General features: G+C 33.0%; 52 protein-coding genes and 2 riboswitches (2 of these 54 only partly in view). Of the genes, 46 read left to right on the top strand and 6 right to left on the bottom strand.

The window, feature by feature from the left end; translation table 11 throughout:
- A protein-coding gene (gene rpoE, locus B5D14_RS02010) for a DNA-directed RNA polymerase subunit delta (protein WP_200804731.1) crosses the window boundary here: on the top strand, positions 1-189 show its 3' portion. 147 nt of this gene lie to the left of the window's left edge; the window shows 189 of its 336 coding nt (coding positions 148-336); the start codon falls outside the window, past its left edge; its stop codon occupies positions 187-189.
- Positions 190-230: 41 nt separating this feature from the next.
- Positions 231-872: an HAD family hydrolase gene (locus B5D14_RS02005; RefSeq protein ID WP_078710909.1), complete on the top strand. Its 642-nt coding sequence runs from the start codon at positions 231-233 to the stop codon at positions 870-872.
- A gap of 18 nt (positions 873-890) precedes the next feature.
- On the opposite strand, the gene B5D14_RS02000 is transcribed toward B5D14_RS02005, so the two are convergent.
- The gene (locus B5D14_RS02000; protein WP_078710908.1) at positions 891-2378 is read right to left on the bottom strand and encodes a DUF1846 domain-containing protein; all 1488 of its coding nucleotides are present in this window, start codon (positions 2376-2378) and stop codon (positions 891-893) included.
- A 127-nt stretch (positions 2379-2505) separates the two neighbouring features.
- Here B5D14_RS02000 and fba point away from each other — a divergent pair, with 127 nt between their 5' ends.
- The 12 genes from fba to prmC all read left to right on the top strand — a co-directional run bounded on the left by fba (position 2506) and on the right by prmC (position 13030).
- On the top strand, positions 2506-3372 hold the full coding sequence (fba, locus tag B5D14_RS01995) for a class II fructose-1,6-bisphosphate aldolase (protein WP_078710907.1): 867 nt from the start codon (positions 2506-2508) through the stop codon (positions 3370-3372).
- A 561-nt stretch (positions 3373-3933) separates the two neighbouring features.
- Positions 3934-5124 carry an MFS transporter gene (locus tag B5D14_RS01990; RefSeq protein ID WP_200804730.1) on the top strand — a complete coding sequence of 397 codons (1191 nt, stop codon included), beginning with the start codon at positions 3934-3936 and terminating at the stop codon, positions 5122-5124.
- A gap of 44 nt (positions 5125-5168) precedes the next feature.
- The gene (locus tag B5D14_RS01985) at positions 5169-5813 is read left to right on the top strand and encodes an HAD family hydrolase (RefSeq protein WP_159443690.1); all 645 of its coding nucleotides are present in this window, start codon (positions 5169-5171) and stop codon (positions 5811-5813) included.
- Positions 5814-5848: 35 nt separating this feature from the next.
- Positions 5849-7111 carry a UDP-N-acetylglucosamine 1-carboxyvinyltransferase gene (locus B5D14_RS01980; RefSeq protein WP_078710905.1) on the top strand — a complete coding sequence of 421 codons (1263 nt, stop codon included), beginning with the start codon at positions 5849-5851 and terminating at the stop codon, positions 7109-7111.
- Positions 7112-7211: 100 nt separating this feature from the next.
- The gene (locus B5D14_RS01975) at positions 7212-8015 is read left to right on the top strand and encodes a hypothetical protein (RefSeq protein ID WP_078710904.1); all 804 of its coding nucleotides are present in this window, start codon (positions 7212-7214) and stop codon (positions 8013-8015) included.
- Between the two features lie 78 nt (positions 8016-8093).
- Positions 8094-8450 carry a YbbR-like domain-containing protein gene (locus B5D14_RS01970; RefSeq protein WP_078710903.1) on the top strand — a complete coding sequence of 119 codons (357 nt, stop codon included), beginning with the start codon at positions 8094-8096 and terminating at the stop codon, positions 8448-8450.
- 111 nt (positions 8451-8561) lie between these two features.
- On the top strand, positions 8562-8774 hold the full coding sequence (gene rpmE / locus B5D14_RS01965; RefSeq protein WP_078710902.1) for a 50S ribosomal protein L31: 213 nt from the start codon (positions 8562-8564) through the stop codon (positions 8772-8774).
- Between the two features lie 71 nt (positions 8775-8845).
- The gene (locus B5D14_RS01960) at positions 8846-9577 is read left to right on the top strand and encodes a MerR family transcriptional regulator (protein WP_078710901.1); all 732 of its coding nucleotides are present in this window, start codon (positions 8846-8848) and stop codon (positions 9575-9577) included.
- Positions 9578-9683: 106 nt separating this feature from the next.
- Entirely contained in the window at positions 9684-10310 is a 627-nt protein-coding gene (locus tag B5D14_RS01955; RefSeq protein ID WP_078710900.1) for a hypothetical protein, read from the top strand.
- A gap of 121 nt (positions 10311-10431) precedes the next feature.
- Complete coding sequence (locus tag B5D14_RS01950) at positions 10432-11028, top strand: thymidine kinase (RefSeq protein ID WP_078711126.1); 597 nt, start codon at positions 10432-10434, stop codon at positions 11026-11028.
- 80 nt (positions 11029-11108) lie between these two features.
- Positions 11109-12182 (top strand): peptide chain release factor 1, encoded by a 1074-nt coding sequence (prfA, locus tag B5D14_RS01945; protein WP_078710899.1) that lies wholly within the window; start codon positions 11109-11111, stop codon positions 12180-12182.
- Positions 12182-13030, top strand: a complete 849-nt coding sequence (gene prmC, locus B5D14_RS01940; RefSeq protein ID WP_078710898.1) for a peptide chain release factor N(5)-glutamine methyltransferase — start codon at positions 12182-12184, stop codon at positions 13028-13030. The genes prfA and prmC overlap by 1 nt, the downstream gene beginning before the upstream one ends.
- A gap of 27 nt (positions 13031-13057) precedes the next feature.
- Here prmC and carB read toward each other — a convergent pair whose 3' ends face one another.
- On the bottom strand, positions 13058-16231 hold the full coding sequence (carB, locus tag B5D14_RS01935) for a carbamoyl-phosphate synthase large subunit (protein WP_078710897.1): 3174 nt from the start codon (positions 16229-16231) through the stop codon (positions 13058-13060).
- A gap of 299 nt (positions 16232-16530) precedes the next feature.
- Here carB and B5D14_RS01930 point away from each other — a divergent pair, with 299 nt between their 5' ends.
- The 20 genes from B5D14_RS01930 to B5D14_RS01835 all read left to right on the top strand — a co-directional run bounded on the left by B5D14_RS01930 (position 16531) and on the right by B5D14_RS01835 (position 33523).
- Entirely contained in the window at positions 16531-17139 is a 609-nt protein-coding gene (locus tag B5D14_RS01930; protein ID WP_078710896.1) for an L-threonylcarbamoyladenylate synthase, read from the top strand.
- Positions 17140-17143: 4 nt separating this feature from the next.
- Positions 17144-18358, top strand: coding sequence for a serine hydroxymethyltransferase (gene glyA / locus B5D14_RS01925; protein WP_078710895.1), 1215 nt, complete (start codon positions 17144-17146; stop codon positions 18356-18358).
- 56 nt (positions 18359-18414) lie between these two features.
- Complete coding sequence (locus tag B5D14_RS01920) at positions 18415-19998, top strand: sensor domain-containing diguanylate cyclase (protein WP_078710894.1); 1584 nt, start codon at positions 18415-18417, stop codon at positions 19996-19998.
- A gap of 141 nt (positions 19999-20139) precedes the next feature.
- Entirely contained in the window at positions 20140-20742 is a 603-nt protein-coding gene (locus B5D14_RS01915; RefSeq protein ID WP_159443689.1) for a TetR/AcrR family transcriptional regulator, read from the top strand.
- A gap of 4 nt (positions 20743-20746) precedes the next feature.
- Positions 20747-21982: a cation:proton antiporter gene (locus B5D14_RS01910; RefSeq protein ID WP_078710892.1), complete on the top strand. Its 1236-nt coding sequence runs from the start codon at positions 20747-20749 to the stop codon at positions 21980-21982.
- A gap of 119 nt (positions 21983-22101) precedes the next feature.
- Positions 22102-22722 (top strand): uracil phosphoribosyltransferase, encoded by a 621-nt coding sequence (upp, locus tag B5D14_RS01905; protein ID WP_078710891.1) that lies wholly within the window; start codon positions 22102-22104, stop codon positions 22720-22722.
- Entirely contained in the window at positions 22722-22907 is a 186-nt protein-coding gene (locus B5D14_RS01900; RefSeq protein WP_078710890.1) for an AtpZ/AtpI family protein, read from the top strand. Before upp ends, B5D14_RS01900 begins: the two co-directional genes overlap by 1 nt.
- Positions 22904-23251, top strand: a complete 348-nt coding sequence (locus B5D14_RS01895; RefSeq protein ID WP_078710889.1) for an ATP synthase subunit I — start codon at positions 22904-22906, stop codon at positions 23249-23251. Before B5D14_RS01900 ends, B5D14_RS01895 begins: the two co-directional genes overlap by 4 nt.
- Before the next feature lie 4 nt (positions 23252-23255).
- Positions 23256-23972: a F0F1 ATP synthase subunit A gene (locus B5D14_RS01890; protein WP_078710888.1), complete on the top strand. Its 717-nt coding sequence runs from the start codon at positions 23256-23258 to the stop codon at positions 23970-23972.
- A gap of 30 nt (positions 23973-24002) precedes the next feature.
- Positions 24003-24236 (top strand): ATP synthase F0 subunit C, encoded by a 234-nt coding sequence (gene atpE / locus B5D14_RS01885; protein ID WP_078710887.1) that lies wholly within the window; start codon positions 24003-24005, stop codon positions 24234-24236.
- Positions 24237-24272: 36 nt separating this feature from the next.
- Complete coding sequence (gene atpF / locus B5D14_RS01880) at positions 24273-24800, top strand: F0F1 ATP synthase subunit B (RefSeq protein WP_078710886.1); 528 nt, start codon at positions 24273-24275, stop codon at positions 24798-24800.
- A complete protein-coding gene (gene atpH / locus B5D14_RS01875) occupies positions 24784-25317 on the top strand; it encodes an ATP synthase F1 subunit delta (protein WP_078710885.1) in 534 nt (177 codons plus the stop codon). The genes atpF and atpH overlap by 17 nt, the downstream gene beginning before the upstream one ends.
- 5 nt (positions 25318-25322) lie before the next feature.
- The gene (gene atpA / locus B5D14_RS01870) at positions 25323-26843 is read left to right on the top strand and encodes a F0F1 ATP synthase subunit alpha (protein ID WP_078710884.1); all 1521 of its coding nucleotides are present in this window, start codon (positions 25323-25325) and stop codon (positions 26841-26843) included.
- A gap of 3 nt (positions 26844-26846) precedes the next feature.
- Entirely contained in the window at positions 26847-27695 is an 849-nt protein-coding gene (gene atpG, locus B5D14_RS01865; protein WP_078710883.1) for an ATP synthase F1 subunit gamma, read from the top strand.
- A gap of 13 nt (positions 27696-27708) precedes the next feature.
- Positions 27709-29109 (top strand): F0F1 ATP synthase subunit beta, encoded by a 1401-nt coding sequence (atpD, locus tag B5D14_RS01860; RefSeq protein WP_078710882.1) that lies wholly within the window; start codon positions 27709-27711, stop codon positions 29107-29109.
- Positions 29110-29113: 4 nt separating this feature from the next.
- Positions 29114-29506, top strand: coding sequence for an ATP synthase F1 subunit epsilon (atpC, locus tag B5D14_RS01855; protein WP_078710881.1), 393 nt, complete (start codon positions 29114-29116; stop codon positions 29504-29506).
- Entirely contained in the window at positions 29499-29720 is a 222-nt protein-coding gene (locus B5D14_RS01850; protein ID WP_078710880.1) for a DUF1146 domain-containing protein, read from the top strand. The genes atpC and B5D14_RS01850 overlap by 8 nt, the downstream gene beginning before the upstream one ends.
- Before the next feature lie 117 nt (positions 29721-29837).
- The gene (locus B5D14_RS01845; protein ID WP_078710879.1) at positions 29838-32042 is read left to right on the top strand and encodes a M56 family metallopeptidase; all 2205 of its coding nucleotides are present in this window, start codon (positions 29838-29840) and stop codon (positions 32040-32042) included.
- A 12-nt stretch (positions 32043-32054) separates the two neighbouring features.
- A complete protein-coding gene (locus B5D14_RS01840) occupies positions 32055-32414 on the top strand; it encodes a BlaI/MecI/CopY family transcriptional regulator (protein WP_078710878.1) in 360 nt (119 codons plus the stop codon).
- Between the two features lie 140 nt (positions 32415-32554).
- Entirely contained in the window at positions 32555-33523 is a 969-nt protein-coding gene (locus B5D14_RS01835) for a serine hydrolase domain-containing protein (RefSeq protein WP_078710877.1), read from the top strand.
- Between the two features lie 133 nt (positions 33524-33656).
- On the opposite strand, the gene B5D14_RS01830 is transcribed toward B5D14_RS01835, so the two are convergent.
- On the bottom strand, positions 33657-35540 hold the full coding sequence (locus B5D14_RS01830; protein ID WP_078710876.1) for an ABC transporter ATP-binding protein: 1884 nt from the start codon (positions 35538-35540) through the stop codon (positions 33657-33659).
- Complete coding sequence (locus tag B5D14_RS01825) at positions 35527-37722, bottom strand: ABC transporter ATP-binding protein (protein WP_078710875.1); 2196 nt, start codon at positions 37720-37722, stop codon at positions 35527-35529. The genes B5D14_RS01830 and B5D14_RS01825 overlap by 14 nt, the downstream gene beginning before the upstream one ends.
- Positions 37723-37845: 123 nt before the next feature.
- Between B5D14_RS01825 and B5D14_RS01820 the strand changes: the two genes are divergently transcribed.
- The 6 genes from B5D14_RS01820 (at position 37846) to abc-f (ending at position 42359) form a co-directional block, all read left to right on the top strand.
- Positions 37846-38445 carry a TetR/AcrR family transcriptional regulator gene (locus B5D14_RS01820; RefSeq protein WP_078710874.1) on the top strand — a complete coding sequence of 200 codons (600 nt, stop codon included), beginning with the start codon at positions 37846-37848 and terminating at the stop codon, positions 38443-38445.
- Between the two features lie 92 nt (positions 38446-38537).
- Positions 38538-38864, top strand: a complete 327-nt coding sequence (locus tag B5D14_RS01815; RefSeq protein WP_078710873.1) for an inorganic pyrophosphatase — start codon at positions 38538-38540, stop codon at positions 38862-38864.
- A gap of 94 nt (positions 38865-38958) precedes the next feature.
- A complete protein-coding gene (locus B5D14_RS01810; RefSeq protein ID WP_078710872.1) occupies positions 38959-39399 on the top strand; it encodes a LytTR family DNA-binding domain-containing protein in 441 nt (146 codons plus the stop codon).
- 1 nt (position 39400) lies between these two features.
- A complete protein-coding gene (locus B5D14_RS01805) occupies positions 39401-39853 on the top strand; it encodes a DUF3021 domain-containing protein (protein ID WP_078710871.1) in 453 nt (150 codons plus the stop codon).
- 85 nt (positions 39854-39938) lie between these two features.
- A complete protein-coding gene (locus B5D14_RS01800) occupies positions 39939-40538 on the top strand; it encodes a DUF975 family protein (RefSeq protein WP_078710870.1) in 600 nt (199 codons plus the stop codon).
- 282 nt (positions 40539-40820) lie between these two features.
- Complete coding sequence (gene abc-f, locus B5D14_RS01795) at positions 40821-42359, top strand: ribosomal protection-like ABC-F family protein (protein ID WP_159443688.1); 1539 nt, start codon at positions 40821-40823, stop codon at positions 42357-42359.
- A 2-nt stretch (positions 42360-42361) separates the two neighbouring features.
- Here abc-f and B5D14_RS01790 read toward each other — a convergent pair whose 3' ends face one another.
- Entirely contained in the window at positions 42362-43132 is a 771-nt protein-coding gene (locus B5D14_RS01790) for a nitroreductase family protein (RefSeq protein ID WP_078710868.1), read from the bottom strand.
- A gap of 5 nt (positions 43133-43137) precedes the next feature.
- Entirely contained in the window at positions 43138-43908 is a 771-nt protein-coding gene (locus tag B5D14_RS01785; RefSeq protein WP_078710867.1) for an EFR1 family ferrodoxin, read from the bottom strand.
- Positions 43909-44014: 106 nt separating this feature from the next.
- Between B5D14_RS01785 and B5D14_RS01780 the strand changes: the two genes are divergently transcribed.
- The 6 genes from B5D14_RS01780 to B5D14_RS01760 form a co-directional block, all read left to right on the top strand.
- A complete protein-coding gene (locus B5D14_RS01780; protein ID WP_078710866.1) occupies positions 44015-44542 on the top strand; it encodes a TetR/AcrR family transcriptional regulator in 528 nt (175 codons plus the stop codon).
- 96 nt (positions 44543-44638) lie between these two features.
- Positions 44639-44866: a FeoA family protein gene (locus B5D14_RS12030; protein WP_143254365.1), complete on the top strand. Its 228-nt coding sequence runs from the start codon at positions 44639-44641 to the stop codon at positions 44864-44866.
- Positions 44863-46860, top strand: coding sequence for a ferrous iron transport protein B (feoB, locus tag B5D14_RS01775; protein ID WP_143254364.1), 1998 nt, complete (start codon positions 44863-44865; stop codon positions 46858-46860). The genes B5D14_RS12030 and feoB overlap by 4 nt, the downstream gene beginning before the upstream one ends.
- Positions 46861-47024: 164 nt before the next feature.
- Positions 47025-47100: riboswitch (cyclic di-GMP riboswitch) on the top strand.
- A 1087-nt stretch (positions 47101-48187) separates the two neighbouring features.
- Positions 48188-51814: a M26 family metallopeptidase gene (locus tag B5D14_RS01770; protein ID WP_078710865.1), complete on the top strand. Its 3627-nt coding sequence runs from the start codon at positions 48188-48190 to the stop codon at positions 51812-51814.
- Between the two features lie 173 nt (positions 51815-51987).
- A riboswitch (cyclic di-GMP riboswitch) is annotated at positions 51988-52063 on the top strand.
- Positions 52064-52123: 60 nt separating this feature from the next.
- Positions 52124-56227 carry an Ig-like domain-containing protein gene (locus tag B5D14_RS01765; protein ID WP_078710864.1) on the top strand — a complete coding sequence of 1368 codons (4104 nt, stop codon included), beginning with the start codon at positions 52124-52126 and terminating at the stop codon, positions 56225-56227.
- A gap of 121 nt (positions 56228-56348) precedes the next feature.
- Positions 56349-57671: the start of a GLUG motif-containing protein gene (locus B5D14_RS01760; RefSeq protein WP_078710863.1), read on the top strand. It continues 2784 nt past the right edge of the window; 1323 of the gene's 4107 nt are visible here — the first part of the coding sequence; it begins with the start codon at positions 56349-56351; the stop codon falls past the right edge of the window.

The following is a 57671-nucleotide window of genomic DNA, read 5'->3' as shown; positions in this document are numbered from 1 at the left end:
ACAGAGCTTATGCTTGATACAAGATTTGCTTCATTAGCTGATAATAAGTGGGATTTAAGATCTCGTCACTTATATAACGAAATTCATGTAGAAGTTGAAGAAATCGATGATGAGGACTTCGATGATGAATTTGCAGACGGAGAAGATGAAGAAGATACAAAACGTGATTTTTCAGATGATGATTACTAGGCAGATAAACTGCCTTTTAATTTACAACAAGAGGTAGAAAAATGAAGATGATGATTTGGGATTGGAATGGAACATTGCTTAATGATGCTGAATGTTGTTTCCATGTATTAAATGATTTATGTAAAAAAAGAAATCTAAAACAATTAAAAAGTGTTGATGAATATCGAAGTATATTTTGTTTTCCTGTAATCCGTGTTTATCAACAATTAGGATTTGATTTTGAAAAGGAGTCATTTGAAGATTTATCAATTGAATATACGCAAGGTTATCAAGCGACATATTTAAAATATCCTTTGCATTTACAAGCAATTGATTGCTTACAAAACAATATAGAAAATGGAATTATGAATGTTTTACTCTCTGCATCACAAATTGATATTCTAAAGAAACAAGCAACTGAGTATAAGTGTGATCAATACTTTCAAGAAATACTAGGACTTGATAATATTTATGCTCATTCAAAAGTTGAACTTGCGAAAGACTTTATTAGTAAATCAAATATACAGGCAAGTGATGTTGTTTGGATCGGTGATAGTGTTCATGATTTTGAATGTGCTAAAGAGTGTGGTACACATTGTATTTTAGTAGCGCAAGGACATCAACCTAGACATATTTTAGAGCAAACAGGAGTGCTAGTTGTAGATAATTTAGTAGAGGCAATAGAAAAGAGCCGAGAACTTTAATTTAGTTCTCGACTCTTTTTATTTATGATACAAACGCTTTGTATTGTATTTAGGTTCTTGAGTTAAATTGAAACCTAATTTTCTAAATGTCAGTACATCAATTTCTGCAAGAATTACAGAAGAGTGTACTTCGCAACATTGTAATTTTTTTAAATGTTCTAATGCTTTACGAGTTACAGGATTATTAATCGCTGTAATAGACAGAGCGATGAGTATTTCATCGACATGCAATCGTGGATTGCGATTTCCTAAGATATCAGTTTTTAATTTTTGAACTGGTTCAATAACCTCTCTTGCAATCAAATGAACATTATCATCAATACCAGCAGATATTTTTAGCGCGTTTAGTAAACATGCACTTGATGCTCCAAGTAGTGGTGAAGTTTTTCCGGTTACAATTGTTCCATCTTCAAGTTCAATTGCAACCGCAGGACCGCCAGTTTCTTCTGCTTTATCTAATGCAGCCTTTACTACAGGTCTAACATCTGTAGCAGTGATGCCTGCTTTGTTCATAATTAGTTCAATTTTTGAAACGGCTTCTTCTGTACCACGATCTTTTCTTAAATCAACAAGAGCGTTGTAATATCTACGTACAATTTCTTCGTAACTTGCTTTATATGCTGCGTCATTGTCAATAATACAATTACCTACCATATTTACGCCCATATCTGTTGGTGATTTATAGGGTGAATTGCCTTGTATTTTTTCGAATAACGTATTGAGCACAGGGAATACTTCAACATCACGGTTGTAGTTAATTGCTTGAATACCATACGCTTCTAAATGAAATGGATCAATCATATTGATGTCATTTAAATCAGCGGTAGCAGCTTCATAGGCTAAGTTAACAGGATGTTTTAATGGAATATTCCAGATTGGGAATGTTTCAAATTTAGCATATCCTGACTTAATCCCTCTTTTTGAATCATGATATAGTTGGGATAAACAAACTGCCATCTTACCTGATCCAGGCCCTGGTGCTGTTACAACAACTAACTCTCTTTCTGTTTCGATATAATCATTTAAACCATAACCTTCATCAGAAACGATATGGCTTACATTAGCGGGGTATCCTTGAATTGGATAGTGTAGGGCTACTTTAATGCCTAACCCTTCTAATTTCTTTTTGAATTGATCAGCAGTAGGTTGTTTAGCGTAATGTGTTATTACTACACTACCTACATAAAAATCAATACTTCTAAATGCGTCAATTAAACGAAGACAATCAAGATCGTAAGTAATACCTAAATCACTACGCACCTTGTTTTTCTCAATGTCATTCGCGCTTATTACGATAATTAGCTCTACTTTCTCTTTCATTTGTTCGAGCATCTTAACCTTACTATCTGGCATAAAACCTGGTAATACGCGAGCTGCATGGAAATCATCGAATAGTTTGCCGCCGAATTCTAGATAAAGCTTGCCACCAAATTGGGCAATTCTTTCCTCGATGTGTTTTGATTGCATCGAGATATACTTGTCATTATCAAATGCAATTTTTTTCATAGTTGATCTCCTCACAAACCTTTTTAATTATAGCAAATCATAGAGCATTATTCTATACAATTTACTTTTCATTTGGTACTTTATGGTATAGAATGAAAGTGTTAAAAAATTAGGAGGAAAATTTAATATGGTATTAGTATCAGCAACAGAAATGATTAAAAAGGCACATGAAGGCCACTATGCAGTTGGTGCATTTAACATCAATAACCTAGAATGGACTAAAGCAGTTCTTGCAGCAGCTGAAGAAGCTAAATCTCCAGTTATGCTTGGTGTATCTGAAGGTGCAGGAAAATACATGGCTGGTTACAAAACAGTTGTAGCTATGGTTAAAGAAGTACATGATTTCATGGGAATTACAGTTCCAGTTGCAATTCACTTAGACCATGGTTCATATGAAGGTGCAAAAGAAGCTATCGCTGCTGGATTTACTTCAGTTATGTTTGATGGTTCACACTATGGGTTTGAAGAAAACTTAGAAAAATCAAAAGAAATCATTGAACTTGCTCATTCAAAAGGTATCTCAGTTGAATGTGAAGTTGGTTCAATCGGTGGAGAAGAAGATGGTGTTGTAGGTATGGGTGAATTCGCAGATCCTCAAGAATGTGCTACTATCGCTAACTTAGGTGTAGACTTCTTAGCAGCAGGTATCGGAAATATTCATGGTAAATACCCTGCAAACTGGGCTGGTTTAAACTTTGATGTTCTTGGAAAAATTCAAGATGCTACAAATGGTAAACCACTTGTATTACATGGTGGTTCAGGAATTCCAGCTGATCAAGTAGCTAAAGCTATTTCATTAGGAGTTTCTAAAATCAACGTTAATACAGAACTTCAATTAGTATTTGCTGATGCAACTCGTGAATATATCGTTGCAGGTAAAGACCAAGAAGGTAAAGGATACGATCCTCGTAAACTATTAGCTCCAGGTGCTAAAGCAATCCAATCTAAAGTGGTTGCAATGATGAATCAATTTGGTTCAGCAAACAAAGCTTAATCAATAAATAAATAAACTTGAGGTGAAAACTTCAAGTTTTTATTTTGCTTAGACGACTAGAGAGAAGAAATGCAATAAGTTTTCCAATGTAGAAGTATTGTGATGAATAAAATATTAATTGGAATACTAGTTTTTCTAATGTTTGTTGGGGAGTTCGAAGAATACAGATGAAAAACAAATAAGTAAACTGACGCCTACATCTGAAAGTGAAGCAAGCATTAAACCTACCCAAGAATCTAAAAAAGAATCTGAATTTAAAGAAGTGATAATTAATAATTTTTTCATAATTATTATATATTTTGGAATCATTGTGTTAAACTATTGTATAGAAAGGGTGAAGCATAATGAAATTAGTTATTAGATTCTGTTCGATTAGAAGACGAATTAGCTCTGTACAAACAGGTATGATGAAACATTGTGCAGAGCTCAAATAAGATTCATCAAGTAATAGGTTGAGAACGTAATTTTTACGTATTTTCATATTACTTGAGAACTTCATTTTAAGTGCAAGCGATGGGCAATGTTGTTCGTCGTTTTATTTTGAAGAAATGGAGAGAAATTATGGAAAACAATTGGAAAAACAATACAGTGCGCTTTCTTAGTGCACAAACAATATCATTATTTGGATCATCACTAGTGCAATATGCCATCGTTTGGTATGTTACATTATCAACATCATCAGGACTGATGCTTACAATATCAACAATTTGTGGGTTTTTACCACAAATCTGTGTTTCCTTATTTGCAGGCTCATGGATTGATAAGTATGATCGTAAAAAATTAATTATGTTATCAGATAGTATGATAGCATGTGCAACATTATTTTTAGCGTTACTCTTTTTATCAGGAAACAAAAACATTTGGGTATTATTTATTGTACTTATGATTCGATCTGCTGGAACGGGGTTACAAACACCGGCAGTCAATGCGATATTACCTCAAATTGTACCTCAAGAGAATTTGATGAAAGTCAATGGCATATTGAGTACATGCAATTCAATTATGATGTTTTTATCACCTGCAATTAGTGGTGCTATTTTATCGGTATTTTCATTAGAAGTAACCTTATTTATTGATGTGATTACTGCAATTATAGGAGTTAGTATTACATCAACTGTTAAAGTTAAGAAATTAATTGATCAATTAAGTAATGAGAAAACAATGATTCAAAATATGAAAGAAGGATTTAGTTATGTTAAAAATAATAAGTTCATCTTAAACTTATTAATCTTTCAAATGGTATCGATGTTTATGATTAGTCCTTCAGCATTTTTAACACCTTTAATGATCGCAAGACGATTTGGTGATGAAGTGTGGCGCTTAACCGCAAGTGAAATGACATATAGTTTAGGGATGGTTCTAGGTGGAATATTAATCACGACATGGGGTGGATTTAAGAATCGATTGAATACTACGTTACTTGCAGGGACACTCTATGGTGTGTTTATGATTAGCCTAGGTGCATCACCATGGTTTTTATTGTATTTAATATTTAATACTTGTATTGGTTTAGTTAGCCCATGCTACAACACACCAATTACTGTATCAATTCAAGAAAGAGTTGAACAAAACATGCAAGGAAGAGTATTTAGTTTTATGCAAATAACAACGTCTTGTATGTTACCACTTGGGATGATGTTTTATGGACCCCTTGCAGATATCATTCCTGTTGAGGTGATACTTGTGGTTGCAGGGATTTTGGTGATTTGTTCAGCAGGAATATTTCATTTTAGTAAAGCGTTAAAAAATTAGGTTTTCTTATGTTATACTGTACCCATGAGTTTGGGAGGACAGGTATGAAAGCAGTTTTATTTGATATGGATGGCGTCTTAATTAATTCTGAGATTTTCTATATGGAAGGTACATTAGAATGGATGCGAGAATTAGGTTTTACAGGAACATTTGAAGAAGTGTGCGAAATAATTGGTACAACAATGCAAGTAACTTATGAAATGATTGTGGATATGTTAGACAATCAGTATTCTATAGAATTTGTTCAAGAGAAAAACGAAACTTATTTTAAGAATCACCCTTTACAATATGAAACAATTGCAAAGCCAGGAGCAATTAACTTACTTAAACGTTGTAAAGAACTTGGTTTAAAATTAGCACTATGTTCATCATCAAGTTCAAAAAGTATTGATGCAGCGGTGAAAGGTTGTGGTTTTGAACCTTATCTTGATTTCATTGTAAGTGGAGAACAATTTAAACAAAGTAAACCAAATCCTGAAATTTATCTTCATGCAGCAGAGGTTTTGGGATTAAACCCTACAGATTGTGTTGTTGTTGAAGACTCACAATATGGAATAGAAGCTGGGAAATCAGCAGGGATGAAAGTTATTGCACTTTGTGATCACCGTTTACACAATAAACAAGATGAAGCCGATATCATTGTTGACCACTTAGATGAAGTCAAGGAACTCATTGAGAAGTGGGTTTAGAAATGATACAATAACTTCGTGAAATGAGGAATACTATGGAACAAGTAATAAAAATTGAAGGTGGACATTTATTAAATGGTGAAGTAAGAATAAGTGGTTCTAAAAACGCAACAGTTGCACTAATACCTGCAGCTATACTTGCAAAGGGACCAGTAACAATAGTAGGTGTTCCAAATATATCAGATGTTGAGTCATTATCGACACTTTTAAATGAGTTAAATGTATCGGTAATTCATAAATCAAAAGATCATATTATTATTGATCCTACAAATATGGAAAATAAGCCATTGGATCATAGAGCAGTTACAAAACTTAGAGCTTCTTATTATTTCATGGGAGCATTGCTTGGGAAATATGGTGAAGTAAAGATGAAAATGCCTGGAGGATGTTATTTAGGCCCTCGTCCAATTGATTTACATCTTAAAGGATTTGAAGCTTTAGGAGCTCAAATTGAATATGTTGAAGGTAGTTACCTCATTAAAGCTGATAAATTGGTTGGTGCAAAAATATTTTTAGATGTTTCTTCAGTTGGAGCTACAATTAATATTATGATGGCTGCGGTTTATGCTGAAGGTAGAACAACAATTGAAAATGCTGCAAAAGAACCAGAGATTATTGATGTAGCAACTTTATTAAATAAAATGGGTGCTCAAGTTCGTGGAGCTGGAACCAATGTAATTACTATTGATGGTGTTGAAGACTTAGGTGGATGTTTCCATGAAATTATTCCAGATCGCATTGAAGCGGGAACATTTATTGTAATGGCTGCAGCTGCTGCAGAGAAAATGAAAATATCTAATATTATCCCTCAGCATTTAGAGAGTTTATTATCAAAACTTCAAGAAATGGGAGTTAAGATGGATGTGGATGTCGATTGTGTTACTGTTGAAAAATCAGATAAGTTAAAAGCAGTCGATATTAAAACACTTCCTTATCCAGGATTTGCAACAGATCTTCAACAACCACTAACTGCCCTACTAACACAAACAACAGGTGATTCTACAGTAAAAGAAACAATTTATCCAGAACGATTTAAGCATTGTACTGAATTACAACGGATGGGTGCAGATATTGAAGTTGGACAAGGCTTAAGTGTGATTCATGGACCTACAAAATTATATGGTGATAGTGTAACTGCAACGGATTTAAGATGCGGAGCAAGTTTAGTTATTGCAGGGTTAATCGCGGATGGCGTAACTGAAATTCATGATGTAAATCATATTGATCGTGGATATGATGATTTAGATGGCAAATTAAAGCAACTCGGTGCTGTGATTTGGCGTGAAGAAATAGAATAAATAATAAATGAGAAAACTTCTTACAATATGTAAGGAGTTTTTTGTATGACGATAATGTTTATTGAAACGTGTTATAATGAAAAAAACAAGGGAGAAGCAAATGAAAAAACTAATTTCGATGAGTGTTGTGTTTTTATTAGTTTTAACAGGATGTAATGCTGTGCGATTAAAAGAAGTCATTGATAAAAATATCCCTAAAGAAACCTCTAAATTAATTGATACAATTATTATTGAAGATCGAGAAACAGAAGTTTATGAATATATGTTTGGGGAAGGGACAGTCTATATTCAATTGAAACAAGGCATTATTTCTTATGGACCTGGAGAACAATTGGGAAGTATTCAATCAAAAGATGGAATCCATTATTACTATTTGGATCAATTCTCTTCGTATAATATTTATGAAGATGGAAAACTGATTGTACCTGAACAAACCATCTCCTGTATGAAGGGTAAAGGAGAAGCAAGTATTTATAAATTAAATGCTGAGAAAGATTTAATGGCTTATGATAAGTCTCTTGAAAGTAAAGATGCAATGATTCAAGTGAGTATTGCTGATATCGAAGGAAAAAGTAAATGGCTAGATGATGCAACTTATGATCCTTATAAAGTATTAGAGCTTATTCAAAGTTATGAAGAAATTTTTCCTGAGGAAGAATCGATTCGAGTTAATAATGAAAGACAGTTTATATATTTCGCTAGAGCGGAGAGTCATTTTAATAAAAAATACGGGTGTTTTGAAGAAGATGCATATAGTATTAATTTATTGTTAGATAAAAATAATTATGGAATATTAGAAGTACAAAACGGCATCTATGACTTAAACATAAAGTATTATCAATTAAACGAAAAACAAATAGAAGAATTTATTAGAATTATAAATAGTTCTGAAATCATAAATTAAAATGTGAGAATTATTTTAAAATAATTACACAATTAATACACAATCGATAGGTATAATGAGGAAATAAGGAGAAATGATATGAAAAAGATATTCTTAATTCTAATTTCATTATTTTTGATTTTAGGTTGTTCTAGCCCTAGAAAAGAGAAAACAGAAGCTGTATTTGAAGAAATACCAATACAATATATCAATAATCATGATAAATTGAACTTTGATATAGGTGATGTATCACCACTTGTAAAGGTGAAGATAACATCAACAAATTCGATTGAACTCACAAAAGAAGATATTGAGGTAATTATGGATATGGCAAATTGTAAAGCTGGAAATACGGAATGCGAAATCATTTTAGGGTATCAATATCTCAATGATGTAATTTGCAGTGATTGTCTTGTGGAGATTGAACCAAAAAGTCTTAAATTAGCAATTAAATAGGCGTTTTTTTAAAGAAAGATTAAGTGTTGATTTCTTTGAAATGTCATGATATTATGTATAAGCACTTACTTTAAACTGATAAGAAGTTTAAGGCGGAAGGAGATAAAAACTATGAAACAAGGAATTCATCCAGAATACAACAAATGTAAAGTTGTATGTACAAGTTGCGGAAATGAATTTGAAACAGGTTCAACTAAGAAAGAAATCAAAGTGGATACTTGCTCAAACTGCCATCCTTTCTATACAGGAAGACAACGTTTCGCTGCTGCTCAAGGACGTATTGAAAAGTTCAATAAGAAATTTGGCATGAAGAAAGAAGATTAATTCTTCTTTTTTTTATTATTTGACACTCACGTAACGTTATAGTTTATGATAGTAATAGAAGGAGGAATACAATGAATGCAAAAGAAATTGCTAACTTAACAGGGATAAGTGTCCGGACACTACACCATTATGATCAGATTGGATTGTTATGTCCTTCTCGTAACCCGGGAAATGGATATCGAGAGTACAGCGAAGAAGATGTCGACATTCTTCAACAAATCTTATTCTTTAGACAATGTGGATTCTCTCTTTCAAAGATACAAAGTTTGATCAGTAGTTCTGAATTTAATCGAGTAAAAGCATTTGAGATACAACGCAAGGCATTAGAATTCGAAAAGAAACGTATCGAGAAGATGATTGCACTACTTGATAAAACAGTAAAACATGGAGGAGTAATGACGATGAAAGAAAAATTAGAAGATTTTGACTTTTCAAATAACCCTTATGAAGAGGAAGCGATTCGTTTGTGGGGTAAAGAAAAAGTTGAGCAAAGCAAAAACTATATTATGAATTTATCAAAACAAGACCAAGATGAGATTACAAACAAAATGGATCAATTATTTAAAGATTTAGCCAAAATAAAAAATGAAGATCCAGAATCAGAAATAGCACAAAGAGAAATAGATAAAATGTATGAGCAGATGAATGCGAATTTTGGATACCATTATTCAATAGAGGCTTTTAAAAACCTTGGTCAAATGTATGTATCTGATCAGCGATTCACAAAGAATATAGACAAATATGGAGAAGGTTTAGCACTATTCTTATCCAAGGCTATGCTTGTTTACGCAAACAATAAATAGACCAATGCTCGAAGAAACTGAATTATTCAGTTTCTTTTATTTTGAGATAATAGTTGACTATGTCAACTATTGGCGTATAATGATTTTTGTTAAAAGGAGAAATGATATGATTAAGAAACTAAGTTTAATGTTTTTGAGTTTATGTCTTTTATGCATAAGTGGATGTGCAACAAAACAGTTTGAAAGAGGAACCTTCACGGAAGGTGTTTATAAAAATACATTCTTTGAATTAGAACTAAATTATCCAACAAATTGGGTGGAAACAGGTAAAGATTCAGTAGCTTTCCTGTATGGGTGTCAGCTTGTTGAGGGTGAGGAATGGATGGAAACCTTTGAAGAATGCAAGAGTGCCCAAAATACAAATTATTTTTGGGATTTAGCATTAGAATCCAATGAAGGGAAGAATTTTAGTGGCATTTTAATTGAAGATACATCAACTCGTTCAAGCAAACCAACAATTGAGGATGTTCTTGCAGAGCAAGTAGAAGCTGCGAAAAAATGGGCTGGTGATGATGTTGTAGTATCGGATATGAAGGATTTAACGATAGATGGTAAAATCTTTAAAATGTTTACTTATGAGGCAAAAACAGCTTCGAACTCAGAGGATTCTTATTTTGGGATGAATGCAGTTCGAATTGAAAAAGATTATGTAATTATTTTGACATTAACGGTGAATTCGGATAATCCTGCAGAATTTGAGGAAGCTATGAAAATTTTCAGTAATATTGAATAAATGTAAGAATCCATGAAAATGGATTTTTATTTGTTTAAGCGCTTTAAATCATTCTCAATAAGCACTGACTGTGATAGAATAGTAAAGGAATTTTATAGAAGGGGTATCAAGTATGAGTATGATGTATAATCAATATCGCCCAGGATGGGTAGAAGTAATTGCAGGCTGTATGTTTGCGGGAAAAACAGAAGAATTAATTCGTAGAATTAAGGTGCTTGAATTTGCGAAAAAGAATATATTGGTAATTAAACCAGCAATCGATAATCGTTATAGTGATAATCAAGTTGTATCACATGCAGGTAGTAAGGTAGATAGTATTGTCGTTAATTCATCACAAGAAATCTTAGATCATGTAACAGAAGAAACAGATGTTATTGCGATTGATGAAGTACAATTCTTTGATGAAGGAATTGCGGAAGTTTGCGATTACTTAGCTAAAAAAGGAAAACGTGTAATGTGTGCAGGACTTGATACAGATTTTAAAGGTGAACCTTTTGGTATGATGTCGATTCTTATTACTGAAGCAGAATTTGTTACAAAGTTAACAGCTGTGTGTAATAAGTGTGGTTCACCGGCAACAAGAACACAACGTTTAGTTGACGGTTTACCAGCAAGCTATCATGATCCATTAATTTTAGTGGGTGCATCTGAAAGTTATGAAGCACGTTGCAGGCACTGTCATGAAGTAAAAGATAAACCATCTAAATTAGGATTGTAGCGGGGATGAGTATGAGGGGAAAATGTTGTTGAGTTTTATTTAAATAAGATTGAGTAGTAAAAACAAAAGGAGGATTTACAATGAGTGCAATTATAGAGCGTCTTCAAAAGATTGAAGATCGTTATAATGAAATAAATGATTTACTGATAAGTGATGAGATTATTTCTCAGCCTAAATTAATGGGTAAACTTGCAAAGGAACAAGCAGGTTTGAAACAAGCAGTAGATGCATATGAAGAATTAAAATCACTGAATTCAAGAATTGATGAAGCACATCAGTTACTAAAGGAAGATGATCATGAAATTAAGGAAATGGCGCATTTGGAAATTGAAGAATGTGAACCACTAAGAGAAGAATTATTAGAAAAAATTGAAGTGTTATTGATACCTAAAGATCCAGTTGATGACAACAATGCAATTGTTGAAATTCGTGGAGCAGCAGGTGGCGATGAAGGCAATATTTTTGCGGGTGATTTATATCGTATGTATGCTCGTTATGCAGAAACACAAGGATGGAAGACTGACATCATTGAAATGATGGAAGCTGAAGCTGGAGGATTTACCTTGGTATCATTTATCGTAAAAGGTGATGGTGCTTATGGTCAACTTAAATTTGAAAGTGGATCACACCGTGTACAACGTGTTCCAAAGACAGAAACACAAGGGCGTATTCATACTTCAACGGCAACAGTTTTAGTAAGCCCTGAAATTGCAGAAGACGAATATGAATTGAATATGAATGACATAGAAATTGAAACAATGCGTGCAAGTGGTGCGGGTGGACAACACGTTAATAAAACTGACTCAGCAGTTCGTATTACTCATATTCCTACAGGGATATTTGTTAAGTGTCAAGATGGACGTAGTCAAATCGAAAACCGTGCTACAGCATTAAATACAATACGTGCTAAAGTTTATGCAGAAATGAAACGTATTGAAGATGAAGCAAAAGGTAAAGAGCGTAAAAGCAAACTTGGTACTGGAGATCGTTCAGAAAAAATTCGTACATACAACTATCCACAAAATCGTGTAACGGATCATCGTATTGGATTAACAATTACCCAACTTGATCGCATCATGGAAGGTAAAATGGATGATGTTATTGCAGGGTTATTACAAGAAGAACAAAGACAAAAGTTGGCAGGAGAAAATTAATGCCAACTTTTAAACAATTATTGCATGAGTATTCACTTCAATGTGATCAACTCGATTTACCTGAACAAACTGCATTAACCTATCTTGTGGAATTGACTCAACAAAAGCGTATTGATTTGTATATGAAATTTGATCAAGAAGTTCCAAGTGATGTTTTAGAAAGTTTTGAGATAGGAATGAAACGAATTTTAAATCATGAACCAATGCAACATGTTTTGGGTTACTCTTGGTTTTATGGTTACAAGTTTAAAGTCAATTCAAATGTATTAATTCCAAGACCTGAAACAGAGGAATTAGTATCGTACATTTTATCGCGAGTTGATGAAATGTTTCCGCAACAAAATATTAGTGCAGTGGATATTGGAACGGGTAGTGGAGCAATCGCGATTAGTGTTTCGAATGAAGAGGAGCATATAAAAATGTATGCAACTGATATAAGTGAAGAAGCAATTGAAGTTGCAAAACAAAATGCTATGGATAATGAAGCGAATGTAGAATTCTTTGTAGGAGATATGCTAGCACCAATAATTGATCTTGGAATAAAAGTGGATGTACTTATAAGTAATCCTCCCTATATTCCATCACATGAAGCATTAGAAACATCTGTCATTGATTATGAACCGCACGTTGCATTATTCGGTGGTGAAGATGGGCTCAAGTTCTATCGTACTATTTTTGAAAATTGTCAAAAAATTCTTAATGAAAAAGCATTTATGGCTTTTGAAATGGGATGGGATCAAAAGACAGTCATGTTAAATCTTGTCAAAGAGTATTTACCTAATGCAGAAGCAGAAGTACTACAAGATATAAATGGTAAAGACAGAATGTTGTTTGTTTACTTTAGATAAATGAAAAAAAGACCGTGAGGTCTTTTTCTATTTAATTGGATGAACACCAACTGTAATTTCTTCTAATACATTTAGTAATACATTAACAGTAGATAAAGAAGTAAACATGGTAATTCCGTTTTCTACTGCAGTACGACGTATAATCGCTCCATCGCATTGCGAGTGATTACTTTCTGATGAAACAGTATTTACAACATATGTAATATGTCCACCTCGCAATGAATCAATTATTTCATTTGATCCATCACTAATTTTTTGTCTGATTCGAGTTTTAATTCCATTTCGTTTTAAGAACTCTGCAGTACCATAAGTTGCTTCTATGTTAAATCCTAATTTATAGAAACGTTTAATCAAAGGTAATGCTGCATACTTTGTAGAATCTGAAATAGTTACAAATACAGTTCCATAATTGCATACTGTTGAACCACTAGCTTGAAGTGCTTTGTATAAGGCTCTATTCATGTTGTCATCATATCCAATAACTTCTCCAGTGGATTTCATCTCAGGAGATAAGACAGCATCTAAACCAACAATTTTTGCAAATGAGAATGTAGGAACTTTAACATACCAACGATGACCAATAGGTTGAGTAAATGTTCCATATCCTTGACTCTTCAGTGATTGTCCAAGCATTACTTTTGTTGCGATATTGGATACTGGTATAGCAGTAACTTTTGAAAGGAATGGAACAGTTCTTGATGATCGAGGATTGACTTCAATTACATAAACATTTTCGTTTTCATCAACAATAAATTGTATGTTGAATAAACCTTTAATTCCAAGTCCTAAACCAAGCTTATTTGTGTAGTAGGTAATAAGTTCTTTTGTTTTATTGGATATGGACATTGTTGGATATACGCTAATGGAATCACCAGAATGAACTCCAGTTTCTTCAACATGCTCCATAATACCAGGGATAAAGACATCGACACCATCGCAAATAGCATCTACTTCTAATTCTTTTCCTACGATATATTTATCAACAAGAACAGGTTGTTTTTCATCAACTTGAACAGCAGTTAGCAAATATGTTTTTAACTGGTTATCATCGTTTACAATTTGCATTGCACGTCCTCCAAGTACATAGCTAGGGCGTACAAGTACTGGATAACCAATCATATTTGCAATCTTTAATCCATCTTCAATTGTGTGTACTGCTTTTCCATTGGGTTGAGGAATTTGTAATTGATTCATTACTTTTTCAAAAGCATCTCTATTCTCAGCTTTCTCTATCGCTTCTAAATCACTTCCAAGAATTTGAACATGGCACGCTGTTAATTTCTCTGCAAGATTCACAGCGGTTTGTCCACCAAGAGTAACAATGACACCTATCGGTTTTTCACGATCAATAACATTCATTACATCTTCAAGAATAAGGGGTTCAAAATATAACTTATCGGCAATCGTAAAATCAGTAGATAAAGTTTCTGGATTGTTATTGATGATAATGGCTTCATATCCAAGTTCTTTGATTGCCCAAATGGCGTGAACAGTTGAATAATCAAATTCAACTCCTTGACCTATACGAATTGGACCACTTCCTAAAACGATGACTTTTTTATTATCGGTTACATGGTTTTCATCACTACTTGAATAAGTTGAGTAAAAATAAGGTACATAGTTTTGTTTGTGTTTGAAGTTATCAACAATTCTATAATTTGGATAAATTTGATTCTTCTTTCTTAATTGGTATACTTCGATATCACTTAGTCCCCAACATGATCCAATGTAACTATCTGCGATAGAAAATTGTTTAGCTTCTTGTAATAAATCTAAATTATTTTTAGATGCTTGTAGCTTCTTTTCAAAAGTAACAATATTTTCTATTTTTTGAATAAAGAATTCTGTAATTTTTGTAGCTTCTGCAATTTCTTTTGTATTTGCACCTTTGCGTAGTGCTTCAAACAATGCAAAGATACGATCATCTGTTGGTATAACAATATAAGATAGAAGCTCTTCTTTACTCATTGTAATAAACTTATTAGAAACAGGATATGGTGAACCAACTTCTAATCCACGTAGTGCTTTAAGTAATGCTTCTTCCACAGTAACACCTAAACTCATGACCTCACCAGTGGCTTTCATTTGTGTTGATAAAGTATTGCTTGCATGTTGGAATTTATCAAATGGGAAACGAGCAACTTTACAAACAATATAATCAATTGCTGGTTCTAAAGATGCTGCAATTCCACTAATATCAATTTCATCAAGAGTATAGCCTACTGCAATTTTTGCAGTGACGCGTGCAATTGGATAAGCAGTAGCTTTTGATGCAAGTGCACTTGAACGACTAACTCGGGGGTTAACTTCGATTAAAAAATAGTTGGATGTATTTGGTTCTAATGCGAATTGAACATTGCACCCTCCTTCAATTTTTAACTCTTGGATTATTTTCAAAGCACTTTGTTTTAAGATGGTATATTGTTTACTTGATAATGTAAGGCAGGGTGCAAAAACAATAGAGTCTCCTGTATGAATACCTACAGGATCCATATTTTCCATATCACATATTGCAATGGCTTTGTTTGTTTTATCACGCATAACTTCGAATTCTATTTCTTGGTAGCCTTTAATACTTTTCTCTACTAAAACTTGATGAGTTGGGCTCAGTGATAATGCGTGTTTCATGAGTTCAATGAATTCTTCTTTCGTATCAACGAATCCACCGCCGGTTCCGCCTAGCGTAAAAGCAGGGCGTAGAACAAGAGGGTAGCCAATCTCTTCTGCAGCAAGAATACCTTCCTCTAAATTATTCGCAATCTTAGATGCAATAACAGGTTCATTGATAGATACACACATTTCTTTAAAGCATTCTCTATCTTCTGCTTTTTGAATTGATTCGATGGATGTACCTAGAATCTCTACTTGGCATTCTTCAAGAATACCTTTGTTATGAAGTTGCATAACAAGATTTAAACCAGTTTGTCCACCAAGACCTGGAACAATTGCATCTGGTCTTTCCATACGGATGATTCTTGCAACATACTCAAGGGTTAAAGGTTCCATGTACACTTTATCTGCCATGTTGGTATCTGTCATAATTGTAGCGGGATTAGAATTGATAAGAACAACTTCATATCCCTCTTCTTTCAAAGCTAAGCAAGCTTGAGTACCTGCGTAGTCAAACTCAGCAGCTTGACCAATAATAATTGGACCTGAACCGATAACTAATACTTTTTTAATGTCTTCTCTTTTTGGCATAATTTTACCTCCCGTGTGCAATTAATTTTCCAAAAAAAAACTGATAACAAATGTTAACAGTTTTAGGAATAATAAAATGAATAAATAGGAAAGATAGCAAGAGATGAGTTAGTTTTTCTTAAAGTAACCAACATTGTCATAGCCATACCTCCCGTGTATTCTATGTTAATTTTAAAGATGTTTGAGCAAAATGCAAGAAGAAATATTAAATATAAGTAAAATAATCATACTTGATAGCAAAATGTAGTCGTGACTCTTTGGGAAACTATGATAAAATAGTTGTAATGTGAGGCGATATAATGAGTAAGGTAATTTCAATAAAAGATTGGAAAACTGCGAGTGAAATTGTAAGACAAGGTGGACTTATTGCATTTGCAACGGATACAGTTTATGGTTTAGCTTGTCGCTATGATAATGAAGATGCGCAAGAAAGATTAATTCATTGCAAAGGAAGACCTGAAGAAAAACCATTTCCACTTGTTGTAGGCAGTTTAGAACAATGTGAAACTCTATGTAAACTGGATGAGCGATCCAGAAAAATATTTAATGCGTTTCTTCCAGGAGCACTAACGCTAATTCTTAAAAAGAAAGAAAGTGTTCCAAATAGAGTTAATCAGGGAAAAGATACCTTAGCGATTCGCATGATTGAAGGTGAAGGAATTAGTGAACTAATACAAGATGTAGGAGTTCCTTTATTTCTAACTAGCGCTAATTTATCGGGGGAACCAGTTTGCTTAGATGCAAATGAAGTAGAGGTTCGATTAGGCGATAAGCTAGATTGTATACTGGATGGAAAACATCGTGATGCTCAAGCAAGCACCATACTAGATTGTACACAAAGTGAGTTGGTTGTACTAAGACAGGGACCAATTACATTAGAAGATATAATAAATAAAATTGGAGGATAGAAAAATGAAAGACTTAGAAATTTTAAATGCATTAGACCTTGAAACCCAAAGACAACGCCACAATATTGAATTAATCGCGTCTGAAAACTTTGTATCAAGAGATGTACGTGAAGTTACAGGTTCAATTCTAACGAATAAATATGCTGAAGGATACCCGGGTAAACGTTATTACGGGGGTTGCGTAGATGTAGATATTATTGAAAATATCGCAAGAGATCGTTTGTGTAAACTTTTTAATGCAGAGCATGCAAATGTTCAACCTCATTCAGGGTCTCAAGCAAACATGGCTGTTTATATGACAGTGCTAAATCCTGGTGATAAAGTACTGGGTATGGATTTAAGTAGTGGAGGACATTTAACACATGGGCATAGCTTAAACTTCTCTGGTAAACTCTATGAATTTCATAGTTATGGTGTCGACAAAGAAACAGAAATGATTGACTATGAAGATGTTTTAAGAGTGGCAAAAGAAGTAAAACCACAAATGATAGTATGTGGTGCAAGTGCTTATCCTCGTGAAATAGATTTTGCTAAATTCAAAGAGATTGCAGATGAAGTGGGCGCTTACCTTATGGTGGATATGGCGCATATTGCAGGATTGGTTGCAACAGGACATCATATGTCACCCGTGCCTTATGCAGACTTTGTAACAAGTACAACACACAAAACATTAAGAGGACCACGTGGCGGTATTATTTTATGTAAAGAAAAATATGCAGCTGCATTAGATAAAACGGTATTCCCTGGAATTCAAGGTGGACCATTGATGCATGTCATAGCTGGAAAAGCAGTGTGTTTCTATGAAGCGTTGGATCCATCATTTCATGACTACATTGAACAAGTTGTAGTCAATTGTAAAGCATTATCAGATGAATTAACGAAAGAAGGATTTAGAATTGTTACTGGTGGTACAGATAATCACTTAATACTTGTTGATGTTAAATCAATTGGTATGACAGGTAAAGAAGCTGAAAAATTATTAGATGAAATTAATATCACTTGTAATAAGAATACGATACCTTTTGACACTGAGAAACCATTTGTAACAAGTGGCATTCGTTTAGGGACTGCAGCTATGACTACAAAAGGGTTCAAAGAAGAAGAGTTCAAGCAAGTCGGAAGATGGATTGCCGATGTTTTGAAGAACCCATCAGAGGACAATATTGCGAAAGTAAAACAAGAAGTAGTAGAACTTACTGAGAAATTTATCTTCGAATAAAACAGATTTTAATCTGTTTTTTTAATATTTAGGTAATAGGGAGAAGGGGAAAAGATATGTTAGAAGAAGTCATTTACAAATTAGTTATTATTTCGAAAAGTTGTGCAATTCAAGAAATGATGACAAAATTTATTGATACAAATAAAATAAGATTAGAAACTTCAAGTGCATTTTCCAATGTGTTGTTTGAAGAGTACGATGGGTTTATTTTTGATGGGTTAACTGTATTGCCTCAAGATAAAATGAAACAATTGAGTGCGATGACATCAGCACTTATTGCAACTGAAGATGAGATGAAACAACTATTGAGTATTCATTCAAATTGTAGTGATTTACTTTTTTGGATTGATGCAAAAACAGAAGATTTATTTGAGTTTCAAATGAATCAATTTATGAATCAATTCAAAAAAAATAAAGAAGATGAAGTATATCAAATCTTTTTGAATACGTTAATAGACAGTGTTCCGGATTTAATTTGGTTTAAAGATTTAAGAGGCTCCCATTTAAAGATTAATGATGCATTTTGTAAGGCGGTAGGAAAAACAAAAGAGCAATGTGAAAATCGTGGGCACTATTATATTTGGGATATTGAGCCAGATGAGTATGCAGATGGTGAATATGTTTGTCTTGAAACGGAACAAGAAGTTATTGAACGAGGAGAAACATGCTTATTTGATGAAAAGGTATTGAGTAAAAGTGGACTTCGCCAATTCAAAACTTACAAGTCTCCTTTATATGACAAGAAACATAGAATGTTTGGTACTGTAGGTATTGCAAAGGATGTTACTGACTTACAAAATATAGGACAAGAAATGGAAATCATCTTGGAAAGTATTCCATTTGCTACACTTGTTGTAGATCATTTAGGCAATAGTGTTTATAGTAACATTAAATTCAATGAATATTTTTCACTAACAACAGAAGAATTAACTAAAACCACTTATACAAGCTTTTGTAAAAATATATTAGGGATGTCAGTTGAAGAACTTGAGAATACTACATTAACAGAAGTAACACTTAGTCAGCATAACAAAACAAGAGTGTATCGAATTCAGCAACAAAGTATTACAGATATTTTCGGTAATCACTTTGGACATTTCTTCATTGCCTTGGATGTAACAAAAGAAAGTCAACTTCAAAACGAAATTATGGAGAATGCAAATACAGATTTCTTAACTGGTTTGTACAATCGTAGATTTCTTTATGAAAGAATTACAAATGAAATTAAAGTTAAACCTCTATGTGTTGTCTATTTTGATTTAGACAAATTTAAAAATATAAATGATACTTATGGTCATCAAGAAGGAGATAGAGCACTCATGCTTATGGCTGCATTACTCCGAGAATATTTTGAAGAGGCTGTGGTAACACGAGTAGGTGGAGATGAGTTTGTTGTTACATATTTTGATGGGTTCAATCTTGATGAAGTAGAAAAAGATGTTAAGTATTTTATTAATTATATAGAGGAAGAATTTAAGAAAGATGATCATTTTAAATTGCTTTCAACTTGTGCTGGAATTGCGACTAATGATAATTTAAATGCGAAAACAGATATTTTGATTTTGCATGCAGATAAAGCTCTTTATGAAGCAAAATCAATAGGTAAATCGCAATGCCGTGTTTACAAAGATAATCAATAAAATTGTAGTAAAGAAAGTTAGAGAACCTTACACAAACAGTGTGAGGTTTTTTTAATGCAACAAATTATAAAAGAATTTTTGTTGACCAACGAGATAGATTTAACTATAATAGACCGTATAGTCTATAATAGTGGAGGGTATATGAAAAAAGAACAAAAAACAATAATCACTAAAAATAAAATTATGGCTAAAGCACTTGAAGAATTCGGAGAAAATGGGTATTTGGGAACTTCGCTTAATACCATATGCAAAGAGGGTATTTCAAAAGGATTACTTTACCATAACTTTGAAAGTAAAGATGTATTATATCTAGAGTGTGTTAAGGAATCATTTGATAAATTAATCACATACATAAAAAATCAAGAAATTGGTACAGATCCAAAAAAATATATGGAGGCTCGTTTGCAATTTTTTCAAACGTATCCAAATCATGGAAGAATATTTTTCGAGGCGATTTTGCAACCGCCACATCAATTGAAAAAAGAAATTGAATTGATTAAAGAACAATTTGATCAACTCAATATTCAAATTTATCAAGGGATCTTATCGACCCTTACATTGCGAAAAGGTGTTACAAAAAAGAATGCAATGAATTATTTTTCGATTATGCAAGCGATGTTCAATGGTTATTTTAGTAGTCCAACATATCAAAGCTTATCGCAAGATGAATGGGTGATGATGCATGAGGATTATTTATTGAAGATGATTGATTTTATGTTGTACGGAATAGCAAATAGGGGGTAGAAAAATGATATTAAATTGGATAGTAAGTATTGGGTTTGCCTATGTGGTAGGGAAACTAGTATCAAAAATAAAATTACCAGCAATTTTGGGTTGGTTAATTGCGGGGATGATAATTGGTCCAAATGCTTTTGGATTGATGTCTAATGAACTAATGCATGTTTCTTGGTATGAAACAATTTTGCATGTATTAGAATGTGCGGTTGGTCTAATGATAGGAAGTGAATTGGTCTGGAAGCAAATCAAAAAAAGTGGAACATCATTGATAATTACGACACTGACACAATCACTAGGTACATTTATTCTTGTATCACTTGTTTTTGCGCTGATATTCTATGTGATGAATTTGCCAATTTATCTTGCTTTTGTATTTGGAGGGATTGCACTTGCAACCGCTCCTGCTCCTGCATTATCCATTGTTAGAGAATATAAGACAGATGGTCCAGTAACTAAAACACTTATTCCAATGGCTGCTTTGGATGATATTGTGGGTGTTGTCGTCTTTTTTACAGTCATAGCGTTTGTAGCTCGTTCTATTTCAGGACAACCTATGCCACTCTATATGATTCCAGTCATGATTTTATTACCACTTGTAATAGGTGTGATTACCGGGATTCCTACTGGATTTTTATTAAAGAAAAGTCACTCAAAAGGAAGCAATTTAGCAATTTTGATTATGATGATTTTAGTGACTGCTGGTGTTGGGTATTTCTTCAATGAAGTTGTTATGCCATCACCTGTTTTAAACTTTATGTTGATGGGGATGTCTTTTTCTGCGGCATTTTCTAATATTGTGCCAAGTAAACAGTTGCATAAAGTTCTACAAGATTTCAACCCAATTTTAGGGATATCAATGATTATTGTTATTTTGAATTTAGGTGCACCTTTGGATTATAAAGCAGTTTTTGGTGCAGGATTATTTACAGTGGTTTATATTGTGGTACGTGCAATAGGAAAATATACAGGAGCACGAGTTGGTGCAACCTTAACAAGAATGCCGGTTACAGTACAAAAATATTTGGGTTTTACACTTCTTCCTCATTCTGGAGTTTCTCTTATTTTTACTGGTATTGCGGTCTCTGTACTACAAGGACCTGCACCAGAGGAAGCAGTAATTATCCAAGGTACAATTGCAGCTGCGGCTGTTATAAATGAGATTATTGCAGTAATTGCAGCGAAAAAAGGATTTGAATTAGCAAATGAATTTAATCAATCACAAAGTGATGGAATTTTGCTTGATTAACGCACTTTCATTTTTAATGAAAAATTACTTAGGAATATAGTATATTTCGCATATACAATTATAGAACTTTAGATATGTAAATGTTATAATTACAAAGAATGAAAGAAGAGGGAAATATAATGTTAAATGTAATGAATCACCCTTTGATAACGCATAAACTTGCACAAATGAGAAAAGTTGAAACGGGAACAAAAGATTTTCGCCAAAACTTAGATGAAATTGCAGGGTTAATGGCTTATGAAATTTGTCGTGACTTACCAGTAAAAGAAGTAACGGTGATGACACCGGTTTCTGAATGTAAAACTTTTGAATTATCAAAAGAAATAGTTTTAGTTCCAATTCTAAGAGCTGGACTTGGATTAGTGAATGGGATTACCGATTTAATTCCAACAGCTAAAGTAGGATTTATTGGGTTGTATCGTGATGAAGAAACTTTGATGCCTCATGAATATTTCGCAAAATTCCCAAGCACAATGCCAGATGCAGTGACTATGGTATTAGATCCAATGCTTGCGACTGGGGGAAGTGCAGTAGCTGCAATTGAAAATATCAAAAAAAGAGGAGCTAAAATTATCAAACTTGTTTGTTTAGTTGGTGCACCAGAAGGTGTTAAGGCAGTTGAAGAAGCACATCCAGATGTTGATATTTATTTGGCGGCTTTAGATGAAAAACTAAATGAAAAAGGATACATCGTTCCAGGCTTAGGTGATGCTGGAGATAGAATTTTCGGAACAAAATAATGAAAAGCATTGCTCAAGCGTTGTCACTTGGATTTACAATTATCGCAAATATTGGTTTAGGTACACTGGTTGGCTATGGCTTAGATGTATGGTTAGGCACCAAACCAATTTTTATGATTATTGGAATACTATGTGGAACAGTTAGTGCGTTTTTGACGCTTTATGCAATGGTGGTGAAAAAATGAATATTGAAATTAGTAAAACAATAAAACCAACATTAATTCTATGTGGGGTTGTGATGGTTATTGGTTTATTCTTTGGTTATCGATTTAGTTTAGGTGTTTTAGTAGGAACCATTATTTCTATTCTTCATTTGTATCGATTAGAAAGAAATATTACACTTGGATTAGAAAACAAAAAGAAAATTGGTGGATGGATATTTATGTTTCTAACAGATTTAATTCTGTTGGCGATTCCACTTATGCTTGCTGTTGTATTACCACAATTCTTTGATTTTATTGGTGCAGCTGTAGGCTTATTGTTGAATAAAGTAATTATTTATTCAATGAATTTAAGAAGAAAGGAGTGAAAAATTGATTGGAACAATTCATTTAACGCTTCAAAAAGAAGTTCCTTATATCATCCTAATCGTTGCACTCTTATGTGTTTCGTTTGTATGGATAGGGAATAAAATCAAGAAGACTGATCCACTTGAAAAACCAAAAGGTATTGTAATGCTTGCTTGCTGGTTAGTTGAACTGATTGACAATACAGTTGGAAGTACCGTTGACAAAAAACATGTTAGACGACTTGCACCTTATATTGGAACGATTGCGATTTACATTTTCTTATCAAACATAAGTGGCTTATTTGGAATCTTTACACCAACACAAAATTATAGTGTAACCCTTACCTTGGCGCTTATTACTTGGATTATGATTCAGTATACAAGTATAAAAGAAAATGGATTTAAAGCTTATTTGCATGGGTATATTGAGCCCTTTGCATTTCTAATTATACCGAATATTTTTGGTAGAATTGCCCCATTAATTTCCATGAGTTTGCGTTTGTTTGGGAATGTAATTAGTGGTGCAATTATTATGTCTCTTGTTTATACATTTACAGGATTTATATCAAGTACGATCTTAGGATTGTTCTCGGCATCTGGTTTAGATTTCCTAAATTTCTTAGGTCCATTACTAGCACCAGTGCTTCATGCATACTTTGATGTATTTAGTGGCTTTATACAAATGTTTATCTTTATAACATTAACAATGGTATTTATCGGAAACGAATTACCACAAGAATAGATGATAGAAATAGAGGAGGAAATTTATATTATGGATATCACTAGAGGTTTAGTAGCGATTGGTGCAGGACTTGCAATTATGACAGGTATGATGACGGGTATTGGACAAGGTTTTGCAGCAGGGAAAGCAGTAGAAGCAGTAGGTCGTAACCCTGAAGCGGAATCAAAAATTCGTACAATGTTAATCGTAGGGTGTGCGCTTGCAGAAACATGTGCCATCTACGGTATGTTGATTGCGTTCCTATTAATCTTCGTATTCAAATAGGATGGATTTGCCTAATTGATCACGAAGGAGGAATGAATGATGATCGATATCGATATCGCCCAACAGTTATTTCCTAATCCGTTAACAATGTTTATACAATTATGTGCAACAGGTGTTCTATTTTTCTTTGCATATAAATTTTTATGGGATCCAGCGCGTGCACTTCTTGCAAAGCGTTCGGATTTTGTACATACAAAGTTAAGTGAAGCAGAAAGAAGTCTACAAGAAGCTAGGTCTGAAAGACAAAAAGCTCATGATGAAGTTTCTAATGCATATCACAAATCACAGGAAATAATAGCTAAGGCAGAAAATGAAGCTAAAGCTGTTAAAGAAGATATTCTTGAACAAGCAAAAAATGAAGCAACATCAAAACTCGAAAAAGCACGTGAAGAAATCGCAATTGAGAAAAGTCAAATGCGTGAAGGAATGGTTGATGAAATGGTTACTGTCGCAATGCTTGCAACTGAAAAGCTAATCAGTGAAAAAGTAGATAGTACCTATGATCAAAAAACCATTGAAAATTTCGTTAAAGAAATGAGTAATCATAATGGATCAATTAGCTGAACGTTATGGAACAGCGCTTTTTGAGTTAGCGATGGAAGAAAATCAAGTTAATGAATGGCAAAAACAAGCTAAGGTAATTCAAGTTACTTTAACACCAGATATGAATAAATTCTTTGTAGCTGAACAAATTACAAAAGAAGAAAAGAAAGAAGTATTGATTAAAGCATTTAAAGATGTCTTAAGTCCACGTATGTTAGATTTTGTATGCTTACTTGTGGATCATCATCGCTTTACTCAAGTTCATTCAATATTAACTAGTTTTAATTCATCTTGTAATCAATCAAAAAATATTAAAGAAGGATTTGTGTATTCGGCAAGACCTTTAACAGAAAATCAAATTCACGAAATTGAAGAAGTTATGTCGAAGAAAACTAGTTTTCAGTGTGAACTTATTAATCGTATCGATGCACGTTTAATATCGGGATTTAAAGTTGTAATTGATAATGAAGTAGTAGACACGTCAATGAAGAATAGAATTATGAATATGAAACGTGAATTACTAAAAGGAGCGAGGTGAAAGGAATGGAGTTAAGACCTGAAGAAATAAGTGCGTTAATCAAAGAACAGATTAAACACTATCATGATAAAATTGAATCCAACGATGTGGGTACTGTTATCCGTGTAGGAGATGGTATTGCGTTAATTCAAGGTTTAGATCGTGCAATGTCAAGTGAACTACTATTGTTTCCAGGCGACGTTTATGGAATGATTTTAAACTTAGAAGAAAGTCATGTTGCTGCCGTATTACTTGGTAATGATACAGGTATTAAAGAAGGCGATGAAGTAAAGCGTACTGGCCGTATTGTTGAAGTACCTGTAGGGGATGGAATGCTAGGACGAGTTGTAAACGCACTGGGGCAAGCGATTGATGGTAAAGGTGAGATTATCTCAACTAAAACTAGACCAATTGAACGTGTAGCACCTGGTGTTATGACTAGAAAAGGTGTACATCAACCTTTAATGACAGGATTAAAAATTATTGACTCAATGATTCCAATTGGTAAAGGACAACGTGAGTTAATTATTGGAGATAGACAAACAGGAAAAACAGCGATTGCAGTTGATGCAATCTTGAATCAAAAAGGACAAAATGTAAATTGTATTTATGTAGCAATTGGACAAAAAGCAAGTACAGTAGCGCAAATCGTTGAAAAATTAAGACAACATGGTGCGATGGAATATACAACAATTGTTGCAGCAACAGCAAGTGAACTTGCACCACTTCAATTCATTGCACCTTATGCAGGATGCACTATTGGTGAAGAATGGATGGAACAAGGTAAGGATGTACTTATTGTTTATGATGATTTAAGTAAACATGCGGTAGCTTATCGTACAATGTCACTACTTATTCGTCGTCCACCAGGACGTGAGGCATATCCAGGAGATGTATTCTATTTGCATTCTCGTTTATTGGAACGTGCAGCAAAGTTAAATGATGAATTAGGTGCAGGATCTATTACAGCACTTCCTATTATTGAAACACAAGCAGGAGATATCTCAGCATATATTCCTACCAATGTAATCTCTATTACTGATGGTCAAATTTTCTTACAAACTGAATTATTTAATTCAGGTGTACGTCCTGCAGTAGATAGTGGATTATCTGTATCACGTGTAGGATCTGCTGCTCAAACAAAAGCAATGAAGAAAGTGTCAGGTTCATTGAAACTAGACTTAGCTCAATATCATGAATTACTTGCGTTTACTCAATTTGGAAGTGATTTAGATGCAACAACAAAAGCATCAATTGATCATGGAGCTCGTTTAACTGAGTTATTAAAACAAGGACAATATTCACCACTTAGCATGGCATATCAAGTGTTATCACTTTATGCAGCAAAGAATGGTTTCTTAAAAGAAGTTGCAGTTGAAAATGTAAAAGTATTTGAAGAGCAAATGCATAAATTCTTTAAAACAGAACATTCTAATCTAGTAAATGAACTTGAAAAGAGTGGTGTTTTAACTGAAGAGTTAGAAACAAATATTCAAAACGCAATGAAGGTCTTCTTAGAACAATATCATTTAATGAATGAGGCATAGTTTATGGCACTAGGAAAACAAGCCTTAAAACAAAGAATTCGTTCAATCAATGCAACAAAGAAGATTACCAGTGCGATGGAATTAATTGCAAATTCAAAACTTCAAAAACAAAGAAATTTGATGGAGAAGAATCGTGAATATGCAAATGTTTTAAAGAAAACAGTTGGAGAAATTCTTGCGAATAATCAAGGATTAGATAACCAGTTTTTACAAGAAAAGAAATCAGATAAAAGATGCACATTCATATTTTGTAGCGACCTTGGTTTGTGTGGTGGTTACAATTCAAATATGATGCGATTAGCACAAGAAGTTCTTAATCCGGATGATCCAGTATTTCTTATTGGAACAAAACAAATTCATTGGATGGAACTGAGAAAATTCAATGTTATTAATGAATATATAAGTTCAGATAATATTACATTTGTTGAATTGAAAGATCTTGTGGATCAAGCAATTGAAATGTTTAAAAAAGATGAAGTATCAGGAATTCAAATACTTTATACAGAATTTGTAAATACTGTTACATTTAATCCAGTTATGGAAACACTTCTTCCTTATTTTGCAAAAAAAGAGGATTTGAAAAAAGAAGTAAGTACAGTAGCAACAGATTTTGAACCAAGTCCAAATGAAATTCTTAATTCATTGATTCCAATGATGCTTGAAAATGTTGTGTATAGTATTTGGATGCAAACAAAAACAGCTGAGCAAGGATCACGTCGTTTAGCCATGGAAAATGCAACAGATAATGCAACTGAATTAAATGATAAATTTGTACTAGCATATAACCAAGCAAGACAAGCTGCAATCACCCAAGAGATTACAGAAATTGTTGCGGGCGCAGATGCCTTGTAGAAAGGATTAGAATATGGCAAAAAATATTGGTAAAATTGTACAGGTTATTGGACCTGTAGTCGATATTCGATATGATAGTGGCGTATTACCTGCATTGAAAAATGCGATTGAAGTCATGAAAGACGAAAATGAAAAATTAGTTGTTGAAGTTGCACAACACGTTGGAGACGATTGTGTTCGTTGTATTGCGATGGGTTCAACTGATGGATTAGTGCGTGGTATGGAGTGTATCGATACAGAAAGCGCCATTTGTGTTCCTGTGGGTGCTGAAGTTTTAGGTAGAATGTTTAATGTACTTGGTGAAGAAATTGATGAATTACCACCTCTAGGACCTGAGGTAAAAAGAATGCCAATTCATCGCGATGCTCCTTCATTTGAAGAACAACAAACATCAGCTGAAATATTAGAAACAGGAATTAAAGTTATTGATTTATTATGTCCATATGCTCGTGGTGGTAAGATTGGATTATTCGGAGGAGCTGGAGTTGGTAAAACAGTTTTAATGCAAGAATTAATTCATAATATTGCCAAAGAGCATGGAGGACGTTCCGTAGTTGCTGGAGTGGGTGAAAGAACTCGTGAAGGTAACGATATGTATCATGAAATGAAAGATTCAGGAGTTTTAGATAAAACAGTATTGGTTTATGGACAAATGAATGAATCACCAGGTGCCAGAATGCGTGTAGCATTATCTGGACTTACAATGGCAGAATACTATCGCGATTTTGAAGGACAAGATGTTTTGTTATTCATTGATAACATCTTCCGCTTTACACAAGCAGGATCCGAAGTATCTGCACTTCTTGGACGTATGCCATCAGCTGTAGGTTATCAACCAACGCTTGCAACTGAGATGGGACAATTACAAGAGCGTATTACGTCAACAAGTCGTGGTTCAATTACATCAGTACAAGCAATTTATGTTCCAGCTGATGACTTGACTGACCCAGCACCAGCAACGGCGTTTACTCATCTAGATGCAAAAACAGTACTTGATCGTGGAATTGCTGCTTTAGGACTTTATCCAGCAGTAGACCCACTTGAATCAAGTAGTAGAATTTTGGATCCACTTGTTGTAGGAGATGAACACTATGAAGTTGCTCGTGGTGTACAAGCTTTATTACAACGTTATAGAGAACTACAAGATATCATAGCTATCTTAGGTATGGATGAGTTAAGTGAAGAGGATAAAGTACTTGTAAATCGTGCACGACGTGCAAGAAATTTCTTATCTCAACCATTTAATGTTGCTGAACAATTCTCTGGAATTCCAGGAAGATATGTACCTTTAAAAGATACAATTCGCAGTTTTAAAGATTTACTTGAAGGAAAATATGATAATTTGCCTGAACAAGCATTTATGTTTGTAGGATCAATTGAGGAAGCAGTAGATAAAGCTGGAAAGTTAGGTTAGATTTATGATTCTATGCAAGATTGTAACCCCCTTTGGTAAATATAAAGAGCTAGAAACACCAATTCTAAATGTTAGAAATAGTGTTGGAGAAATGGGTATTCTCCCAAATCGTGTCCCGATTGTCACAATGCTAGAAATATCAAAAATGACAACTGTTGAAAACGGTGAAAGAGAAGAATATGCAATTGGTGGCGGTTTGTTGTATTTCAAAGAGAATGAGGCAATGATATTAGTAGACTCAATTGAAAATAAAAAAGAAATCGAAAAAGAACGTGCATTAGCAGCAAAAGCAAGAGCTGAAAGTCTTCTTAATAGTAAAGACGAAAGCGTTGATATCAAACGCGCAGAGCTATCATTAAAGCGCGCAATGAATCGACTTAAAGTAGTTGGTGAATAGTATTAATTTAAATCTAATTCCATTTATAGTTCGTACACTTGTTTACTTAGCGTGTTTTGCAGCAACAATGTATGGATTAAGTAGTGTGAATTATGAGAAGTTTATAAAAAAGGGAAAAGTAATTCCCGCACAAGTTTTATATTTGTTAGTAGCACTTGCAATTGCAAAACTTGCTGGAGATTTCCTATTAAGCCTTGCTTATAGAGTATTATAAGATACTGCCAGAAATGGCAGTTTTTCTTTTGGTTAAAACAAAAACAATAATTCATATTGACAAATGTCGGTATTAGATATATGCTTACACTGACAAACGTAAGTAAGGAGGAATCTTATGGAAAAAATAATCATGATGCTACTAGAAATTTCATTAATGACATCAATTGTAATTGTTGGAATGATTTTACTTAAACCTTTATTTAACAAAAAATATGGTGTTAAGATGAGATATTTTATTTGGTTATTTATTACAATACGCCTGTTAATTCCGATTAATATATCATTTCCTAAAGCAGTAGAAATTCAGGTTCCTTCAAATAAAACAACATTTATAATGCCAATAAACTATGAAGAACAACCTTTAGTAACAAACGATCCAATAAAGATTGATACTTCTAATGCACAAGCAGTAACAGTAAAAAATACTGCTCCACCAATATCATCAGTCAATACAATTTCACTATGGGATTTAGGACTTGGCATATGGTTAGTTGGTTGTCTACTGACACTTGGTTATCAGCTCTGCAAATATTTTATATTTTTGAAAACTGTAAAAAGTACGACACATATAAGTTTGATTAACTATGATGCAGTTTTAAATGAAATAGAAGACAAATACCATCGCCGTTCAAATATTCAAGTATATGAAAATCCAAACATATCAAGTCCAATGTTAATTGGATTTATACATCCAATGATTATTATTAATGACTCGCAGTTACCTTTGAATCAACAAAAAATAATACTAGAACATGAGTTAGTGCATCACATAAGACATGATTTGTATTTTAAACTCATGTTGTTGATTGTAAGAAGTATTCATTGGTTTAACCCAGTTGTTTACCTGATGGTAAATGAAGCAAATAAGGATATTGAATTCTCATGTGATGAACAAGTTCTTACAAATTCATCCGTAAGTTTTAGAAGAGAATATGGTGATACAATCCTTGCATTACTAAAATCAAGTTCAATAAAGCAATCATCAGAATTAACCACAAGTTTTAATGGAGATAAAAAAGTAGTGAAGGAGAGATTTAGTATGTTAGTTGATATGCGAAAGAAATCAAAAGGAATAAAAATTATCGTTTTGTCACTTCTACTAGTGAGTATGGTTGCTTCTTTAGTATCATGCAGTCAACAAAAAACGGTAGGGGAAAATGTTAAAATAAAAGAAACCGAGGATATGATTGACTATACATTTTATGATGATATTCAACTTATCTTTGCAAAAAGTGATCAAATAGTAATTGATACTATTGAGAATAAAAGTGATTCTAACCTAGAGTATACAACATTTATTGCAAGAGCAAAAAATGGATATAATCGTGATGTAGAAGTAAAAATGGCTGTAGTTAAACTAGACAAACCATTTGATGATGCAGCGAATGATATAATCCCATTAGATGATTTTGAATCCATATTTTTCTTAAATAATGCTTATGGAATCTATTATCATGAAGACATGAGAGTAAATGTATTTGTTGATATGAAAAATAAATTTAGAATGGCTTATTTGGGGGAAGAAATAACAGAAGAAAACATAGATGAGAACATAAATGTATGTAGTATTGTTATACCTAATCAAGAATATGTCACAGAAATCACAGTAGGAGAAAAAACGGATAATCTGAATAGAAATTCATTCTCTAGAAACTATGGTGATAATATCAAAAAAGGTGAATTGCCTTATGCATATAAACTGAATAATGAAATTGTCGGAAAATGCAAATTTAAAACGAATCAAGAGAATAAATATTTTGCAGCTGATTGGGTAAAAGTAGAAGGTGGATATAATCAATACCTAGAAGAATTGAGAAATTCAACATACCTAGTTCGCCACATAGAAAAAAGTTATTTTGTTAAAGGTGATGAAATCATTGAACTTCAAAATGATGAAGGATTAGAAAAAGTAAATATTGTCTTTACTGACAATTATTCAAAACAATTGGATAAATTCAAAATAGATTATGAATTAAGAGGAAATGAGAAAGTTTATGTACTTGAAGACGACTTGGTAATAAAATATCCAGAAAATATAAGTGAAAACGTAAAATTATCATATAACAAGAGCACAGGAGAAATATGGGAATACTATGAACTCTCAACTGGAGAAAAAATCCCCTTGGATTACAATCAAAGAAGTGAAAACGGTATAGTGAATTATTTAATAAGTACCACAACATTATTATTGGATTTTCCAGATGTCTTAAAAAATGATATAGAAATTATTCCAAGTACTATGAGTGATGCTGAGATTACTGACTATATTACATCACAACAAATATTAACAAATAAATCAAGTCAAGGTTATAGAGAGTAGAGGTTTAATAAAATGAAAAAACTACCAGAAGCAGAATTAGAAGTAATGGATGTTTTGTGGAAAACACAAGAGCCACTAAAAACAAGCGAAATCGTTGAGAGATTAAATAAAAATTGGGTTATGTCCACGGTGCAAGTGTTATTAACACGTTTAGAAGACAAAGGTTTTGCAGGAAGCAAAAAAGAAAAAAGATTAAAATATTATTATTCAATTATTAATGAAGATGACTATAAAAAACTTGAAACAGAATGGTTATATAAGAAAATACACAATAGTTCAATGAAGAGTTTAATAGCATCACTAATTGATACAGAAGAATTAGATGATCAAGATATTAGTGAAATAGAAGATATGTTGAGTAAATTAAAATAATTAAAGATGAAGAACAGTAAAATGTTCTTCATTTTTATATACTTTAAAATATTTTAAAAAAGTTCTTGTAAAAGATTTCTTATCAACTTATCATTCAATTAAGGATATCCTTCCAAACAAAAATAGGAGGAATAAAATGAATGAAAAAAATTGAAGAATTGAATCAAATTATACTTAAAGACTATGATAACACTGCAGGGATCATAGTGATGAAGAGTGATGAAATTCTTTATGAGAATTACTTTAATGGATCAAATCCAAATAACGCTGTACATATTTTTTCAGTAACGAAGAGTATTGTATCCATCCTAATTGGAATTGCAATTGATAAAGGATATATTAAGAGTATTAATGATAGAGTTTTAGATTATTTTCCAGAATACAAGATTAAACGTGGAGAGAAAACAATACAACAAATTACGATTAGACATTTGCTTACAATGACTGCACCCTACAAATATATTTTTGCACCGTATACAAAACATTTTACTAACCCGGACTCTGTGAGTAGTTCACTTAATTACTTAGGTGGAAAGAAATTGACAGAAAAGTTTAGATACACACCAATTGTGGGGCCAGATATTCTTACCGGAATTTTAACAAAGGCAACAGGAAAGACAGTTTTGGAATTTGCAAGGGAAGTATTGTTTAGTCCTTTAGGTATACAAGTAGATAAATTGATTGAGTTAAAAAGTAAAGAAGAACAAATGGCTTATTATAAAGAGAAAGATGTACGTGGATGGGTTGTAGATGGTGTTGGTGTCAATTCAGCAGGATGGGGTTTATCATTAACAGCAAGAGATTTACTAAAGATTGGACAACTGCTTATGAATGGTGGAATTTACAATAATCAACAAATTGTTTCATCTTCTTGGATTAATGACTGCACAAAAGAACAAAGTAAATGGGAAGAAAGAAAGTTATCTTATGGTTATTTGTGGTGGGTTGTGAAAGATGGATTTGCAGCACTGGGAGATGGCGGTAATGTTATTTATATCAATGTTAAAGAGAATATGACGATCACAATTACTGGGTATTTTAAGCCTAGATGCAAAGATCGGCTTGATTTAATTGAGAAAAATATACTACCGATATTTGTTAATGAATAGAAAAATATTTGGATTGTACTTTCGTATTATTTAGTAGAGGATAAATTATGGAAGAACTAAGAAAATTGAAAGTATAAACATTACTAAAATAAAACAAACTTCTATCGAGAGATAAAAGTTTGTTTTTGTTTGTTTATTCTTCGCCTTCGTCAAATTGGCTGTTGTATAGTTGAGCATAGAAACCATTCTTTTCAAGTAGTTCTTCATGCTTACCAACTTCAACGATATCTCCATCTTTCATAACTAAGATTAAATCTGCGTTACGAATAGTAGATAAACGGTGAGCGATAACGAATGATGTACGACCCTTCATTAGGTTTTCCATACCCTTTTGAATTAATAATTCAGTACGAGTATCAACAGATGAAGTAGCTTCATCAAGAATCAATATCTTAGGATCCTTTAGGAAGGCACGAGCAATGGTTAATAATTGTTTTTGACCTTGTGATATATTTGTAGATTCTTCATTGATTTCTGTGTTATATCCATCTTCTAGTGTACGAATGAAGTGATCAACATAAGCAGCATCTGCAGCTTTGACGACATCCTCATCACTAGCTTCAAGGTTACCATAACGAATATTTTCCATAATGGAACCATTGTATAACCATGCATCTTGAAGTACCATACCAAATAAACTTCTTAAGTCGTTACGTGAGTATTCTTTGATATCGTGTCCATCAACGTAGATAGTTCCACTATTTAACTCGTAGAATCGCATTAATAGTTTTACAATTGTTGTTTTACCAGCACCAGTTGGACCTACAATCGCAACTTGTTTACCAGCACCTACAAAGGCACTGAAGTCATTGATAATAATCTTATCTGGATTGTAACCAAAGTGAACATTTTCAAAGGATACTTCACCTTTAATTTTAAGGTTTCCATTTTCATCATAGATTGAAATTGGATTTTTAGTTTCTTCAATTTCTTCGTTTTCATCTAAGAATTCGAATACACGCTCAGCTGCAGCTGCAGTTGATTGTAGTACGTTCATGATTTGAGCAGTTTGTGTGATAGGTTGGTTAAAGCTTCTTACATATTGAATGAATGCTTGGATATTACCAATATCCACACGACCATTTACAGCAAGGAATCCACCAAGTATACAAACACCAACATAACCTAAGTTACCGATGAAACTTGTAATTGGCATCATAAGTCCTGAGAAGAATTGAGCTTTCCATCCAGCATTGAATAAGCGATCATTCAACACTACAAATTCATTAATGGAGCGTTCCTCACCATTGAATGCTTTCATGACTAAATGTCCAGAATACATTTCTTCAACGTGACCATTTACATTTCCAAGAATAGTTTGTTGAGCTTTGAAGAATTTTTGTGAACGTTTAACGACCATGCTTACGGCAATTCCAGATAATGGAATAACAACTAGCGCCATAAGTGTCATTTCCCAACTGATTGTAAGCATCATAACTAGAATACCTACAATCGTTACAATAGATGTTAAAACTTGTTGTAGGGATTGGTTTAAACTTTGTGAGATTGTATCAATATCATTTGTAACTCTTGATAGAATTTCACCATGAGTTTTTGTATCAAAATATTTTAGAGGCATGTGATTAATCTTCTCGGCTAATTCTTTACGAAGATTGAAAGATACCTTTTGAGTTACACCTGACATGATCCAATGTTGTGCATAAGATAGTAATGCACTTAATACATAGATGCCTAGTAAGAATAATAAGATTTTTCCAATAGCAGCATAATCAATTCCTGGGCCACCAGAGAATTTACTCATTAATCCACTTGCAAGTTCATTTGTTGCATTACCTAGAATTTTAGGTCCTAGGATGGTGAATACGGTACTACCAATTGCGAACAATAGAACTGCGATGATAGGTAGATAGAAAGGTTTCAAGTAAGCGATAAAGTTAGACATTGTTTTGTTGAAGTCTTTTGCTTTTTCGCCAGTACCCATCATTGCACCTGGGCCTCCTCCTGGACCGCCCATAGGTCCTTTTTTTTGAGGAACAGCTGTTTTATTTTCTGCCATGTTCTAGTTCCTCCTTACTTAATTGAGAATATGCAATTTCTTTATAAACTTCGCAAGATTCTAATAATTCTGTATGTGTACCAATACCAACAACTTGTCCTTGGTCTAATACAACAATCTTGTTTGCGTTTAGAATGGTACTAATACGTTGAGCAACAATGAATACAGTACTCTTTGTTTTTTGAGTAAAGTGACCAAGTGCTGCACGTAAATTTGAATCTGTTTTATAGTCAAGTGCTGAGAATGAATCATCAAATACATAAATACTTGGATTCTTTGTAATAGCACGTGCGATAGATAAACGTTGTTTTTGTCCACCAGAAACATTTGTACCACCTTGTGAAATTGGTGTTTGAATACCTTCTGGTTTACTTTCGATAAATTCTTTTGATTGTGATATGTCAATTGCTGTTTGAATCATTTCATCACTCGCATTCTCATCAGCGTAGCGTAGATTTGATTCGATATCACCTGAGAATAGTACACCTTTTTGAGGAACATAACCAATACGATCACGAAGATCATGTTGTTTGAAATCCTTAATGTTGACACCACCATAAGTAATCTCACCTTCACTTACATCAAAGAATCTTGGAAGTAAGTTGATTAGTGTTGATTTACCAGATCCAGTACTACCGATAAAGGCAACTGTTTCACCAGGGCTAGCTGTAAAATTAATATCCTTTAATACATATTCTTCTGCACGAGGATATTTGAAATAAACATGGTTGAAACAAATTTCTTCGTTTGTTGTTGGCACAGGTTTTGGATTCTTAGGATCATGAATTGAAGGTTTTGTATTCAATACTTCAAGAATACGAACTGCCGATACAGATGATCGAGGTAACATGATTGCGATCATAGAAACCATGATGAAGCTCATAAGTACTTGCATTGTGTATTGAAGGAACGCCATCATTGAACCGATATCCATGGTTCCAATATCGATTTGTTTTGCTGCTACCCATACAATTAAGATCATGACAGAACTCATAATGAAGTTCATAACTGGCATAACACTTGCCATTGTACGGTTAACAAACAAGTTCACTTTTGTAATATCTGAATTTGCTTTATCAAATCGTTTTTCTTCGTGCTTTTGTGTATTAAATGCACGAATAACTAACATACCATCTAAGAATTCACGCATAACAAGATTTAAACGGTCTACTAATTTTTGAACAATCTTGAATTTAGGAAGTGTAATTGCGAATGTTGTAATAAGTACAATCATAATAATTCCAATTACTAATCCTAAAATCCAAAGCATACTTGGATATTGAATGACTTTTAATAATGCTCCAATTCCCATGATGGGTGCATACAATACAATTCGAAGCATCATTGTAAATACTTGTTGAATTTGTTGAATATCATTTGTTGTACGAGTAATTAATGATGAAGTAGAAAATTTACCAAACTCATTGCTTGAGAATGACTCAACTTTAGTAAATACATCTTTACGAGTATCACGTGCTACTTTTGCAGCTGTTCTACTTGATAGGAAAGCTCCTGCAATTGCAAATACTGCACCAATGAGGGCAATCACAAGCATGATGATTCCTTCTTTAAAGATATAGTTCGATTGAATGTTATCTGTGTTGATGCCAAGAGCTTGATATTCTTCTTTTATCATAACTTTGGCAGCACTTTGCAAGTTTTCTTCTGAATAACTAGCCATGCCTTGTTCAATCTTTGATTCCATTGCTTTAAGCATTTCAGGGTTAGCTTTCAAAGCTTGCCAAATATCTACACCCTCAGGTAAATTCATTTGTTTTGCTGCGTCTGGGCTAGATAAGGTACGAATAAGCAATAAAGGTTTTGCGATAACCTCTTCTACTTTTGTACGATCTGCTTTATTTAGTACATAAAAGCTATCCACATTCACATTAGGATAATCTTTAAGTACTGACTCATCTGATTTAGTTACAAGTGTATATGAAGATTGAAGTATCGCTTTATCTGCTTCATTTGATAGCAAAAGAACTTTCGACATTGTTTCTTCACTCATCATATCTGGTGCACTACTTACAATTCCACCAAATTGGATACCATCAGTAACTATTTTAGACATATAATCAGGTAAAGCTAATTCAGCTTGAACTTGTCCAAATACTAATGCAAGTATACAAAGTATAGATAAAATGTAAGGTTTACAGTATTTTAGTAATAATTTAAACATGATTCGCTCCTTTCTTTAGAGTGAGAATATATTACCACGGTAATATAAAAATGTAAATGAATATATATTAAAATGTTGCGAAAGTAATACAACTATGTTATAGTGCGTTTGGAGGTAAGCACTATGAGGCCTGATAATAGCACTAAAGTTAAGATACGCAAGATCGCTTTAACGCTTTTTAAAGAGCGTGGTTTTGATAATGTAACAATTAATGATATATGCGAAGAAAGCGGAATCTCGAAACATACTTTCTACTATTATTTTGCATCAAAAGAGGGCTTACTGAAAACAGTTATGACCTTGCCCGATGATTTATCATCGGATGAGGTGGCAAAACTTATGATGTTGGATAGTCCTTATCAACAATATTGTGAAATACTTAAGAAACGTATTCGTCACTTTGAATCATGTGGTAAAGATATCGTAAAGAAAATATTGGTGGCACGTTTAACAGTTTCCTTTGATGAACAAAAGGAAAAAGAGGATTTTACTGAAGAGAGACCTTTTTTAGAAATGCAAATTGGATTTATTAAGAAAGCTCAAGAACGCGGTGAAATAGGAAATATGGGTGAACCAAAAAATTTAATGCATGCAGCTTTCTGTGTTTTAATCGGAATATCTCAAGTTTGGGCAACGCATCCAGGAACAAAATTTGACTTAGAAAAAGAATACTTTAAAATATTAGATACAGTCATGATGAAAAAGGTGGATAAGAATGAGTAAAAAAGTTATGAAATATACATTATTAATTATTGTGCTTTGTATGGTTCTCTCAATGTTTGCGGGTTTTATGAGTGTATTCATGAGGTAATAAAATGATAGGTGAAATTGTAAAAGTAACTATGGATCGTCCTCTAGGAAGTGAACATCCAGTCTATGGTTTTGTTTATCCAGTTAATTATGGATATGTTGAAGGAATTCTTGCGAATGATGGTGAATATCAAGATGCTTATGTTTTGGGTGTAAATGAAGCAGTAGATTCTTTTGAAGGAGAAATTATTGCGATTATACATCGTAAGGATGATGTTGAAGATAAGTGGGTGGTAGCACCTAAGGGTTCACATTATACAAAAGAAGAAATAGAAAAAGAAACATGGTTTCAAGAACAATGGTTTCTAAGTGAAATAATTCTTGAAGACTAATTAAACCAAGTAATACTAAAATATGACCACTTACTTAAAAAAAGTGGTTTTTATTTTTGTGCTCGGTATACTTTAGGTAAGTGAGGAAAATGAGATGGAGATTGAAGTAAAAATAGATCCAACATGCAAGTCATTGCGATTGATTGTTGTGGCGCAAACTATGAATGAAGAAGTATCAAATCTTTTATTAAAACTAAATGATAGTGGTACAGATTTCATATCGGGGATATGCTCAGAGGGAATTCAATTAATAGAACAAAATGAAATCGTTCGCATTTATACAGAAGACAATAAAGTGATAGCGAAAACTAAAAAAGGAGAATTCACATTAAAAATTCGTTTGTATGAATGTGAAAATAAATTAGACACTAAATCTTTTGTTAGAATATCAAATTCAGAAATTATAAATTTGAAAGAAGTACAAAACTTTGATTTGAGTTATTCAGGTACAATTTTTGTGAAACTAAAGAATGGTGATTCAACGTATGTCTCAAGAAGATATGTTTCTAAGATAAAGAAAGTGCTAGGTGTATAACATGAAAAAGAAAATAATAGTTCAAGGATGTTTAGGTGCAATCATTGGAGTTAGTATTAGTTTTATTATTCCATTATTTATTTCAATGGTGATTGGTGATGGTAATTATTATCCAGTGGCATTAGAGATGCAAGAAGTATATAAAACTCAACTAGGTGCTGTTCAAATACAAGTTGTTTTGTCACTTCTTTATGGAGTTGCATGGGGTATAGCACCTTTAGTATTTCAAATTGAAAGATGGAGTCTTCTTAGACAAACAATTACACACCTAGCACTAACATCTTTATCAACATTCCCAGTAGCTTATCTTTGTTTTTGGATGGATCACAACTTTAAATCAATCCTTATTTATTTTTCAATTTTCTTTTTCATCTACACAATGATTTGGATATTTAGTTATATGATGATAAGAAATAATATCAAAGAGATGAATCGTAAAATTAAATCAATTTAGTAAAACATCAATTTTGCACATACTAAATTCAAAGTGTATAAACTTACCATGATATAATTTGTTTAGAAAGTGGTGAGGGATAAATATGGATGGAAGAGAATTAAAAGCAAAAGCAAGAGAACAGTTGAAACCTGTATTTTGGATTATGATTGGCTGTGCATTGGTATTGAGTATCATTTATTATTTGATTGATAATGCAAAAAATCCATTAGTGTATTTTATATTTCTATTCGTTTATTGTCCACTTCTAATGGGGTTCAATTGGATGACATTAGATTTGGCGGATGGAAAAGAAGTTAAATTTGCTCAACTAGTTGATGGGTTCAATGATTATGGAAGAGTCATTGTATTTGAAATCGTGAATACTTTGCTTTTGGTGGGGTGGACATTATTATTCATTATCCCAGGAATCATTAAGATGTATTCTTACATAATGGCTCCTTATATTATGAAAGATAATCCAGAGATGAGCGGACTTGATGCAATTAGTGAGAGTAGAGCTATGATGGCTGGACATAAAGCGGATTTATTCTTTATCCATTTGTCTTTCTTTGGTTGGATTATTTTAAGTATAGTAACATTTGGAATTGTGGGGTTATATACAACACCATATACTTCAGTTACTGTTGCTAACTTTTATCGCATGTTAAAATCAAGAGAAGAAGTTGTTCATATTGAACTTTAGCATTGACAAGATATTCTAGTATCATGATATAATCAAGTTATCGTAAACAAGGTGGTGAAAGACGATGTGTAAATGTACGCAACAACATTTAAATGAAAATAATGTAAGTCATTTTGATGCTTTTTGTCGTACAATTTCATTTACAAATCTTCTATTAAACAAGGGACAAGTGCGTCTAAAATAGAAGGAATTGATGAAACCATAGTCGTTTAATATAAAGCTAGGTTTTATTAACTTAGCTTTTTCTTATGCAATTCCTTCACAATTATGGAGGAGAAAAAAATGAAAATACAAATTAATAATATAGTAAAATCATATACAGGTGAAATTGTCTTAGATGACTTATCGCTTGAAATCATTAAAGGTAGTAAATGTGCGATTGTTGGTGAAAATGGATCAGGTAAATCTACTTTACTTAAAATTATTGCAGGAATTGAAAACATCCAGGGAGGATCAATTTTCATACCAAGAGAAATGAATATTGGATATATGGTTCAAGTATTTCCTAATTATACTGATACCAGTAGAAACTATATTTTGTCATGCTTTGAAGAATACTTAACCTATCAACAACAATTAAAAAGTATAGAAAAAAGAATGAGTAGTGAGAACATGACTGAGGAAGTTTTAAATGAGTATGCAAAGGTCATGGACAAGTTTGAGAATGCCGGGGGGTATAATTTGGAAAATTCATTGGAAGCCTACGCTAAGGGATTAGGCATTGATGATGTTCTTGAGCAACCCTTTGATACACTCAGTGGTGGGCAAAAAACTAGAATTGTTTTAGTTCAACTCTTACTACAAGATGTTGAAGTTCTCTGTTTGGATGAACCAACTAATCATCTAGATATGAATGGAATTGAATGGTTAGAGAACTATTGTAAGACAACAAATAAAACTCTTATTTTAGTTTCACATGATCGTCAGTTTTTAATGAATGTAGTTTCTGTGTTCTATGAAATCGAAGATGGTCAAGTTGTAACTTATTATGGATCATATGATAGTTATCGTAATCAAAGACATGAACGTTATTTGCGATTAGTACTTGACTATGAACAGCAACAAAAAGAAATATCAAAAATTAAACTCGCTATTAGAAGATATCGTCAATGGGGCCACGAAGGTGATAATGAAGATTTCTTTAAACGAGCAAAAGCATTAGAAAAAAGATTAGAGAGAATTGAAAAACTACCCAAGCCAACTGAAATTAGAAACAAACTTACTTTTGATTTAAAAAGTACGCAAGTAGGTAGTAAAGATGTAATTATCGCAAATGATTTATTCATTGGATATGATGCGCCTTTATGTAATCCTTTGAACTTTATAATTCAAAGAAAAGAAAGGGTTGCGATTGTAGCACCAAATGGCACAGGTAAAACTACATTATTTAAAACATTACTGGGTGAAGTAAAACCACTTGGGGGAACAATTCAATTTGGACAAACGGTAGATGTGGGATATTTACCACAAATTATTAAATTTGAAAATGATTCGGAAAGAATACTTGATTATTTTATAAGAGTCTGCAATTTGGAGGAAGAAAAAGCAAGACGTTATCTTGCTTGGTTTGGATTTTATCAGGTGGATATGTATCGCTATATTTCTAGTTTTAGTGGTGGTGAACAAGTGCGAATGAAACTACTTGAAATTATGCTCAAAGGTTGTAATTGCATTTTACTTGATGAGCCGACCAATCATCTAGATTTACTAAGTTGTGAAATCATTGAAGATGTTTTAACTAAATTTGAAGGAACAATTGTTGTAATAAGTCATGATCGATTGTTTTTGGAAAATCTAAAGGTACGAACGATTCATCTATAAAATTAGAGGACTGTAATTTCTACAGCCTCTTTTTGTGTAGTGCGATGATACTTAACGTTTGGATAGCCAAGTACAAGTGTAGCAACAACACGATCGTTGTGCTTAATGCCAAGAGCTTTTCTAACTGCGAATGAGTATTTTGCAACTGTAGTAAAGAAACCACTATATAAAACACCAAGCCCCAAAGCTTCTGCCATTAGTGCCATGTGCGTAGTAGCTATCATGCCGTTTGTAGTACTTTTTGCCATGACGATAAGAACAAGTGGAGCTTTCTTAAAGAGAAAATGATCATCGATATCAACTCTTTTTGCGCTTGTGCTGAATAGTTTAGCGATGGGTAGAATACGTCGAAAAAATCGAATTGCTTTTTCTTCTACCATATTAATTTTGTCTTGAAGAACTAAGTAGGATACATCTTGAGCATTACTGCCTGTTGCAGAGAATTTACCAGCTTCAATGATTTGTTGAAGAACAGACTTGTCAACAGATTGATTTTTGAAAAAGCGGATACTGCGACTAGCTCTTATCATCATGAGTAAATCATTAGGTGATAGAGTAGCGGGGTTTTCTAATTCAATAGGCTCATTATCATAACCCGTCATCGTTACTGCCAATTTTGGACATATCGCAACACAATGTCCACAATGAATACAGTGCTGATCAAGGATGTGCGCTTTTTGCGCTTGCAGTTCAATATTGGCAGTAGGACAATCATTGATACATTGCTTACAACCAATACAACGATACTTATCGATTTTTATAATATGTTCCATAAAGATTAATCTCCAATTTTCAAATTATCTTCATCATTCATGATGAAATAATGATTGCGGTTTTCAATTTTTTTATAACCAATTGCACTTGTTGGACATCCTGCAATGCAGGCCATACAATGTGTACAATTGTTGTGCCATATGGGTTTTCCTTGAGTTAATTGAATATTGTTCATAGGACAACGTTGGGCACATTTACCACAACTTATACAACGAGATGAAACATTAAATCCTTTATCAGAAACAAAAAATTTATAAAAGGCATTGTTTATAATGCCACTATACATTTTTTCTTTAAGGGTAATAGGAAGAGACGGAAAAGGTTTCTTTTCATTAATGTATTTGACAATTGGACTTACCTGTAATAAAGCTTTTTGAATTAATTCATCACATGTTTTTTTATCAGGTGTTGGATACATTACTAGATAGTTGTCAGGCATGACGATTGATGCTAATCCTTGATAATCCCAATTCTTTTTTGTACATAGTAGTTCAAGATAATGCGAAGCATTTCCAACACTTCCCCCGCAAGTGAGGACAAAATAGACTTTCTTAGCTCCGATGAATTCTGTTTTTTCTATCCACTCATTGACTACACTAGGCAAACGCCAAGCATAAGTAGGGGCTACAAATATTAGTGGGTCTTGAGTTTGAAGCTGAAAGTGTTTACCTTGTTTTAGGTAAGGTGTTATTGATTGACATTGATCATGACATTGCTTCGCAATATTCTGTGCAATAAGTTGACTGTTTCCAGTTCCGCTAAAATAATAAATCATGATGACCTCCTATTAATTAGTTACTTGTTTTTAACTGATACAAATTGTATCATATGCAATATAAACGTCAATTGAATAAGTGAGACAAAAAAAGGAGAAATGTGTCATGGATAAAAGAAAAATTGCGAATAAACAAGTGAAAGATAAATTGTTTCAAGCACTCATTGAATTTGCGAATAAAAAAGACTGGTCAAAAGTAAGTGTAACTGAATTAATTGAAAAAGCAGGAGTAGCGCGTGCCTCTTTTTATCGCAATTTTAAATCAGTTGAAGAGATTGTTGACTATGGTGTTCAAAAGATGGTAGAAGCATATCATCAAAATAAACCCGAAAATTATGAGGGAGCACACAGTAAAGAATTGTTGTTGTATAAGTTTACTTTTTATGGGGAACATGCCCAGTTAATCTTAACTTTTCATCATGCTAAAATAGCACATTCTTTATTGGATGTAATTACAGATTGTGAGATAGAAGAAGCTGGAGATATGTCGTTTAAATCAATTCAGCGCTATGAGCTTTATTATTTTTCAGGAGCATTTTATAATATGATGCTCAACTGGCTAGAGAATGGTGTAAAAGAAACTCCACAGCAAATGACTGAAGAATTTTTAAGAATCATGAACAAAGAAAAATAACTAAAATTCATTTATTTTCGTAAAAACGCTTGTTTTTTCCATTTGGTTAGGGTAGACTAACTAATAGATTAACAAATCATTAGCTGGAGGAAGAATATGACATTATTTGATTGTGCAATAAATCAACAAGTTAAAGTGCTTGGAATTGAAGGGGATACTCCAGTGCGAAAAAGATTAATTGATATGGGAATCACAACCAATACTGTGATTCATATTAAAAAGATTGCACCTTTAGGAGATCCAATAGAAATACATCTTAGAGGCTATGAGTTATCACTTCGTAAAGATGAAGCTAAAAAGATTAAGGTAGAAGTGGTAGCATGAAACATACAGTCGCTTTAGTAGGAAATCCTAATAGTGGTAAAACGACGTTGTTTAATCAACTTACTGGGTCTAAACAACATGTAGGAAATTGGCCAGGAGTTACGATAGAAAAAAAAGTGGGTCAATTTACATACGAAGAACACGAAATTACTTTAGTTGATTTACCTGGTATCTATAGTATGTCTCCATATAGTATTGAAGAAGTTGTTTCACGAGATTACATAATGGATGAGCATCCAGATTTACTAATAAATATTGTTGATGGAACAAATTTAGAACGGAATTTATATTTGAGTATGCAATTGAAGGAATTAGGACTTCCGATGGTAATTGCAGTCAACATGATGGATGAGCTTCAACAAAAAGAAATTGAATTAAATATTGCACAGCTTTCTAAAGAATTAAATACACCGGTTGTTCCTATTAGTGCAAGAAATGGTGAAGGTATGAATGAATTGGTTCATAGCTTACTTCATAACACAAATAGTTCAACTTATATTTACGATGTTCAAACAGAAAATATTTTAAGTAGAATTCAAACGTTAGTGGAAGAAACACGTCATGATCATACACATGACAAATTCTATGCATTTAAGTTGTTGGAAAATGATGAACTTATAAAAAAGAATTTAAATTTTAACGAAACTCAATTGAATGAGTTACATAGTATTCAAAGAGACTTCTGTGTTTTAAAGAATCAAAAAGATATTGATATGGCTGTTGCGGATACACGATATATGGAAATAGAAAGAATTGTTTCACATAGTTTGTGTCGTCCATGTATTGCTCAAATGAAAAGTGGTTCTGATCGTATCGATAGTTTACTAACGCATAAATATTTGGGTATTCCTATGTTCTTTGTTATCTTGTTTGTAATTTTCATGATTACATTTGGACCACTGGGATCAACACTTCAAGGATTTCTGGAAACAGGAATCGAAATGTTTGGTGAATGGTCAACTGTTAGTTTATTGGGTTTAGGTGCAAGTGATTGGGCTATTAATTTAGTGACTACTGTTATCGGTGGTGTGGGTAGTGTTATTTCTTTCATGCCTCAAATTATGTTATTGTTTTTGTTCCTGTCATTGTTAGAAGATAGTGGATATATGTCACGAGCTGCATTCTTGATGGATCGCTTGTTACGTAAAATTGGATTAAATGGGAAAGCGTTTATACCCATGCTGATGGGCTTTGGTTGTACTGTTCCAGCAGTTATGGCAACACGTGTGTTAGAAAATGAAAAAGATCGAAAGATGACAATGCTTCTAACACCATTTATGTCTTGTGGTGCTCGTTTACCTGTCTACGCTTTGTTTGCAGGTGTCTTCTTTCCTACAAGTGCGGGTATCGCAATTTTTTCGATGTATGTGTTAGGGATAGTCGTTGCAATTATTTGCGGACTTATTCTAAGAAAAACTGTATTCAAGGGTGATGGCTCAACATTTATTTTGGAACTGCCTCCTTATCGTTTTCCATCATTTAAAAATACAATGATGCATATGTGGGAAAAAGCAAAAGGCTTCTTAACAAAAGCAGGAACAATTATTTTTTCAATGACAGTACTCTTGTGGTTCTTAACTAATTTTAGTTTCACACTACAAATGGTTGAAGATCCTTCAATGAGTATTTTAGGTAATATAGGACAAGCAATTGCGTGGATATTTACACCACTAGGTTTTGGAAATTGGCAATCAGTTATTTCACTTCTAAGTGGTTTCATTGCTAAAGAAAGTGTTGTATCAAGTATGGCTGTTGTTTATGGAGTTGGAACGAATGCTGGATTAGAGACAGTGCTCTCTCAAGTGTTTACGCATGCGAGCGCAATTTCATTCATGGTATTTACTTTATTATATAGTCCATGTATGGCTGCGGTTGCTACAGTAAAAAGTGAAAGTGGAAGTTGGAAGTTTACACTTCAAAGTATTCTTTTCCAAACAGGGGTTGCATATATTGTTGCATTTATTGCGTTTAATCTATTAAGAATATTTATTTAGAAAGAGAATGTATTGTTCTCTTTCTTTTTTACATTACCAAGCGAATATGATTTATGGGAGTATTAATAAAGGGTAGTATACTTAAAAGTCTTTAAATGTGAATAATTTATCTTATAGTCAATTAGGTTGCAAAAGAGTTAGAATATAGGTTATACTATAAATATAAACTAAATAGGTAAAATCATCGAAAGATGATGACACAAAACTATAGGGTCTTTAAAATGACAGCCAGTTGCACATAAATTACTTTTTAAAGTGCACTGGATATGAGTGCACTTTTTTGTTTGTATATCTATCTAGCAATTTGAAGTAACTATGAACATAGTGAAACTTGTAAATATGTGTGAATCTTACCAAAGTAATATAAGATTCCAATACCCGAATGACCAATACCTAGATTTTCTCTAAAACAGCCCAAATTTAAACCAATACCCGTAATGTCCAACTCCCGTGCCACAGCCTGTTTGTATACTAATCATTTTAGCGAGAAATGCTTAGTGAAAATCTCGAAGTATGAAGAACCGTCATCTCTTTATATTATCAATCCTCATTACAAACAAATAACAGGTGTGGCAACAAAAACAAATCAAGATAGCGCAAAAAGTGCTGTCTTTTTTAGATGCATTTTCGCATAAAAATTATCATGATATCTTATGGATAGATAGTCAAGTGGATTTTGATTTATATGAGGTAGTAAGAACTAGGATGGGGTTAAAGCATCGAGATGGTTTTGAAAAATAGAGAGATAATTTAGTAAGATGATTGCTTACTTAAATAATTCCAATTTGATTTAAATGTAACTTTTATAGTACTAAGAATCAATGTTATTTAGATAAGGGCATGAATATATAAATGCGAGTGTTATAGTGTTCAATAGAGAGAAATTTTGTATTTGCTATCAATATATAGAACCCACAAATATCAATAATTAATTAAAAGAAATCATTTTAAAAGAGTTCGAATTTTTGTAAGATTTTTTAACTAAGAAATTGAAATGTGAAATAATTTGAAATCTGCAAGAAAGGTACTTAAGGAAATAGAGAATACAAGTAAATAGATAACAATAAGTTTTATTCAAAAAGGTATCCTATTGTAGTATTGTAATTTTAATGCGATAATCCCCGTGAATAAATGTATCTCAAAGAAATAATAAATTAAAGGTAATTTAGAAATAATTGATTTTTTGAGAGAGAACCAATACATTAAAATCAAAACACATTAAAACAGTGAAACAAATGCTGAAGGCCTAAAAAGGTAACTAGTTACTCAGGATAATCTTGTATAACTACTGAATTATTCAACTTTTCGATTGTGGAGGTAGCAAAGAATGAAAAGATTAGGGATTTATTTGATTGTCGTAGTTATGTTAGTAACCGTTTTAACAGGGTGTACAAATGCAAACCCAAAAGAAGAAATGAATGAAGCAAATAAGAAAACAACATTTATGTTATTTGATGAATCCAAAATTTATGAAAATAAGATATTGGAATCAGGTGAAATCACTGCCGAAGATGTTAAATTGAAAAACATGACTTTTGAAAAAGACTTAATTATTGATAAAAAAGTTGGAGATGGAAATGTTTATCTTGATGGAGTTGAAGTAAAAGGAAAACTGATTGTTAATGGTGGTGGAGAAAATTCTATTCACATTGAGAATAGTAAAATCAATTCAGTGTCAAGCAATCGAGTAGAGGGAACTGTTCGTATTGTAGTCGCTGAAACTTCATCAGTAGATTTACTAGATATTGATAGCGTAACTAAATTAGAAGTTCATGGAGAGATGAAGACTCTTTCGATTTCGCAAAACGCAACAAGTAGTTCGGTTAATATTGGTGAAACAGCAAAAATTAAAACAGTAGAAATTAATGCTCCGGTTGTTCTTTCGGCTAAATCGCCAATTGAACACTTAGCGATAAAAGCAGAAAGCAAAGTGACGTTAGAATCGGCAGTAAATTTAGTTACTGTTTCTTCAAGTGCTCAGAATACAACGATTGATTTAAAAAAAGATGCAGTAGTTAATAATCTAGGAACAGAAGTAAAACTGGATGTATCGGGCACAGGAAAACTTGGAACTGTAGTAACAACAGATAAAACTTTTGTGACAGGCAATGTTAAACCTGAGAATACAACAGTAAGTACAACGCCAATACAAGATGCAATCAATAAAGGTGCAGCAGCAACAACTCCTACACCAACTATTACAAATACACCAAAACCTGCAACACCAAAGCCTACAGAGACTCCGAAATCTATAGAAACACCCAAACCTACAGAAACACCTGGTATTTCTAATCCAACACCCCAACCAACGGAACCGCCGGTTTCTAAGTTGCCTTGGGATGGAGTAACAATTGATACCAGTTGGTATAATTCGGCATCAACAACATTTACGTTATATAATGGGGCACAGCTTGCGGGATTTGGACAGTTGGTTAATGAAGGAAATAATTTTGCTGGGAAAACGATTAACTTGGGTGGAGATATTGACTTAAATAATAAACTGTGGACCCCGATAGGACTAAGATATGCACGTGCAGGAACCACATATAAAAATGAAGATGCGGGTAGCAATTACTCACAATATTGGTTTTATCACAACACGTTCTCAGGAACACTTAATGGAAACAATTATACAATCAAAGGATTGAAAGTTTATAATGATTCGAAGACAGCAAATGATGGAGCCGCATTATTTGGATTTGTCAGTGATGCAACAATTAAAAACTTAAATTTTGACGGATTTAATGTCGGTGGAGAAAGTAGAGTTGCTGTTGTTGCGGCATATGCATTAGGTGGTTCAACATTTGACGGTATAACTCTAAGCAATGGACAAGTGTATGTAAATGATCCTCAATCAACAGATCCTACATGTAAATCGTGGGCTGTGGGTGGAATTGTTGGACAAATGTGGAACTACTCACACTATGCGGTTGGTAAAAATAATGCAACCTACTCATTTCAAAACATTGTTGTAAATTCGAATGTTACAATTAGTGGAGAAGCGAATGTTGGAAGTATGTGGGGAAGTATCACAGAGGCTAGTTCGAAGAAGATTGGAAGTTTCGATGCTTCATCAAGAACGGAATATCCAAACTGGAAGGGAGCCGACACAGTTAATTATACGGGGTATGATTCGACTGTATTTGTTGATAATTGTAAGAATGAAGGTAAAATCTATGCATCTTATATAAATGCAGGTAGTTTAGCAGGATGGGCATATACTTCAGTGGTTGATATCAAATCTTTTGAAAATAAAGGGCAAGTGTTTGTTAAAAATAGTGAAGATATGAATCCAAAAATTATTAGTGGAAATACAGTGGTGAATTCAGTTCCATTCTATGCATCGGATAAAGAAACGAAAACAATAGTTCAAACAAAAGAACAACTAGAGAACGCTTTGAAATCCAATGTAGCAAAGATTGAAATTAGAGGGACAATTGGAACTGACAGTGATTATACAATTTATCGTGTGACTAAAACTAAAGAAATTTTAGGAGCTACTAATAGCAAAATCTATGGATCATTCATCATTGATGTGGATAATGTCAAAATCAATGGATTAGAGATCCACAATCAAGGATGGATAACAGGCAATCCAGTTGATGCACGCAGAAATGCTATAACTGTAGTATCGAATCGTGTTGAAATAACAAATAACAAATTGATTTCATCGAACACAGTTAACGGTGAAGAAGCGATTTCGAATGGTATAGTTTTGTTAGCTGGAACAGATAACAATACAAATATAAGAATTGAGAATAATGAAATAACAGGCTATAGCTATGAGAATGACAATTGGTCAAGTACGGGAACGATATTCTCTGCAGGGCAATATTTCCCCTATGATACTACAAATAAAAAAGGTTCAAGCAAAACGGTTAATCTAACCCTCGATTATGCGTCAATTGCAAAACAAAATACTTATTATAGTTGTTATAATGATTTCGTATATACGGATTATTCATTAAAAGCAGAAGATGGATATTATAAATATACATTTGCATCAAATCCAAAAGGAGTAATAGATGGATTAATGTATTCAAGTAAAGTGAATAGTAAAGTAGAATTAGCACCGGGGAATTATACATTTACTAAAGAAGTTACAGGAGAATCACTAAATAATAATTTCGTTGTCAAAAGTAACTGCGAGTTAATAGTTCCAACAACGGCAAATGCAATTATTACAAATGATACAGAACTAGTTATAAATGAAGGTGGGAAATTAACAGGAGTGGTACAAGGAAATGTAATTGATTTAAACATACCGTCAATTTCAAATGAAAGTATTCGATATAATCCGGTGAGTGAAGATATCGTTGTACAATTTGATTTGACCCGTGGGTTCATTTTAACACCTCCAACAGAAGTGGATATTGCGACTCTTTATGCTCAAATTCTAGCGGGTACACAAACTGAACAGGAACAAGCTGCAAGAAAATTAGGTAATGATATTATTTATTATTACTATTATATTGAAGATAACAATCAGATTCCTTTAATGACAGTTGATTTACAAGGAAGTCAAATTCCTTTAATGAAGAATAAGTTTTGGAGTGAGTATTTAATTTATAAAGATGGAGCAAATACTGTTACGATTCCTAATGGAAATATAATCAACGGAACAATGCTGGGTAGTACGGTTTTATCGAATAAAACATGGTTAACCGCAACAAACCCAAAAATAGGAACAGTGGCAACTAAATGGTTAGATCCAGTTAAGGGGAAATCATTATATGTTGATATTGTAATAGTTGTGGAAGGTAAAGTAATAAAGAAAACTGTATCAGTAGAAATTCCAAATGATACAATAGTTAATCAAATTAATGAGGGATCACAAAATTTAGATGAGAGTGTACCTAGTTTAGATGAATCAAATGAAAAAACAGATGAAATTGAGAAAGATTTACCTATACTTTTTGATTCTATCGATCAAGAAGAAAGTTCAAATCAATAGAAATGTGATTAAAATCGGGAAAACTTTGTAAGGAAAGGACAATCTACTTGATTGTCCTTTCCTATTTTACGCATCAAAACGAACCCTGAGAGTTATGTTTCTTTGTCGTATCTTACATTTAAAGTTGTATTTGTTACTTGTAATAATAAATTGAGTTGGTATAATTAAAGTAAAGATATCATCGGTAAACCTATCGAAAGGTAGGGGCACAAAGCTATAGGGCCTGTTAAATGGTAGCCAGTTGCACAAGAACCATAAGTGTACTGGGTATAGCCGGGTACACTTTTTGTATTATAAAGGAGAGACAACATGAAAAAACTGGGAATACAATTTTTGAGTATTTTGCTTATTGTTGCGACTTTAACAGGTTGTTCAAGCAATAAACCAAAAGATGAAACGGCAGTTGTAGATCAAAAAGAAACTGTAATGCTTTTTGATGAGTCTAAAACTTATGAAAACGAAAAGTTAGAGTCAGGAAAAATAGTTGCGCAAGATGTAACAATTAAAAATACAACATTCGAACAAGACTTAATCATTGATAAGCAAGTTGGAGAAGGAAATGTATTTCTTGATGGTGTAGAAATAAAAGGACAATTAATTGTTAATGGTGGAGGAGAGAACTCTGTTCATATTGATAATAGTAAAGTTAACTCTATTTCGAGTAATCGACCTGATGGGAAAGTGCGTATTATCGTTTCTGAAAACACATCAGTGGATAACCTAGAAATCGCAAGTGAAACTAAACTCGAAGTACAAGGTGAAATTAAAAATCTTTCATTAACATCTTCTTCAACAGGAAGTGTTGTTGAAATAAAAGAAAATGCACAAATAAAAAAAGTTGATCTAAATGCAACTGTTGAATTATCATCAAAGGCACCAATTGGGCAACTCGATATTAAAGCTGCAAGTAAAGTAAATCTTGAAGCACCTGTAACTACAGTGACTGTTTCTTCAAATGCACAAAATACAGCTATCACTTTGGGAAAAGATGCAGTGGTAGGTAGCTTGGCAACTGAGACTAAAGTAGATGTTTCAGGTGATGGAAAATTACAAACAGTATTAACAACAGATAAAACAAATGTTACAGGTAATATAAAAGCAGATACAACCACAGTAAGTACGAATCCTATTCAGGATACAAATAAAGAAGTTGCAGTGGCAACACCAACGCCTGTAGCAACGCAAACACCAAAACCTGCAACACCAAAACCAACAGTGGTACCTACACAAGCACCAACAGCAACACCAGAAACTTCTAATCCAACACCGGCACCAACAGCAACACCAATTCCTACATCAGCATGGGATGGTACAACTGTTGATAGCTCGTGGTATAACGATTCGACTAACTCATTTGTTATTAATAAGGCAGATCAACTTGCTGGTTTAGCACAACTTGTGAGTGATGGAAATAGTTTCGAAAATAAAATAATTACGCTGAATGCTAATATTGACTTAGCAAATTTTGAATGGACTCCAATTGGTAAAGGAGATACTAATTCTTTTAAAGGTATTTTTGATGGAAATAATTTAGTAATTAAAAATATAAATATTACGAAGTCACCTAGTGACGATGTAACAATTCCAACAGGTTTATTTAGTGTTGTTTCAAATGGAACTATAAAAAATTTGAATGTAGTAGGTAATGTTAGTGTAGATTCAAACGATTGTGCGGGATTAATTGCGGGAAAAATAACGAATACAAGTACAATTAGTAATTCAACAACTAGTGGTAGTGTAACTGCTAAAGAAGTTGGAGGAATTGCGGGGTTAAGTACAAAAGGATCAATTATTTTGAATTGTAGTAATGTTGCAATCGTAAATGGTACTGCAGGAAATACTGGAGGAATTGTTGGTCAATTTGTAGCAGCTAATCAGTCTGCAATTAAAAATTGTGTGAATAATGGAACAGTTAATGGAGTTACATCAACTGGCGGAATTGTTGGAAAAATGAGTCAAGAAGATGGTACCCCAAATGTTTATGCAATAGAAAATTGTATAAACAATGGTAGTGTAAATGGTGGTTTAACAGTTGGAGGAATAGCTGGAACTGGACATTTTTCAAGTAGAACACCAAATATAATTCAATTCAACGCAATTGTAAATAGTACAAATAACGGACGTGTGTATTCAAACTTTAGCAGCAATAGTCCAACAAGTGTTGGAGGAATAGCGGGAGAATATACAGGGCAAATAATTCAAACTGTCAATAATGGTGAAGTAACTAGCGAATCCATTTATAATGGTGTAGGTAAAGGAGCTGCTGGTGGAATTATTGGTCGAGGTAGAAGCAATGAAGATTTTGTGGATGGAGAATATTATGGAATTGTTCTAACTGACTGTATAAATAATGGAAGTGTTAAAGGAACTTGGGATAATATTACTGGGTTTGCAGGTATAGTTGCAGAAGGTAGTTATATTGGTACTTCTTCATCAGAAGTAGTTATTAATAATTTTGTTGAACAAACTGGATTAAGATTAATTGGATTAACTACAAACGGAGGAAGCTATTCTCTAACGATAAATGGTAGAAATAATCAAGAAATAAAGAATCCACTATATATTGCAAGTAAAGAAATTACTATTAATAATTGTATTATCACAGAATTAAATAATGATTATGGTAATGCTGGTCGAGAATATACATCAGCTAGCAAAATGTTAGTTAATTTTTCTGGAAGTAATACAAAAATTTTGAAATATAACAATACAACAGCGGAAAGCCTTAAACTAATATTATTAGAGAATTCGTTCTTTATTGATGAAATTACAGGTAAATATTCAGTTGATAGCATCAATTCGAAGATTATGATAAATGATCAAATTTTAAACTTTGATACAACCTATCCTGGCTATGGAGATTATTACTTTGAAGGAATTGGTGAAATTGATTGGAATGCTATGGAATCTATTGTTGTTAAGGTTAACCCGCAAATTGGTAGTGATACAACATATAAACTGTATACAATGAATGAACCTCAATCTATTTATAATTTTTCTAATGATACTACGATTGTTCCAAAACAATCATTAAATGGACAAAATAAATTGATTGTAGAATTAAAAAATCCAAATGGAAAGACAACAAGTTATAAAATTATATTAAAGAAAAATGGAAGTTTACCAAAACCTGATTTAGGCGTAGTAGGTACTTTCGTAAATCAAAGAAATACAAATGAAGTAATTCAAATTAAGTATGAAGATGAAAATTATAAAGTGGCAGTAAGTGACAATAATTTTGGTGATTTGAGAATTGATGAAATTGAATATAATGCTGATGGAAGTATAAAACAAGAAACTCTTAATCGGTATATTGGGGGTTATTCAAATAATGTATATTTTACTTTGCGAGAAGATAATACTCTTGAAATTACTAAAAAGAGTAATGATCAATATCCAAATGTTCAAGTTGGAGATGTATACTCCTTATTGGATACAAATCCAGTGACTATTTCGAATTTTGAAGTTGAATATCGTCGTGGAGAAAACGTAATTGTTCGATTTACACTTGATAAAGGATTTACTTTTGATAATTATAATAGTCAGCTAACAAGTATTGACATGGTTAGTGAACAATATACTAATTTGCTTTCAAGCAGTGATTCAAATGTAGTACAAAATGCTGCAAAACTAATAGGTAATGATATTATTTTGACATATTACTATAAACAAGGAGATGTTAGCTACCCGTTAACAACTGGCAATAATAACCCACTAGTTAAAAATAAACTTTGGGGTGGTTATCTTGCAGATATGGATGGAAACTATTTAGGTGATACAAATGGAACCAACATTGGATATTCTTTACCTAATGGAAGTTCATCATGGCAAACTTGGACAAATCCAAGTACTGTTCAGCCAGTGGGTTGGTTGGATACTGTAGATAAACTATATGTTGATATTATCGTTATTTATAATGGGCAAATCACAAAAGAAACACAAAGTATCGATATTCCATTGGAAAATGATCGTATAAGTTTAGATATTACAGAACATAAATTAAATGTAAATGAAACTGTTCAACTAACGCTTACAAAGCCGCAATCAAATAATAATTTAATTGTGTGGTCATCTTCAAATGAAAATATTGCAACAGTTGACCAAAATGGTTTGGTGAGCGCAAAAGCAAAAGGAAAAGCAACAATTTCTGCAACGCATCGAGGTGTGACAAAAACTGCAATTATTGAAGTTACAGAATCCGCACCTGGATTTAATGCAACTGTAGATTCTTGGGGTGAGGAAGAAGAAGTTGTACTGGAAGTGAAATCTTTACAACCTAGCACAGTACCAACTGATCTTGATTTAGTACCTGAAGAAAATAGTGAACAAACTGATGAAAATAAAGAAACAGATTTAATTGAAACAACACAGGAATCGGAAACTCAAATTAATGAAACAGATTTGAATTTTTAAAGTGTAATTGTAAAAGAGAGTTTGCCAAGCAAGCTCTCTTAAAAGTATACGCAACACAAAAAAGTTGTGCAGTTGATGATGTGCTATTTGAGTGTTAAGTAAAGTGAAAAGGGGAAAGAAAATGAAAAAATTATTTACATTGGTATTGTGTTTGGGGATGGGGTTGAGTTTGCTAAGTGGCTGTACAACGAAAAAAGATGAAAAAGCAAACAATGAGAAAACGTCAGAAATGATTTATGATGAGTCCAAATCCTATGAAGAAACAGGTTCGTTTGATACAGGAACAATTACTGCTTCAGAAGTTACACTTAAAAATGTTAATTTCAAAGGTGATTTAATTATCGATGAAAAGGTTGGAGAAGGAAACGTCACTTTAGATAATGTTTCAATACAAGGGAAATTAATTGTAAAGGGTGGTGGACTTAATTCAATCCATGTTAATAATTGTGTTATTAATGAAATTGAAGCGAATAAAGTAAACAATCCAGTACGTATAGTCGTTTCAGAAAACACCAAAGTTAATCAAGTAACGGTAATGCAAAATTCTAATATCGAAGTTAATGGTGAGGTAAATTCCATTAATGTTAAAGATACAAGTAGTGGTAGCAATGTAATGGTGCAACCTAATGCAAAGGTATCCACTATTGAGGTAAATGCTCCCACAAGTTTACATGTTCAATCACCTATTGGCGAATTGAGTTTGAAAGCACAAAGTACAGTGAAAATAGAAGCATCTATTGATATTGTTAAGGTTTCAGCAAATGCGAAAAATACTGATTTAACAATATCGAAAGATGTTGTTGTTAATAGTTTAGCAACAGAAACAAAAGTAGGTTTATCAGGCGAGGGAAAAGTCACATCAGTTTTAACAACTGATTCAACACATATTACTGGGGACATCAAACCAGATAGCATAGTTGTGAGTGCTAATCCAATTCAAGATGTTACAAATAATCCTATAAGTACACCAACACCTACTGCTTCTGCAACACCAACGGTAGCACCAAAACCTACAATAACTCCTACTGTGGTGCCAACAGCTACCCCAACTCCGGAAGTACCAGCGTCAACACCGAATCCAACGACACCACCAGTTGATACTGCGTGGGATGGACAAACAATAGATACTAGTTGGTATAGTGAAAGTTCAACTACTTATACGATTACAACAGGTGCACAATTTGCCGGTTTTGGAAAACTTGTTAATGATGGAATTACATTTGAAGGTAAAACTGTCAACTTAGGATCAGATATAAATTTAAATAAGAAAGAGTGGACACCGATTGGGTATCGCTATGCAAAAGGTGGAGCTACGTTGGATGGTCAAGATGCAGGTTCAAACTATAAAGACTATTGGTTTTATTACCGTACATTCCTAGGAACATTAAATGGTAATAATCATACAATTAGTGGTTTGAAATGTTATAACAATGGAGATACAGTC

This window comes from Anaerorhabdus furcosa, from assembly GCF_900167375.1.
In the GTDB taxonomy this organism is placed as follows: domain Bacteria; phylum Bacillota_I; class Bacilli_A; order Erysipelotrichales; family Erysipelotrichaceae; genus Anaerorhabdus; species Anaerorhabdus furcosa.
This window is presented reverse-complemented; position numbering and strand designations above follow the sequence as displayed.

Excerpts from the sequence above, each read along its gene's own strand:
- B5D14_RS01950 (WP_078711126.1), top strand. The coding sequence starts at position 10,432 with ATGTATAATCAATATCGCCCAGGATGGGTAGAAGTAATTGCAGGCTGT.
- B5D14_RS01780 (WP_078710866.1), top strand. The coding sequence starts at position 44,015 with ATGGATAAAAGAAAAATTGCGAATAAACAAGTGAAAGATAAATTGTTT.
- prmC (WP_078710898.1), top strand. The coding sequence starts at position 12,182 with ATGCCAACTTTTAAACAATTATTGCATGAGTATTCACTTCAATGTGAT.
- B5D14_RS01975 (WP_078710904.1), top strand. The coding sequence starts at position 7,212 with ATGAAAAAACTAATTTCGATGAGTGTTGTGTTTTTATTAGTTTTAACA.
- B5D14_RS01980 (WP_078710905.1), top strand. The coding sequence starts at position 5,849 with ATGGAACAAGTAATAAAAATTGAAGGTGGACATTTATTAAATGGTGAA.
- B5D14_RS01990 (WP_200804730.1), top strand. The coding sequence starts at position 3,934 with ATGGAAAACAATTGGAAAAACAATACAGTGCGCTTTCTTAGTGCACAA.
- atpH (WP_078710885.1), top strand. The coding sequence starts at position 24,784 with ATGGATCAATTAGCTGAACGTTATGGAACAGCGCTTTTTGAGTTAGCG.
- B5D14_RS01765 (WP_078710864.1), top strand. The coding sequence starts at position 52,124 with ATGAAAAAACTGGGAATACAATTTTTGAGTATTTTGCTTATTGTTGCG.
- B5D14_RS01900 (WP_078710890.1), top strand. The coding sequence starts at position 22,722 with ATGAAAAGCATTGCTCAAGCGTTGTCACTTGGATTTACAATTATCGCA.
- prfA (WP_078710899.1), top strand. The coding sequence starts at position 11,109 with ATGAGTGCAATTATAGAGCGTCTTCAAAAGATTGAAGATCGTTATAAT.
- B5D14_RS01815 (WP_078710873.1), top strand. The coding sequence starts at position 38,538 with ATGATAGGTGAAATTGTAAAAGTAACTATGGATCGTCCTCTAGGAAGT.
- B5D14_RS01895 (WP_078710889.1), top strand. The coding sequence starts at position 22,904 with ATGAATATTGAAATTAGTAAAACAATAAAACCAACATTAATTCTATGT.
- fba (WP_078710907.1), top strand. The coding sequence starts at position 2,506 with ATGGTATTAGTATCAGCAACAGAAATGATTAAAAAGGCACATGAAGGC.
- feoB (WP_143254364.1), top strand. The coding sequence starts at position 44,863 with ATGAAACATACAGTCGCTTTAGTAGGAAATCCTAATAGTGGTAAAACG.
- B5D14_RS01800 (WP_078710870.1), top strand. The coding sequence starts at position 39,939 with ATGGATGGAAGAGAATTAAAAGCAAAAGCAAGAGAACAGTTGAAACCT.
- B5D14_RS01810 (WP_078710872.1), top strand. The coding sequence starts at position 38,959 with ATGGAGATTGAAGTAAAAATAGATCCAACATGCAAGTCATTGCGATTG.
- atpE (WP_078710887.1), top strand. The coding sequence starts at position 24,003 with ATGGATATCACTAGAGGTTTAGTAGCGATTGGTGCAGGACTTGCAATT.
- B5D14_RS01845 (WP_078710879.1), top strand. The coding sequence starts at position 29,838 with ATGGAAAAAATAATCATGATGCTACTAGAAATTTCATTAATGACATCA.
- B5D14_RS01785 (WP_078710867.1), bottom strand. The coding sequence starts at position 43,908 with ATGATTTATTATTTTAGCGGAACTGGAAACAGTCAACTTATTGCACAG.
- B5D14_RS01955 (WP_078710900.1), top strand. The coding sequence starts at position 9,684 with ATGATTAAGAAACTAAGTTTAATGTTTTTGAGTTTATGTCTTTTATGC.
- B5D14_RS01985 (WP_159443690.1), top strand. The coding sequence starts at position 5,169 with ATGAAAGCAGTTTTATTTGATATGGATGGCGTCTTAATTAATTCTGAG.
- abc-f (WP_159443688.1), top strand. The coding sequence starts at position 40,821 with ATGAAAATACAAATTAATAATATAGTAAAATCATATACAGGTGAAATT.
- B5D14_RS01915 (WP_159443689.1), top strand. The coding sequence starts at position 20,140 with ATGAAAAAAGAACAAAAAACAATAATCACTAAAAATAAAATTATGGCT.
- atpF (WP_078710886.1), top strand. The coding sequence starts at position 24,273 with ATGATGATCGATATCGATATCGCCCAACAGTTATTTCCTAATCCGTTA.
- carB (WP_078710897.1), bottom strand. The coding sequence starts at position 16,231 with ATGCCAAAAAGAGAAGACATTAAAAAAGTATTAGTTATCGGTTCAGGT.
- B5D14_RS01910 (WP_078710892.1), top strand. The coding sequence starts at position 20,747 with ATGATATTAAATTGGATAGTAAGTATTGGGTTTGCCTATGTGGTAGGG.
- B5D14_RS01825 (WP_078710875.1), bottom strand. The coding sequence starts at position 37,722 with ATGTTTAAATTATTACTAAAATACTGTAAACCTTACATTTTATCTATA.
- rpmE (WP_078710902.1), top strand. The coding sequence starts at position 8,562 with ATGAAACAAGGAATTCATCCAGAATACAACAAATGTAAAGTTGTATGT.
- B5D14_RS01820 (WP_078710874.1), top strand. The coding sequence starts at position 37,846 with ATGAGGCCTGATAATAGCACTAAAGTTAAGATACGCAAGATCGCTTTA.
- B5D14_RS02000 (WP_078710908.1), bottom strand. The coding sequence starts at position 2,378 with ATGAAAAAAATTGCATTTGATAATGACAAGTATATCTCGATGCAATCA.
- atpA (WP_078710884.1), top strand. The coding sequence starts at position 25,323 with ATGGAGTTAAGACCTGAAGAAATAAGTGCGTTAATCAAAGAACAGATT.
- upp (WP_078710891.1), top strand. The coding sequence starts at position 22,102 with ATGTTAAATGTAATGAATCACCCTTTGATAACGCATAAACTTGCACAA.
- glyA (WP_078710895.1), top strand. The coding sequence starts at position 17,144 with ATGAAAGACTTAGAAATTTTAAATGCATTAGACCTTGAAACCCAAAGA.
- B5D14_RS01960 (WP_078710901.1), top strand. The coding sequence starts at position 8,846 with ATGAATGCAAAAGAAATTGCTAACTTAACAGGGATAAGTGTCCGGACA.
- atpC (WP_078710881.1), top strand. The coding sequence starts at position 29,114 with ATGATTCTATGCAAGATTGTAACCCCCTTTGGTAAATATAAAGAGCTA.
- B5D14_RS01840 (WP_078710878.1), top strand. The coding sequence starts at position 32,055 with ATGAAAAAACTACCAGAAGCAGAATTAGAAGTAATGGATGTTTTGTGG.
- B5D14_RS01830 (WP_078710876.1), bottom strand. The coding sequence starts at position 35,540 with ATGGCAGAAAATAAAACAGCTGTTCCTCAAAAAAAAGGACCTATGGGC.
- B5D14_RS01835 (WP_078710877.1), top strand. The coding sequence starts at position 32,555 with ATGAAAAAAATTGAAGAATTGAATCAAATTATACTTAAAGACTATGAT.
- B5D14_RS01805 (WP_078710871.1), top strand. The coding sequence starts at position 39,401 with ATGAAAAAGAAAATAATAGTTCAAGGATGTTTAGGTGCAATCATTGGA.
- B5D14_RS01970 (WP_078710903.1), top strand. The coding sequence starts at position 8,094 with ATGAAAAAGATATTCTTAATTCTAATTTCATTATTTTTGATTTTAGGT.
- B5D14_RS02005 (WP_078710909.1), top strand. The coding sequence starts at position 231 with ATGAAGATGATGATTTGGGATTGGAATGGAACATTGCTTAATGATGCT.
- B5D14_RS01930 (WP_078710896.1), top strand. The coding sequence starts at position 16,531 with ATGAGTAAGGTAATTTCAATAAAAGATTGGAAAACTGCGAGTGAAATT.
- atpG (WP_078710883.1), top strand. The coding sequence starts at position 26,847 with ATGGCACTAGGAAAACAAGCCTTAAAACAAAGAATTCGTTCAATCAAT.
- B5D14_RS01790 (WP_078710868.1), bottom strand. The coding sequence starts at position 43,132 with ATGGAACATATTATAAAAATCGATAAGTATCGTTGTATTGGTTGTAAG.
- B5D14_RS01920 (WP_078710894.1), top strand. The coding sequence starts at position 18,415 with ATGTTAGAAGAAGTCATTTACAAATTAGTTATTATTTCGAAAAGTTGT.
- B5D14_RS12030 (WP_143254365.1), top strand. The coding sequence starts at position 44,639 with ATGACATTATTTGATTGTGCAATAAATCAACAAGTTAAAGTGCTTGGA.
- atpD (WP_078710882.1), top strand. The coding sequence starts at position 27,709 with ATGGCAAAAAATATTGGTAAAATTGTACAGGTTATTGGACCTGTAGTC.
- B5D14_RS01770 (WP_078710865.1), top strand. The coding sequence starts at position 48,188 with ATGAAAAGATTAGGGATTTATTTGATTGTCGTAGTTATGTTAGTAACC.